This window comes from Allobosea sp. P2_A10 (assembly GCF_056405115.1).
On record NZ_JBFUCS010000011.1, the window covers coordinates 56409 to 112421 of the forward strand.

General features: G+C 65.6%; 54 protein-coding genes and 1 tRNA gene (2 of these 55 running past the window's edge). 28 read left to right on the forward strand and 27 right to left on the reverse strand.

What is annotated here, in order from left to right; genetic code table 11:
- The 4 genes in view from AC1DZY_RS16430 to AC1DZY_RS16445 are tightly spaced (at most 48 nt apart) and all read right to left on the reverse strand, a layout consistent with a single transcriptional unit that may run on beyond the window.
- Nucleotides 1-1260, reverse strand: partial view of a TRAP transporter large permease gene (locus AC1DZY_RS16430; RefSeq protein ID WP_476821204.1) — the 5' portion only. The gene continues 18 nt to the left of window position 1, outside the view; 1260 of the gene's 1278 nt are visible here — the first part of the coding sequence; its start codon is at nt 1258-1260; the stop codon falls past the left edge of the window.
- A 10-nt stretch (nt 1261-1270) separates the two neighbouring features.
- Entirely contained in the window at nt 1271-1783 is a 513-nt protein-coding gene (locus AC1DZY_RS16435; RefSeq protein WP_476821205.1) for a TRAP transporter small permease, read from the reverse strand.
- Nucleotides 1780-2766, reverse strand: coding sequence for a TRAP transporter substrate-binding protein (locus tag AC1DZY_RS16440; RefSeq protein WP_476821206.1), 987 nt, complete (start codon nt 2764-2766; stop codon nt 1780-1782). Before AC1DZY_RS16440 ends, AC1DZY_RS16435 begins: the two co-directional genes overlap by 4 nt.
- Before the next feature lie 48 nt (nt 2767-2814).
- Nucleotides 2815-3966, reverse strand: a complete 1152-nt coding sequence (locus tag AC1DZY_RS16445) for a mandelate racemase/muconate lactonizing enzyme family protein (RefSeq protein WP_476821207.1) — start codon at nt 3964-3966, stop codon at nt 2815-2817.
- Nucleotides 3967-4082: 116 nt separating this feature from the next.
- Between AC1DZY_RS16445 and AC1DZY_RS16450 the strand changes: the two genes are divergently transcribed.
- Nucleotides 4083-5090: a LysR family transcriptional regulator gene (locus AC1DZY_RS16450; protein ID WP_476821208.1), complete on the forward strand. Its 1008-nt coding sequence runs from the start codon at nt 4083-4085 to the stop codon at nt 5088-5090.
- Here the strand turns inward: AC1DZY_RS16450 and AC1DZY_RS16455 are convergent.
- Nucleotides 5005-5937, reverse strand: coding sequence for a LysR family transcriptional regulator (locus tag AC1DZY_RS16455; RefSeq protein ID WP_476821209.1), 933 nt, complete (start codon nt 5935-5937; stop codon nt 5005-5007). The two genes, AC1DZY_RS16450 and AC1DZY_RS16455, sit on opposite strands and share 86 nt — an antisense overlap.
- Before the next feature lie 109 nt (nt 5938-6046).
- On the opposite strand from AC1DZY_RS16455, the gene AC1DZY_RS16460 reads away from it, so the two are divergent.
- The 4 genes from AC1DZY_RS16460 to AC1DZY_RS16475 are packed head-to-tail and all read left to right on the forward strand — an operon-like array spanning nt 6047 to nt 9733.
- Nucleotides 6047-7108, forward strand: a complete 1062-nt coding sequence (locus AC1DZY_RS16460; RefSeq protein ID WP_476821210.1) for a TRAP transporter substrate-binding protein — start codon at nt 6047-6049, stop codon at nt 7106-7108.
- A 27-nt stretch (nt 7109-7135) separates the two neighbouring features.
- Nucleotides 7136-7726, forward strand: coding sequence for a TRAP transporter small permease subunit (locus AC1DZY_RS16465; RefSeq protein WP_476821211.1), 591 nt, complete (start codon nt 7136-7138; stop codon nt 7724-7726).
- A gap of 5 nt (nt 7727-7731) precedes the next feature.
- On the forward strand, nt 7732-9021 hold the full coding sequence (locus tag AC1DZY_RS16470; RefSeq protein WP_476821212.1) for a TRAP transporter large permease: 1290 nt from the start codon (nt 7732-7734) through the stop codon (nt 9019-9021).
- Nucleotides 9022-9055: 34 nt separating this feature from the next.
- Entirely contained in the window at nt 9056-9733 is a 678-nt protein-coding gene (locus AC1DZY_RS16475) for an HD domain-containing protein (protein ID WP_476821213.1), read from the forward strand.
- Between the two features lie 479 nt (nt 9734-10212).
- Here the strand turns inward: AC1DZY_RS16475 and AC1DZY_RS16480 are convergent.
- Nucleotides 10213-10302 (reverse strand) — tRNA-Ser (locus AC1DZY_RS16480).
- 333 nt (nt 10303-10635) lie between these two features.
- Between AC1DZY_RS16480 and rplU the strand changes: the two genes are divergently transcribed.
- The 4 genes from rplU (at nt 10636) to AC1DZY_RS16500 (ending at nt 13092) form a co-directional block, all read left to right on the forward strand.
- Entirely contained in the window at nt 10636-11319 is a 684-nt protein-coding gene (gene rplU, locus AC1DZY_RS16485) for a 50S ribosomal protein L21 (RefSeq protein ID WP_476821214.1), read from the forward strand.
- Between the two features lie 100 nt (nt 11320-11419).
- A complete protein-coding gene (gene rpmA / locus AC1DZY_RS16490) occupies nt 11420-11686 on the forward strand; it encodes a 50S ribosomal protein L27 (protein WP_476821215.1) in 267 nt (88 codons plus the stop codon).
- A gap of 153 nt (nt 11687-11839) precedes the next feature.
- A complete protein-coding gene (locus AC1DZY_RS16495; RefSeq protein WP_476821216.1) occupies nt 11840-12499 on the forward strand; it encodes a GNAT family N-acetyltransferase in 660 nt (219 codons plus the stop codon).
- Between the two features lie 53 nt (nt 12500-12552).
- Nucleotides 12553-13092, forward strand: coding sequence for a DUF3833 family protein (locus AC1DZY_RS16500; protein ID WP_476821217.1), 540 nt, complete (start codon nt 12553-12555; stop codon nt 13090-13092).
- 131 nt (nt 13093-13223) lie between these two features.
- Here AC1DZY_RS16500 and denD read toward each other — a convergent pair whose 3' ends face one another.
- From denD to AC1DZY_RS16555, 11 genes are all read right to left on the reverse strand, one after another.
- On the reverse strand, nt 13224-14207 hold the full coding sequence (denD, locus tag AC1DZY_RS16505; RefSeq protein ID WP_476821218.1) for a D-erythronate dehydrogenase: 984 nt from the start codon (nt 14205-14207) through the stop codon (nt 13224-13226).
- Between the two features lie 31 nt (nt 14208-14238).
- Nucleotides 14239-14985: an SDR family oxidoreductase gene (locus AC1DZY_RS16510; protein ID WP_476821219.1), complete on the reverse strand. Its 747-nt coding sequence runs from the start codon at nt 14983-14985 to the stop codon at nt 14239-14241.
- Nucleotides 14986-15001: 16 nt separating this feature from the next.
- On the reverse strand, nt 15002-15457 hold the full coding sequence (locus AC1DZY_RS16515) for a GNAT family N-acetyltransferase (protein ID WP_476821220.1): 456 nt from the start codon (nt 15455-15457) through the stop codon (nt 15002-15004).
- Complete coding sequence (locus AC1DZY_RS16520) at nt 15458-16135, reverse strand: GNAT family N-acetyltransferase (protein WP_476821221.1); 678 nt, start codon at nt 16133-16135, stop codon at nt 15458-15460.
- Entirely contained in the window at nt 16132-16458 is a 327-nt protein-coding gene (locus tag AC1DZY_RS16525) for a hypothetical protein (protein WP_476821222.1), read from the reverse strand. Before AC1DZY_RS16525 ends, AC1DZY_RS16520 begins: the two co-directional genes overlap by 4 nt.
- Nucleotides 16455-17309, reverse strand: a complete 855-nt coding sequence (locus AC1DZY_RS16530) for an isocitrate lyase/PEP mutase family protein (protein WP_476821223.1) — start codon at nt 17307-17309, stop codon at nt 16455-16457. The genes AC1DZY_RS16525 and AC1DZY_RS16530 overlap by 4 nt, the downstream gene beginning before the upstream one ends.
- A 134-nt stretch (nt 17310-17443) precedes the next feature.
- Nucleotides 17444-18079 (reverse strand): hypothetical protein, encoded by a 636-nt coding sequence (locus AC1DZY_RS16535; RefSeq protein ID WP_476821224.1) that lies wholly within the window; start codon nt 18077-18079, stop codon nt 17444-17446.
- Nucleotides 18076-19062: a zinc-dependent alcohol dehydrogenase gene (locus tag AC1DZY_RS16540; RefSeq protein WP_476821225.1), complete on the reverse strand. Its 987-nt coding sequence runs from the start codon at nt 19060-19062 to the stop codon at nt 18076-18078. The genes AC1DZY_RS16535 and AC1DZY_RS16540 overlap by 4 nt, the downstream gene beginning before the upstream one ends.
- A 59-nt stretch (nt 19063-19121) precedes the next feature.
- Nucleotides 19122-20132, reverse strand: a complete 1011-nt coding sequence (locus AC1DZY_RS16545; protein ID WP_476821226.1) for a Bug family tripartite tricarboxylate transporter substrate binding protein — start codon at nt 20130-20132, stop codon at nt 19122-19124.
- Nucleotides 20133-20239: 107 nt separating this feature from the next.
- Nucleotides 20240-21142, reverse strand: coding sequence for a LysR family transcriptional regulator (locus AC1DZY_RS16550; protein ID WP_476821227.1), 903 nt, complete (start codon nt 21140-21142; stop codon nt 20240-20242).
- Nucleotides 21143-21329: 187 nt separating this feature from the next.
- Complete coding sequence (locus AC1DZY_RS16555; protein WP_476821228.1) at nt 21330-23192, reverse strand: IlvD/Edd family dehydratase; 1863 nt, start codon at nt 23190-23192, stop codon at nt 21330-21332.
- Between the two features lie 287 nt (nt 23193-23479).
- Here AC1DZY_RS16555 and AC1DZY_RS16560 point away from each other — a divergent pair, with 287 nt between their 5' ends.
- Nucleotides 23480-24664 (forward strand): pyridoxal phosphate-dependent aminotransferase, encoded by a 1185-nt coding sequence (locus AC1DZY_RS16560; RefSeq protein WP_476821229.1) that lies wholly within the window; start codon nt 23480-23482, stop codon nt 24662-24664.
- Here the strand turns inward: AC1DZY_RS16560 and AC1DZY_RS16565 are convergent.
- The 8 genes from AC1DZY_RS16565 to AC1DZY_RS16600 all read right to left on the reverse strand — a co-directional run bounded on the left by AC1DZY_RS16565 (nt 24642) and on the right by AC1DZY_RS16600 (nt 34473).
- A complete protein-coding gene (locus AC1DZY_RS16565; RefSeq protein ID WP_476821230.1) occupies nt 24642-25961 on the reverse strand; it encodes an MFS transporter in 1320 nt (439 codons plus the stop codon). The genes AC1DZY_RS16560 and AC1DZY_RS16565 overlap by 23 nt on opposite strands.
- Nucleotides 25962-26030: 69 nt before the next feature.
- Nucleotides 26031-26933 (reverse strand): tellurite resistance TerB family protein, encoded by a 903-nt coding sequence (locus AC1DZY_RS16570; RefSeq protein ID WP_476821231.1) that lies wholly within the window; start codon nt 26931-26933, stop codon nt 26031-26033.
- 131 nt (nt 26934-27064) lie between these two features.
- Nucleotides 27065-28045, reverse strand: coding sequence for a peptide ABC transporter ATP-binding protein (locus AC1DZY_RS16575; RefSeq protein ID WP_476821232.1), 981 nt, complete (start codon nt 28043-28045; stop codon nt 27065-27067).
- Entirely contained in the window at nt 28042-29067 is a 1026-nt protein-coding gene (locus AC1DZY_RS16580; protein ID WP_476821233.1) for an ABC transporter ATP-binding protein, read from the reverse strand. The genes AC1DZY_RS16575 and AC1DZY_RS16580 overlap by 4 nt, the downstream gene beginning before the upstream one ends.
- 3 nt (nt 29068-29070) lie before the next feature.
- Nucleotides 29071-29982: an ABC transporter permease subunit gene (locus AC1DZY_RS16585; RefSeq protein ID WP_476821234.1), complete on the reverse strand. Its 912-nt coding sequence runs from the start codon at nt 29980-29982 to the stop codon at nt 29071-29073.
- Nucleotides 29983-29995: 13 nt separating this feature from the next.
- Nucleotides 29996-31006, reverse strand: a complete 1011-nt coding sequence (locus AC1DZY_RS16590; RefSeq protein WP_476821235.1) for an ABC transporter permease subunit — start codon at nt 31004-31006, stop codon at nt 29996-29998.
- Nucleotides 31007-31165: 159 nt separating this feature from the next.
- Nucleotides 31166-32782 carry an ABC transporter substrate-binding protein gene (locus tag AC1DZY_RS16595; RefSeq protein ID WP_476821236.1) on the reverse strand — a complete coding sequence of 539 codons (1617 nt, stop codon included), beginning with the start codon at nt 32780-32782 and terminating at the stop codon, nt 31166-31168.
- A gap of 98 nt (nt 32783-32880) precedes the next feature.
- Nucleotides 32881-34473, reverse strand: coding sequence for an ABC transporter substrate-binding protein (locus AC1DZY_RS16600; protein ID WP_476821237.1), 1593 nt, complete (start codon nt 34471-34473; stop codon nt 32881-32883).
- 624 nt (nt 34474-35097) lie between these two features.
- Between AC1DZY_RS16600 and zapE the strand changes: the two genes are divergently transcribed.
- The 13 genes from zapE (at nt 35098) to AC1DZY_RS16665 (ending at nt 48248) form a co-directional block, all read left to right on the forward strand.
- Entirely contained in the window at nt 35098-36276 is a 1179-nt protein-coding gene (gene zapE, locus AC1DZY_RS16605; RefSeq protein WP_476821238.1) for a cell division protein ZapE, read from the forward strand.
- Between the two features lie 2 nt (nt 36277-36278).
- Nucleotides 36279-36878: a TetR/AcrR family transcriptional regulator gene (locus AC1DZY_RS16610; RefSeq protein ID WP_476821239.1), complete on the forward strand. Its 600-nt coding sequence runs from the start codon at nt 36279-36281 to the stop codon at nt 36876-36878.
- Nucleotides 36879-37138: 260 nt separating this feature from the next.
- Complete coding sequence (gene mdh, locus AC1DZY_RS16615; RefSeq protein WP_476821240.1) at nt 37139-38101, forward strand: malate dehydrogenase; 963 nt, start codon at nt 37139-37141, stop codon at nt 38099-38101.
- A gap of 101 nt (nt 38102-38202) precedes the next feature.
- A complete protein-coding gene (gene sucC / locus AC1DZY_RS16620) occupies nt 38203-39399 on the forward strand; it encodes an ADP-forming succinate--CoA ligase subunit beta (RefSeq protein ID WP_476821241.1) in 1197 nt (398 codons plus the stop codon).
- Between the two features lie 9 nt (nt 39400-39408).
- Nucleotides 39409-40293 (forward strand): succinate--CoA ligase subunit alpha, encoded by an 885-nt coding sequence (sucD, locus tag AC1DZY_RS16625; RefSeq protein WP_476821242.1) that lies wholly within the window; start codon nt 39409-39411, stop codon nt 40291-40293.
- 5 nt (nt 40294-40298) lie between these two features.
- The gene (locus AC1DZY_RS16630; RefSeq protein ID WP_476821243.1) at nt 40299-41219 is read left to right on the forward strand and encodes an FkbM family methyltransferase; all 921 of its coding nucleotides are present in this window, start codon (nt 40299-40301) and stop codon (nt 41217-41219) included.
- Nucleotides 41220-41268: 49 nt separating this feature from the next.
- Complete coding sequence (locus AC1DZY_RS16635; RefSeq protein ID WP_476821244.1) at nt 41269-44226, forward strand: 2-oxoglutarate dehydrogenase E1 component; 2958 nt, start codon at nt 41269-41271, stop codon at nt 44224-44226.
- Nucleotides 44227-44279: 53 nt separating this feature from the next.
- A complete protein-coding gene (gene odhB / locus AC1DZY_RS16640) occupies nt 44280-45563 on the forward strand; it encodes a 2-oxoglutarate dehydrogenase complex dihydrolipoyllysine-residue succinyltransferase (protein WP_476821245.1) in 1284 nt (427 codons plus the stop codon).
- 15 nt (nt 45564-45578) lie between these two features.
- On the forward strand, nt 45579-45833 hold the full coding sequence (locus AC1DZY_RS16645) for a DUF4160 domain-containing protein (RefSeq protein WP_476821246.1): 255 nt from the start codon (nt 45579-45581) through the stop codon (nt 45831-45833).
- Complete coding sequence (locus AC1DZY_RS16650) at nt 45830-46141, forward strand: DUF2442 domain-containing protein (RefSeq protein ID WP_476821247.1); 312 nt, start codon at nt 45830-45832, stop codon at nt 46139-46141. The genes AC1DZY_RS16645 and AC1DZY_RS16650 overlap by 4 nt, the downstream gene beginning before the upstream one ends.
- A gap of 22 nt (nt 46142-46163) precedes the next feature.
- Nucleotides 46164-47561 (forward strand): dihydrolipoyl dehydrogenase, encoded by a 1398-nt coding sequence (gene lpdA / locus AC1DZY_RS16655; protein ID WP_476821248.1) that lies wholly within the window; start codon nt 46164-46166, stop codon nt 47559-47561.
- 40 nt (nt 47562-47601) lie between these two features.
- Complete coding sequence (locus tag AC1DZY_RS16660; protein ID WP_476821249.1) at nt 47602-47904, forward strand: nucleotidyltransferase family protein; 303 nt, start codon at nt 47602-47604, stop codon at nt 47902-47904.
- Entirely contained in the window at nt 47904-48248 is a 345-nt protein-coding gene (locus tag AC1DZY_RS16665) for a HepT-like ribonuclease domain-containing protein (RefSeq protein WP_476821250.1), read from the forward strand. Before AC1DZY_RS16660 ends, AC1DZY_RS16665 begins: the two co-directional genes overlap by 1 nt.
- 22 nt (nt 48249-48270) lie before the next feature.
- On the opposite strand, the gene folD is transcribed toward AC1DZY_RS16665, so the two are convergent.
- Entirely contained in the window at nt 48271-49131 is an 861-nt protein-coding gene (folD, locus tag AC1DZY_RS16670; RefSeq protein WP_476821251.1) for a bifunctional methylenetetrahydrofolate dehydrogenase/methenyltetrahydrofolate cyclohydrolase FolD, read from the reverse strand.
- A 175-nt stretch (nt 49132-49306) separates the two neighbouring features.
- Here folD and AC1DZY_RS16675 point away from each other — a divergent pair, with 175 nt between their 5' ends.
- From AC1DZY_RS16675 to AC1DZY_RS16695, 5 genes are all read left to right on the forward strand, one after another.
- The gene (locus tag AC1DZY_RS16675) at nt 49307-50635 is read left to right on the forward strand and encodes a cytosine deaminase (RefSeq protein ID WP_476821252.1); all 1329 of its coding nucleotides are present in this window, start codon (nt 49307-49309) and stop codon (nt 50633-50635) included.
- Between the two features lie 171 nt (nt 50636-50806).
- The gene (locus AC1DZY_RS16680) at nt 50807-52231 is read left to right on the forward strand and encodes an FAD-binding oxidoreductase (RefSeq protein WP_476821253.1); all 1425 of its coding nucleotides are present in this window, start codon (nt 50807-50809) and stop codon (nt 52229-52231) included.
- A gap of 3 nt (nt 52232-52234) precedes the next feature.
- Nucleotides 52235-52816: an NAD(P)H-dependent oxidoreductase gene (locus AC1DZY_RS16685; protein ID WP_476821254.1), complete on the forward strand. Its 582-nt coding sequence runs from the start codon at nt 52235-52237 to the stop codon at nt 52814-52816.
- Between the two features lie 95 nt (nt 52817-52911).
- Complete coding sequence (locus AC1DZY_RS16690) at nt 52912-53394, forward strand: MarR family winged helix-turn-helix transcriptional regulator (protein WP_476821255.1); 483 nt, start codon at nt 52912-52914, stop codon at nt 53392-53394.
- Nucleotides 53395-53490: 96 nt separating this feature from the next.
- Entirely contained in the window at nt 53491-54411 is a 921-nt protein-coding gene (locus AC1DZY_RS16695; protein ID WP_476821256.1) for a DMT family transporter, read from the forward strand.
- A 15-nt stretch (nt 54412-54426) separates the two neighbouring features.
- Here AC1DZY_RS16695 and AC1DZY_RS16700 read toward each other — a convergent pair whose 3' ends face one another.
- Nucleotides 54427-56013 carry the 3' portion of a potassium transporter Kup gene (locus AC1DZY_RS16700; protein WP_476821257.1) on the reverse strand. 411 nt of this gene lie beyond the right edge of the window, so the window shows 1587 of its 1998 coding nt (coding positions 412-1998); its start codon lies off the right edge, out of view — the gene reads right to left on this strand; it ends in the stop codon at nt 54427-54429.

Sequence of the window (56013 nt, forward strand, 5' to 3'; positions counted from 1 at the left end):
CCGCAAGGCGAGCGAAATCCAGGGCATATAGGTGATCAGCATCAGGCAGGCGAAGACGACGCCGATGAAGGGCAAAAGCGACTTGGTCATCCGGTCGAGCGAGATCTTTGCGACCGCGCAGGCCGCGAACAGGTTGACGCCGAAGGGCGGCGTGATCATGCCGAGCGCCAGATTGACCACCATGACCATGCCGAAATGCACGGGATCGATGCCGAAGCGCATTGCGACCGGGGCCAGGATCGGCGCCAGCACGATGATGGCCGCGGAGGTCTCGATGAACATCCCGATGACGAAGAGGAAAGCGTTGACCGCCAGCAGGAACGACCAGCCGCTGTCGAATGTCGCGATGATATAGGCGCCGATCTGCGCCGGCACGCCGGCGCGCGTCAGCAAAAAGCTGAACAGCCCGGCCATCGCGATGATCAGCATGATGACCGAGGACGAGACCACGGATTTGCGCAGGATGGCGAGCACGCCGGCGAAATCGAGCTCGCGATAGACGAAGCAACTGACGATCAGTGCGTAGAAGACCGCGACGATCGACGCCTCCGTCGGCGTGAAGACGCCGCCATAGATGCCGCCGAGAATGATCACCGGCATCATCAGCGCCAGCCCCGCCGCACGCGTCGCCGGCCAGACGGTCAGGCGACCCTCGCGATCGGTCTTGCCGTAGCCCCGGATGCGGCACCAGACCCAGACCGAAAACATCAGCGCGCCGGCGATCAGGATGCCGGGGCCAAAGCCGGCGACGAAAAGCTCGCCGATCGAGACTTCAGCGGCGACGCCATAGAGGATCATCGGGATGGAGGGCGGGATGATGACGCCAAGTTCGGCGGCGCTCGCCTGCAGCGAGGCCGCGAAGGAGACAGGATAGCCGTGCTTGATCATGGCCGGGATCAGGATCGCGCCGATGGCGAAGGTCGTGGCGACGCTGGAGCCCGAGACGGCCGCAAAGATCATGCAGGTCAGGATGCAGGTGCAGGCAAGTCCGCCCTGGACGCCGCCGACGAGGCTCTTGGCGAAATCGACGAGACGCCGCGAAATCCCGCCCTCGCCCATCAGATTGCCGGCGAGGATGAAGAACGGCACGGCAGCCAGCGGGAACTTGTCCAGCGAGGCGAAGGCCTGCTGCGCCACGAGCACGAGCGGCAGCGAGGTATGGAGACCCAATCCCGCAACCGCCGCCAGACCGACGGCGATCGCGACCGGAACCGAGCACAGGAACAGCACGCACATCGTGACGAGCATGGTCGCGGTCATAATCTTGTCCTCAGACCGCGGTTTCGAGTTCTTCGCGGCGCGGATCGAAGAAGTGCGCCACCACGGCCAACATCGAGATAAGCGCGCCGGTGGGGATCGCGGCGTAGGCGAAGCTCACCGGAATCTCCAGGCCGGCGAGGTTCTGGAAGCGCACGCGGCTGGTCAAATCGAAGCCGAACCAGACGAGGACGCCGAGCAGGGCGAGCGTCGCCAGCGCGATGACAGCCTCGAGCAGGCGTCGCTGCCGGCCGCGCGCCAGCCGATAGAGCAGGTCTACCGAAATCAGCGAACCCGCCCGCACGGCGGCGGCCAGCCCGAGATAGGCCATCCAGATCAGCATCATCCGGATCAGCGGCTCCGACCATGTCGCCGGCTCCCGCAAGACGAAGCGGGTCAGCACCTGGAAGAGGCCGGCGCAGGCTGCGATCGTCATCGCGATGCAGCCCATTGCCAACGCCGCGCCGGTGACGATGCGCTCGGTCGCCAGCAGCAGGGCGACCGGGCGGCCTGGCTGCGTGTTCACTTCTGGTCCCTGATGCGGGCGATGGTGGCTTCGCCGAAGCGTTTGCCGAGCTCGGCGAAGGCGGGCTTCAAAAGGTCCTGGAACTTCGCGGTATCGACCTTCTCGACAACCTGCAGGCCAATCTTGCGGAGCTCGTCGACGCCGGTCTTTTCGACCTTGGCGACCTCGTCCTTGCAGATCGCCATGGCGCGGCGGCCGGCCTCGACGAACAGCTTCTGATCCTCGGGCGAAAGCGCCTCGAAAGCGCGCGGCGCCATGACGAAGCCGACGGGCGTGAAGGCGTGGTTGGTGATCGTGAGGTACTTCTGCACCTGCCCGAACTTGTTGTTCAGGATCGCGCCGATCGGGTTCTCCTGGCCGTCGACGACGCCCTGCTGGAGGGCTGTGAACACCTCCGGCAACGCCATCGGCGTCGGCAGGGCGCCGAGCGCACGCCAGACCTGCAAGTGGATCTGGTTCTCCTGCGTGCGGATCTTCAGACCCTTGACGTCGTCGGGTCCGTTGACCGGCCGGCGGCTGTTGGTGAGCTGGCGAAAGCCGATGCCGCCGAAAGCGAGACCCTGCAGGCCCTTGGCCTTGAACTTGGCCAGGATCTCCTGGCCGATCGGTCCGTCGAGGACCGCCTGGGCATGATCGAAGTCGCGAAACAGGAACGGGATGTCGAAGACCTGAACCTCGGGCACGAAGTTCGCGATCACCGAAGTCGAGGGAACGGTGAGGTCGACAGTGCCGATCTGCAGGCCTTCGAGAACCTCGCGGTCGCCGCCCAGCGCCCCGCCGGGATGCAGGCGAACCTCGATGCGGCCATTGGTCTTGGCCTTGATCTCCTCGGCGAAGGCGGTCATCGCGACGCCTTCAGGCGCCGTGACGCGGCCGACGAAGGCCAGGTTCAGCACTTTCGGCTGCTGGGCCGAGGCAGTGCCAAGGCCGGCGAGGCAGGCCGCGCCGAACAGCACGGAACGGAGGATGGCTGTCAATCTCATGGTCGTCTCTCCTCTAAAATGCGCTGTCGGTTGAATCCGACGAGCCGGTTATTCGATGGTCCAATGGTTGGCGATGAAGGGCGCAAGTCTTTCAGGCGTCAGGTCGAGCCCCAGTCCGGGAGCGTCGGGCACGGCAAGCGCGCCGTCCCCGTCGAGCGGATGGCTGGCAAAGGCGGTGCGCAACGGATTTTCCGAGGGATCATATTCGAAGAGCGGCCAGCGCAGGCGGCCGCGCCGCTCCGGCAGGCAGGCGGCAAAATGCAGCGACGCCTGGAAATTGACGACCGAGCCCCAGACATGGGGCACCAGCGCGACCTCGAACGCTTCGCAAAGCGCGGAGATGCGCATGCCTTCCGACAACCCGCCGCACAGGCCGATATCGGGCTGGATGAAGTCGAACACGCCGGCCGTGAGATAGTCGCGGAAGGCGCGCAGCCCAAACAGCGCCTCGCCACCCGCCAGCGGTATCGGCGAACTGGCGGCGAGACGGCGATAGCCCGGCAGGTCGTCATGCGCGATCGGCTCCTCGAGCCAGACCGGATCGACCTCGGCGAGCCGTTTGGCGATCGCGCTGGCGCCCTCGACGGTGAAGCCCTCGTTGAGATCGACCATCAGCGGCATCGCATCGCCGATCTGGGTGCGGACCCTCCGCGCCGTGGCGCCGTCCTTCGCCGGGGCGGTGCCCATCCGGAGCTTGATCGCCCTGAACCCGGTTTCAAGGTATCCGGCGATGTCGGCCTCGAAATCACGATAGGGATCGTTGCCGGGCTTCATGAACGGTCCGCTGACATAGGCGGGAAGCCGGTCCCGCAATTTGCCGCCGAGCAGGGCGTGGACCGGCCGTCCGGCGATCTGTCCCGCGAGATCCCACAAGGCGACGTCGAGCCCGCCGAGCGCCATGGTCGAGATGCCGCGTCGGTCGTAGCCAAGCTTTGCCGCCATCGCCTGCCATGCCGCGCGCGGGGTCGTCGCATCGCGGCCGATCAGGACCGGCGCGAAATGCTCGCGCACGATCGCGGCAGCCGCACCCGGATAGGCCCAGGTCTCGCCCCACCCGACCGCGCCCGTATTGCTGGTGACACGCAGCAGCAGCGCGCCACGGCGATCGAACATCTGCCGCGAATTGCCGACGGTCTCGCTCAGTTGGGCGGAGAGCTCGAATCCGTCGATGCGGACGATCTGGGGAGGCGCGGAGAGCATGGCTGACGATGGGTCGCGGCAGGGACGCCATCCTAGAGCAGCTTTGCCATCGCCAATCTAATTTGATTATCTGCAGAGGTATCTATCAGGAAATCAAATGAGAGGATGCTGCGAGCATGAGATTCACCATCGCGCAGCTGGAGGCCTTCTTCTGGACAACGAAGCTGGGCTCGCTCAGCAAGGCCGCAGGGCATCTTCATATGTCCCAACCGACCATCTCCCTGCGGCTGCGCGATCTCGAACAGGCGCTCGATGTCCGGCTCTTCCAGCGCAACGGCCGTGGGCTCGCGCCGACGACCGAAGGTCTCGCGCTGTTGCCGCGCGCGGCAGCCCTGCTCGAGGAAGCCGACCGGATCATGCTGCAGACCGATCCGGCGGTCGTGAGCGGGAGCATCCGCGTCGGCTTCGCCGAGGGCTTCGCGATGACCTGCCTGCCGGCGCTGCTGGAGACGGTACGCGCCGACTACCCGCTGCTGAAGGCCGAATACGTCGTCTCGATCAGCTACGAACTGGAGCGCGAACTCAACGACCGGCATCTCGACCTCGCCGTTCTGGTCAATCCGATCGGGCGGCCGGGCATGAGACTGGTTCCACTTGGCGTGCAGGACACCGCCTGGGTCGCCTCGGTCAAATGGGGGCTCGCCCCGGAGGTCCGCCCTGCCGACCTCTATCGTCTGCCCATCGTCAGCAATCAGCCGCGATCGGCGATGTTTCGCCAGATCAAGGACTGGTTCGCGACCGCCGGCCTCGAGCCGCTGCGACATGATCTCTGCAGCAGCGTCGCGGTCATCGGCCATCTTGTCTCATCGGGTGTGGCGCTCGGCGTCCTGCCGGCCAGGATGATGGAGGCGGAGATCAGCGCCGGGCTGGTCACCGTGCTGCGGCCGGTGCCGGACCTGAACCATGGCAGGGTCTACGCCAGCTATCCCGAGGGTGGGCTGACCGCGCCGGTGAGCGCGATGCTGAAATCAATCCAGAAGGCATTGGACGCGATCGGGTATCTCAAGGTCGACGGACGCGGCAAGATCACGTCGGAGATCAGTTTGTGCTGTGAGAAGGCGTCGTCCCCGCCGGAGGCAACAGGAATGGCACCTGACTTAAAACCCGCTGCGCCGCCGCGATGACCGCCTCGATCTCGGCTGTCGCGCCTCCGATGCGATGACCGGCGCAGAGCGAGGCGTGCCGGAAATCCGGCACCGAATGCAGCTTGACGACGCGCCCGCTGGCGAGAGCCGGCTCCATCAGCTTCACGGGCAGAAAGGCGGCCGCGACGCCCTCCTGGACCAGATGGGCGATGACCATCTGACCGGTGCAGAAGTCGAGCCGGCGTGGTTTCACGTCCGCCGCGCTGAACCACTCGGTGATCTGCCGATGCATGGCGGACGGCGGAGGATTGGTCAGGATCTGGCAATCCTGCAGATCGGCGGGCCGCACGATCGGGCCCAGGCCGAGACTGTCGGCGGCGACCCAGGCCGCCTCCTGGCGCCCGAGTTCGACCAGCCTGATCGGCGTGCCATCGCTGGGGTGAACCAGGAAGGCAAGGTCGAGCCGATGCTCGCACAACTCCTCCTCAAGCCGCGAGCTCGTCGCGACGGAGAGCTCGAGCCGCAGCAGCGGATGGAGCGAAGCGAGGTCCTTGAGAATTCGCGGCAGGCAGGCGACTGCAAATGTCTCCGGCAGGCCGACCTTCACCGTGCCGTGGAGCGCGCCGGTTGCTCCCGCCCGTTCGCGCATCCGGCCAAGCTCTTCGATGATGGCGATGGCGTGCGCGAACAGCAGGTCGCCATCGGGACTCAGCCTCAGCGCGGACCCGGAACGGTCGAAGACCTTGACCCCCAACTCGTCCTGCATGGACTTCAGCCGCAGCGAGACGGTCGGCTGCGCAAGAAAGAGATGTCTGGCGGCCGCCTGAACCGAGCCCAGTCGCGCGGTCCAGACGAAAGCCTCCAGTTCAGCGATCGTGGGGCGCATTGAAATTTCCAATGTTATTGCGCGAGATAATCTAATTGGATTTGCGATTACAATACAGCCTACGCTGTCCGCCAGAAGTCGGATAACCGACCTTCCAGGGGAGAGAGCAATGCAGCGACCGGCTCGGATTTTGGCGTTTCTGGCCACCTTCGGATTGTCCGCCGTGTGCGCACAGGCGCAGGACTTCCCGAAAATCAACCTCAAGGTGTCTGGCGGTAACCAGACCCAGAACCTCTTCCAGAAGATCTACAAGCCGTTCTTCACCGAGATGCTCGCGGCGAAAACCAACGGCGCGATCACGACCACCTTTGGATCACTCGAGGAACTCGGTCTGCGCGGCCCCGAAGTGCTGCGCCTGCTGCGGCAGGGAGTCTTCGATATCTCCGAGGCGACGATGAGCTACATGGCGGGCGAGGATTCGCGCTTTGATGGCCTCGATCTGCCCGGCGTCACTGTCGACATCGCGACCCAGCGCAAGGCCGCCGACGCCTTCCGGCCCGCGCTCGCCAAGGCGCTGGAGACGAAATACAACACCAAGCTCCTGAGCATGAGCCCGGTCGCGGCGCAGATGTTCTATTGCAAGGGCGAGATCGCAGGCCTCGACTCGCTGCGCGGCAAGGCGGTTCGCACCTTCAACCGGGCCATGTCGCAGATGGTCGAGGGGGCCGGTGGCTCCTCGGTCAACGTGCCTTTCGCCGAAGTCATCCCCGCAATGCAGCGCGGCGTCGCGCAATGCGCGGTGACGGGAACGTCGGCGGGCAATACGGCGCGCTGGTGGGAGGTGAGCGACCATCTCTATGCCCTGCCGATGGGCTGGTCGATGACCTTCTTCGGCGCCAATCTGAACAGTTGGAAGAAGCTCGACGAGAAGACGCGGACCTTCCTCGAGCAGCAATTCGTCGAACTGGAAGACCGCATGTGGGCGCAGGCCGGCAGCGATATCCAGGACGGCGTCAACTGCAACACCGGCTCCGGCCCGTGCAAGGACGGCATCGAGGCCAACCCGAAGATGAAGTTCGTCACGGTCTCCGACGCCGACAAGGTGACGGCGCAGAAGATCCTGCGCGAACGCGTGCTGCCGGACTGGGCCAAGCGCTGCGGCCCTGAATGCGTCGCCGAGTGGAACGCGACGGTCGGCAAGGTGGCGGGCGTCGAGGCGGCGGCGCAGTAATCCTGCGACCGAGCGAGGCGTATCGCCATGCAGAGATTTCACGCAGTCGTCGCGGCCGTCTCGCTGTGGATGGCGCGCATCGGCGGCCTGATGCTCGTTGGATCCTCGGTGGTGATCACCATGGAAATCCTGGCGCGCAAGGTGATCCACATCCCGTTCAGCGTCGGGACCGAGCTGTCGAGCTATGCGCTCGCCATCTCCGCGAGCTGGTCGTTCAGCTATGCGCTGCTCAACCGCGCGCATGTGCGAATCGACGTGATCAGGAACTGGACGCCGCCCGGCATCAGGTTCGGCCTCGACGTGCTGGCGCTCGGGATGCTTTGCGCCGTCGCGCTGGTGCTGGCCTGGTTCGCCTGGGATACGGTCGACACGTCCCGGGCACTGGGCGCCCGTGAGAACACCTCGCTCGGCACCCTGCTGGTGATCCCGCAAGGGCTCTGGTTCGCCGGCTTGCTCTGGTTTGCTTTCGTCTGCGTGGAACAACTCGGCCTGGTCGCGTTCGCGCTCGTCAGCGGCGACAGGGCCGCCGCCGATGCGATCGTCACGACGCCCGACGTCGCCGACGAGATCGAAGAGGCGCTCGACGCCGTCGACGCACAGCCCGTGATTGCGAGGTAGGCAAGATGGTCCCAACCTCGCTCGGCCTTCTGATCGTCCTGCTCGGCCTCAGCATCCCCGTAGGTGCGGCGCTGCTTTTGCTCGCGCTTTCGCTCGGAGCGGTGTTCTCGCCGATGCCGATCTATCTCGCCATGGGCGAGGTCATCTGGTCGGCCTCGACCAATGCCATCCTCGTCAGCGTGCCACTCTTCGTCCTGCTCGGCGAGGTCCTGCTGCGCTCAGGCATGGCGGACCGGCTCTACGGTTCAATGAGCCATTGGCTCGCCTGGCTGCCGGGCGGCCTGATGCACGCCAATATCGGCGCCTCGATGGTGTTTGCGGCGACCTCCGGGTCGAGTGTGGCGACCGCCGCCACGATCGGAACGGTCGCGACTCCCGTCATCAAGACTTATGGCTATGGCGAGAAGCTGTTTCTCGGCACGGTCGCCGCCGGCGGAACGCTGGGGATCCTGATCCCACCCTCGATCAACCTGATCATCTATGGCTGGTTGACGCAGACCTCGGTGCCGCAGCTTTATCTCGCCGGTTTCGTGCCCGGCATCGTGCTCGGCCTGATCTTCATGGCGACGATCCTGATCTGCTGTCTCATCCGGCCGGAATGGCGCGGGCGCGCGATCGAGACCTCCTGGAAGGAGCGCGTCGGGAGCCTGGGCGGGCTCGTGCCGCCGGGCATCATCTTCCTGATCGTGATCGGCAGCATCTATGCGGGGCTGGCGACGCCGACGGAATCGGCGGCGCTCGGCGTCGTCGTGGCGATCGGGCTGGCGGCGTTCAATCGGAAGCTTTCCGTCAGGATGATTCTCGAGGCTCTCGACGGCACGATGCGGACCTCGGCGATGATCATGCTGATCGTCGCTTCCGCCTTCTTCCTGAACTTCGTGCTGTCGGCGATCGGCCTCGTCGGTGCGCTGAACGGCTTCATCACCGGCCTCGGGCTCGGCCCGATGGGCACGCTGGTCGCGATCATCATCTTCTACCTGATCATGGGCTGCTTCATGGAGCCGCTGCCGATGATGATCGTGACGATTCCGATCATCGTTCCTGTCGTGGTCCACGCCGGCTTTGACCCAGTCTGGTTCGGCATCATGGTGGTCCTGCTCTGCGAGACCGCGATGATCACGCCGCCCGTCGGGGTCAATCTCTATGTCGTCCAGGGCGTGCGAGGGCGTGGCGTCATCAGCGACGTCATCCTCGGCGTCCTGCCCTTCATCGGAAGCCTGCTCGTCATGATCGTCCTGATCATCCTCGCGCCCGGCATTGTCATGTGGCTGCCGCGGCTCATCGGCGCGCAGTGAAAATCATCGAACGATCTGCATTTCGGAGAACAATGTGACCTATCCGCGAACCGTATCGCTGCGTGGCAAGTCGATAGAGATTACGCAGGCCAAGCGTGCCGCCCGCGTCGCCGAGATGCCGGAGATCGACTGGATCGAGGACCGCGATCTGCGCGACAAGGTTATCGACGCCTGGGTCGCGGCGCTGGAGGCGCATGGCTTCACGCAGATCGGCGAGATGAAGCCCTCGGGCAATTACGACTCGAACCCGCTTCTGACGGGCACGCAATGCGACCACATGCGCTCGGTCTGCCGGCTTGCGGTGAAAACCGCCGAGGAGATGGCCGCGCTCTTCCCGAACTTCCGCTATGACCGCAACATTCTGATCGCCGGCGCGCTCTGCCACGACATCGGCAAGGTCTGGGAGTTCCAGCCGGACAATGTGAAGCGCTGGAAGGCCGATCCCTACGCCGTCGGCTTCCCTTCGATCCGCCACCCCGGCTATGGCGTCTTCATCTGCTTCAGCATGGACCTGCCGGAAGCGGTCGCCCACATCGCGGCGGCGCATTCGGCCGAGGGTGAATTGCTGGAACGCAGCCTGGAGAACACCATCGTCCACTGGGCCGATGTGACCTTCTGGAAGGTCGTGCAGGCAGGCCGCCAGTTCGCCGAAACCGATACCTGGCTCGATGGCCTGACCGGCGGCATCAGCGGTCAGCCGAAATCCGCCTGACAATGATTTTAAGACGATGCCCCGCACGCGCGCCTGCATGCGATGGGCGCGTTGAAACAGCAGATGTAACGGAAAGCGTTTGTTCCAGGCGGTTGCTCTGGGCCAGAAGCGCCACCGGAAGGTGGGATATTCTCCGACGAAGCGTGACGTGCCGCCCAGATTTCACCCAACGCTGAGTTCGTTTCTGGCGGGTTTGGCGTCTGTTCGGGCGAGTGATGAGACGGGCTCAGGCGCCGTGCCGGAATCGAGGCTTTCCGGTCGGTGCGCGGACGGAGCACGTTCACCTTCCGTTGCCGCACCTGAAAAGCTTCTTCCTGTTCAGGGACGCACGGGGCGCAGTTCGCGGCGGCCCCCGGTTCTATTGGAATCAAGAGCTCGGCCTGCCAGGGAGCGCCTCGGGTCGCTGGGGCGGGAGTAGGGGCGTCGGCAGGCAAATAAGAAATTTTTCGTATAAACTTCAAGATGTTATAAGATGTGAATGGCGGACAGGGAGGGATTTGAACCCCCGATACCCTTGCGGGTATGCCGCATTTCGAGTGCGGTGCATTCAGCCGCTCTGCCACCTGTCCGCGGTCGCGTCGTCTGGTCGAAGCGGGCTCGTACTACACGCGGGATCGGGCGGAGACAAGTCGTGAGGCCGTTATAAATCGCTCTTCATGACGGCAATCTGTGCGGTCGGGCATGCTTTCGCTTGACCTTGCGGGCCCGCGCGACTATCGAGCCTTCCATCCGGCGTGGGGAAACCCGCGCCCGATCTCTTTTTGGCGTCCCGGTTTCGCTTATTTGCGCGCCTTAAGTCCCGAAAGAGCAAACCCGACCACGCAACCGACTGCCAAAAAGCTGTCCCGCGTGCGCCTCCTTCAGGAGGCCATGACAGGGCAGGGCCGAACATGGAGGATAAAATGTTCGCAGTCATCAAGACCGGCGGAAAGCAATTCCGCGTTGCCGCCAACGACCGTATCACCACCGCCAAGATCGAGGGCAACCCGGGCGACACCGTCGCCTTCGGCACCGTGCTGATGCTGACCGATGGCGACAAGAACACGCTCGACGCCAAGGCGCTGGGCGAGATCACCGTCGCCGGCGAGATCGTCGAGCAGGCGCGCGGCGAGAAGGTCATCGCCTTCAAGAAGCGCCGTCGCCAGAACTCGAAGCGCAAGCGCGGCTTCCGCGCCGAGCTGACCGTGATCCGCATCACCGACATCCTCACCGGCGGCAAGAAGCCGGAGATGAAGAAGGGCGATGCCTCCGCCGTGGCCCTGAAGGCGGCCTCGACGGAAACCAAGAGCAAGGCTGCTCCGAAGGCCGCCAAGGCCGATGCCTCCGCCATGGATGCCTCGAACCTCTCGCTGATCTCGGGCATCGGCCCGACCATCGAGAAGAAGCTGCGCGCCGCGGGCATCAGCTCGTGGAACGACATCGCCGCCTGGAACGAGGCCGATATCGCCAAGTGGGACGAGGAGCTCAAGCTTCGCGGTCGTGCTGCGCGCGAGGAGTGGGTCGAGCAGGCCAAGGAACTTCTGGCCGGCAAGCCCCCCCGGGCGAAGGCCGATCAGGCCGAACTGGCCTCCGGCGAGGACTACTGACACCTCCCGTCAGTCGTCATTGCAGTTTCACTCCCGGATCGGCTGGCTTTCGCCGCCGATTCGGGTTAGACAGACCATAGAAGTTTTGAGGTAGGGCGTTATGGCTCACAAAAAGGCAGGCGGTTCATCCCGCAACGGTCGTGACTCCGCGGGCAGGCGCCTCGGCGTCAAGAAGTTTGGCGACCAGGCCGTCATCACCGGTAACATCATCATCCGCCAGCGTGGGACCAAATGGCATCCCGGCGCGAATGTCGGCATGGGCAAAGATCATACGCTTTTCGCGATGACGGACGGTCGCGTCCGCTTCATTACGAAACTCGGCCGAGCTTTCGTGAACGTAGTCCCGGCCCAACAGGCCGCAGAGTAAACGGCGGATAGGGATTTTTCCTCGATCCGCCGGTTCCACCGAACCGGACGGATCAAGGGTCAAGACCCGAACAGGGTTTCCCAAAGGTCAACAAAGGGGAGGTGGGACTAAGTCCCAGCTCCCTTTTTCGTTTGCGCCGACGGAGAGACTCAGATGTTCCCCGAATTGACCCGCGACGACGTCTTCCGGCTCGAGACCCGCCGTCTCTGGCTGCGCTGGCCCCGGATGGCGGATGCCTCCGCCATTCTGCGTCTCGCCGGCGAGAAAGCCGTGGCCGAGATGACGGCCTCGATTCCCCATCCCTATCCGGTCGATGCGGTCGAGCCCTTCATCTTCGCGATGCGCAAGGGCAATGCGCTGGGCGAGCATCTCGTGCTGGCGATTACGCCGCGTTCGAAGCCAAACGAGCTGATCGGAATGATCGGCGCGCACAGGCAGGCGACCGGCGTGCCTTTCATCGGCTACTGGCTGGGCACACCGCACTGGAACAAGGGGCTGGCGACCGAAGCCGTGCAGGCGCTGATCGACACGCTGTTCTCGCTGATCGAAGTGCCGGCAATCGATGCGGACACGCGCGTCATCAATCCGGCCTCGCGGCGGGTGCTGGAGAAGTCGGGCTTCCGCGCCGAGGGCTCCTTCCTCAAGTCGCTGCCGGCGCGGGGCGGGCTGTTCCCCTGCGAGCAGTTCCGGCTCGACCGTTCGACCTGGTCGGCGTTGAAGAGCTGGGGCGCGAGCGGCTGGGCCCATGCGCCGGAACTCGCCGAGAACGAGCCTGCGGTCGTCGAGGCATCCGGCGAGCCCTGCCCGGCGTAGACAGAAAAGGCTCCGGAGCGATCCGGAGCCTTTTTCGCTATGGAGGGCTCACCATGATCTCGCGTCGTTTTTGCCTTGCACTGGCGCTCGCCGGCACGGTCTCGGCCTGCGCGACCGCGCCGCAATTCTCCGCGACGCAAGGACCCAAAGGCATTGTGCTGGAGCGGGACTTCGTCGGGCGCAGCTATGCGAAGGGCACCTTCTCCAACAAGGTGACCGGGGCGCAACGCGGCCTGAACGTGGTCCTCGACGGGCGGATGCAGGCCGGCGCGCTGACCTTGCGCGAGGCCTTCACCTATTCCGACGGCGAGAAGGACGTGAAGACCTGGACCTTCCGCAGGACCGGGCCGGGCAGCTATGCCGGCACCCGCGAGGATGTCGTCGGCGAGGCGACGATCCGCCAGGAAGGCAATGGCGTGCGGCTGTCCTACGACGTCGACCTGACGACGGGCGCGGGCGCGGTGCGGGTCCATTTCGAGGATGTGATCGAGCGCAATGGCGACGGGGTCGTGGTCAACCGGGCGATCGTCTCGAAGCTCGGGCTGCCGATCGGTGAGGTCGATCTGATGTTTTCGCGGCGGCCTGTGAAGTAGCGCGGGCCGACTACACCGTCATGCTCGCCCGTGTGGCGAGCATCCACGTCTTCGGCGTAGCGCTGGACGAAGGACGGCGTGGATGGTCGGGACAAGCCCGACCATGACGTCGAAGGCGACGCAGGGGTGCGCTACTTCACGAAATTGCCGCCCAGTTCGTCGTCGATATGGACGCGGATGATCTCCTCGAAGCTCGATTCTGATTTGAAGCCGAGGGCAGGCGCGCGCTTCGCCTCGAAATTGCGCGGCCAGCCGGCGACGATGCCGTCGATGACCGGATCGGGCACGCGCTTGATGCGGGCGACGACGCCTTCGCCGGCAACCTTGCGTAGCGCCTCGATCTGTTCGGCGACCGTGCAGGAATAGCCGGGCATCGTCAGGGCGCGGCGCGGGCCGATTGCCGAGGTGTCCATCGTTGCGGCGTGAACGAGAAAGCCTACCGCCGAGCGCGGCGAGGCATGCCAGTGGCGGACCTGGTCGGAGACCGGCAGCACGGCGTCGATGCCGTTCAGCGGCTCACGGATGATGTTGGAGAAAAAGCCCGAAGCCGCCTTGTTGGGCGCGCCCGGCCGCACGCAGACGGTCGGCAGGCGGATGCCGACGCCGTCGAAGAAGCCCCGGCGGGTGTAGTCGCTGAGCAGGAGCTCGCCGATCGCCTTCTGCGTGCCATAGCTCGTCAGCGGCGTGGTGAAGAACTCGTCGTCGATCCTGTCGTGGAACGGCGCGCCGAAGACGGCGATCGACGAGGTGAAGATGACGCGGGGCTTGTAGCCGTCGCCGACCTTGCGAATGGCCTCGAACAGGAAGCGCGTGCCGTCCAGATTGATCCGATAGCCGAGGTCGAAATTGGCCTCCGCCTCGCCGGAGACGATCGCGGCGAGATGGACGATCAGTTCGGGGCGCGAGGCGATCAGCGCTTCCGCCTGTCCCTCGATCGACATGTCCGAGACGACTGCGTCGAAGGTGAAGGGGCAAGCGACTGGGGCGGTCGCGGCGACGATATCCTGCGCCGTGACCTTGTCGATGGTCCTAGCCCCGAGTTCGCCGGTGTGGGCCAGCCGCTCGATGAACTTGCGGCCGACCATGCCGGCGCCGCCGAGAACGAGAATATGCATTGGCTTTGTCCTTACAGGTCAGGCTTCGCGCTCAGAGCGCAAAGCCGCCATCGGCGAGGTGGATCTGGCCGGTGGTGTAGCTCGACTCGTCGGAAGCGAGATAGACCGCGAGCAGGGCGATTTCCTCGGCCGTTCCGAGCCGGCCCATGGGCTGGCGGTCGATGAAGGCCTGCCGGGCGGCGGCTTCCGTCGTTTTGGTCAGTTTGGCGAGATCGCCGATGCGCTGGTCGAGCGAGGGCGACTGGATCGTGCCGGGGCAGATCGCGTTCGAACGCACGCCCTTCTTGATGAAGTCGGCGGCGACCGCCTTGGTCAGCCCGATCACCGCTGCCTTGGAGGCGCCGTAGACATAGCGGTTGGGGATGCCGCGCACCGAGCCGGCGCCCGAGGCGATATTGACGATCGAGCCGCCGCCCTTGGCCAGCATCGCGGGCAGGAAAGCCTTGATCGTGCGGTGCATCGACTTGACGTTGAGGTCGAAGGAGAAGTCCCAGGCCTTGTCGTCGCATTCCAGCACCGTGCCGTGATGGACGAAGCCGGCTGCGTTGACGAGAATGTCGATCGCGCCGACCTTGGCGGCGAAGGCCTCGACCACCTTGGTCGAGAGCACGTCGAGCTTGCGCTTCTTGGCCTTGGGGATGCCCTCCAGCAGGGCCACATCCTTGTCGGTCGCGTAGACCGTCGCGCCCTCGGCGACGAAGGCTTCCGCGATGGCGCGGCCGATGCCCTGTCCCGCCGCGGTGACGACCGCGATCTTGCCCTTCAAACGTCCTGCCATGGTGTTTTGTCCCTGTTCAGCCGGCTTTTTCAAGTGATTTGCGCATATGGACGAGCCGACGATCCGGCAAATCCTCATAATGTGTGACGACATAGCCCAGCCGCTCGTACCAGCCGATACGATCGATGAGTTTTTCGTGCGTGTAGAGGTGGACAGCTTCGCGGCCGCGCTCCCGCGCACGCTCATCCGTGAACGCCATCAGTGTCCGGCCGACTCCGCGGCCGGTCGCGAGTGGCGACACGGCGATGCTCCACAAGGTGAAGCGCTCGCCGTCATCCTCCAGCACCAGCACGCCATCGAGGCCCGCGCCGCTTTCCGCCAGCCAGACCTCGTGCTCGGCCAGCACCTGCGCATAATCGGCGATGCGCGGCAGCGAAGGCACCCCGATGATCGGCTCGTTCGGCAGATAGGCGGCGTCCGTCAGGGCGACGATCGCCGGGATATCCTGAGGGGTGGCGCGGCGCAGCGACATTCAGCTCCCCCGCGCCTGCTCGCCGAGGGCGGCGAGCGAAATCTTCTGCTGGCCGGCGGCGTCAAAATTCTCCGGCGAAAGCCAGGCCTGGAACGCCTTCGCGCAAGCCGGCCATTCGGAATCGAGGATCGAGAACCAGGCGGTGTCGCGATTCCTGCCCTTCACCACCATGTGCTGGCGGAACAGCCCCTCATACTGGAAGCCGAAGCGCAAAGCGGCGCGCTTGGAGGGCTCGTTCAGATCGTTGCACTTCCACTCGTAGCGACGATAGCCGAGCGAGAAGCCGTAGTCGCCGACGAGATAGATCGCCTCGGTCGCGGTCCGGGTCTTCTGCAGGCTCGGCGAATAGGTGATCCAGCCGACCTCGAAGACGCCCTGCTCGGGCCGGATTTCCATGATCCAGAGATGGCCCTTGGCCTTGCCGTCGGCCTTGTCGATGACGGCGAGCGGAACGATGCCGGCCTTCTCGACCGTCGAGACGAGCAGGGCGCGATAGCTCTCCTTGTCCTTGGGCGGCAGGGCGGGCAGCCAGTCCCAGACCTGGTCGTGCCCGGCGTTGGCGGCCCAGATGTCGTCGAGATGGCGGCCTGCATCGAGCGGTTCGAGGCGGCACCAGTTCCCTTCGAGAACCTTGGCGGGGGGGAAGGGCGGCGCCTTCCAGTTCAGAAGCTCGGTCATGGTTTGGTGGTCTCGCGCCAGCTGGTGAGATCGGTCGTGATGGTCCAAGCGGAGCCGAGTTCGGTCGCGATCGTCGCCGCGATCGCGGCGCCCTCCGCCTCCCAGGCAAGCTGCTCGACGGCATCGGGAAAGCGCGAGCGGGCCTGCTGATCTTCTTCGTAGATCGCGTCGAACGCGTCCATCCAGGCTTCGAGCCGATCGGCGAGGTCTTCAGAAAGCCCGACATCCTCGGCGTCGACGGCTTTTCGCCCGCCCTTGGCGTCGACAGTCCAGAGTCCGCTCAGGCCGAGCCAGGCCGGCGCGATCAGCAGCCGCCCGCTCACGCCTTAACCTGCAGATCGCGCGCCTTGAGGTCTTCGGTGAAGAACGGGTTCAGTGGGGCGGACGCGGCGTTGCCGGCAAAGCCCCTGAAGCTGCCCTCATCCCTGATCAGCCGCGTCGCCTCGATGAAGGCCGCCCAGGCGGCCCGCGCCAGCGCCGCGCCGATCGAGATGCGGCGGACGCCGAGCCCGGCGATATCGGAGACACTCAGGCCGAAATCGCTATGGACCAGCTGGTTCACCGGCTTGCCGCCGGCCGCCCTGACGATCGCGGCGATCTGCTCGGGCGTGCGCGGGCCGGGCGCATAGAGCACGTCGGCGCCGGCCTGCGCATAGGCTTCGATCCGCCGGACCGATTCGTTCAGCGCATCGGGATGGCCGGTCAGGTGGCATTCGGCACGCGCGGTCAGCAGCACGCCCGAGCTGGTTTCGTCGATGGCGCGCCTTGCGGCCCGGATGCGCTCGACCGCCAGCTCGAAGGGATAGAGCGGCTCATCCTTGCGTCCGGTCGCATCCTCGATCGAGAGGCCGGCGACGCCGGTCGCGACGCAGAGCTTGACGTTGGCGGCGACGCCATCGGCCGTATCGGCATAGCCGTTCTCGAAATCGGCATTCACCGGGACATCGGGCACCGCCTTCACCAGTTCGGCGAGATGGGCCAGCATCATGTCGCGCGGCACGTCCTGATCGGCGCGCGCCTGCGTGAAGGCGAAGCCCGCGCTGGTCGAGGCGAGCGCCTTGAAGCCCTGTCCACGCAGCCAGCGTGCGGAACCGACATCCCACGGATTGGGCATAACGAAGCAGCCGGTCTCATGGAGCGCCCGGAAGGCAGCGATCTGCGGAGCGTAGGCCATTTTAAATCGTTTCAGGTCGGGAGCTGCGACAGGACGCGCATAGTGTCCGCGCGATGCAGTCTTGTCAGCCCCGAAATGCAGGCGCGATTGCACCAGCGCCAATGCGCGCCGGGCATGGGCAGCCTGAAGCGCGATCAATAGGCGAGGATCAGATCGACCACGCCATGCGCGATGACGCCAGGAGCGATACCCGGCACCGCGGCAATGCCCGCCACTACATGTCGCAGCCAGGGCCGCTCCGTGCCGCCGAGCAGGACCATGTGGTGCTCTCCGTCATCGCCGGGCGCGACGGTAAAGGCCGGGTGCGGCGCGGTCGCCACGCTGGTTCCGAGCCTGACCGAAGCGATGCCGTCGCGGCCAGCGAGATCGAGAAAGGCGGACTGCGGTGCGCCGCGCCAGCTCAGCCAGCCGAGATGGCGCGCCAGCCCCGCGCCGGCCTTGCCGCTCTCGCGGTAGAGCCCGCGGAGGAAATCGGTCATCGCTGGTCGCATCGCGAGCGATGCCGGCGTCGGATGGGCGAGCAGATGCCTGTAGGCCGCAGTTTCCACAGCTGCTGCGTGATCGAGATCATAGACCGTCAGATAGCGGGTCGCCGCGCCGCGCCCGGCGACATAGCGCTTGCCCGCCAGAAATCCGGGCATGGTCAGCCGCTCCGGCACGTGCTCGAAACTGTGCCAGGCCTCGTATTCCCTTCGGCGCGCGGGCGCGACGCCGTTGGCGATCGTCAGGAATGCCTGTCCACGCCAGTCGCCCTGCATCGCGCTGGTCATGGCAGCAGCAGGATCTTGGCGGCGCTGCGGCTTTTGGCCCGAGCGAAAGCCGCGACCGCATCGGAAAGCGGCGCCCTTTCGCCGATCAGCAGCGCCATGCGCCGGGGATCGGCGGCCAGGAACGCGATCACGAGCGGCCATGTCGCCAACGGTGCGCGGTAGCTGCCGCGGATCTGCTGATGGCGGCGCACGAGCCGGGTCAGGTCGATGGATGCGGGTTTGGCGTGGATGCCGCAGATGGTCAGCACGCCGCGCAGCGCCAGCAGTTCCAGCGCTTCGGGCACGAGGGCGGGCACGCCCGCCGCCTCGATGATGACGTCGTAGGCGAGAGGCAGACCGGCAGCGGCGAGCGCCCCGGTCAGGCTCGTTCCAACGCTGTCGACCGTGTCTTGAAAGCCGAGCGCGTTCAGCGTTGCCAGCCGGGCCGCGTCGTCGCGACCGGCGATCACGATGCGCGCCGCGCCGGCAGCCTGCGCGAACAAGGCGATGCCCTGGCCGATCGTGCCCGGCCCGATGATCAGGACGGTGTCGCCCGGCTCGACCCCGGCCGTATCGACGGCTTCGGCGCAGACCGTCATCGGCTCTGTCAGGGCAGCCAGGCCATCGTCGAGCCCGTCGGGCAGGGCGACGCAGTTTTCTGCGGGAACGACGACGCGTGCGGCGAAGCCGCCATTGCGGCCGACGCCGATGCCGGTACGGCGGACGCAATCCTCCCGATGTCCGCCGGCGCATTGCTCGCAATGGCCGCAGACGGTGGAGGGCCGCACCACGACGCGCGCTCCCACCGCGAGCCCGGCCACGCCCTCGCCGATCGCAACGACATGGCCGGCGAATTCATGGCCGAGCGTCACCGGCATGGCGGCGGCCATCGATTCATAGCCCGCAGTCCAGTCGGCGATGTGCAGATCGGTGCCGCAGATGCCGGCAGCGCTGACCGACAGCAGCGCTTCGCCAGGGCCGGGCGCACCGGGCTCGTCCGTCACGCATAAGGAGAGGCCGGGTTCCGGAGCGTGTTTTCGCAAGGCGAGCATGATCGCTGCCGTCACTCGACCTTGATGGCTGCGGTCTTGACCACATCGGCCCAGATCTTGGCGTCTTTCGCCATGAACGCGCCGAGTTCGGCGGCCGTGCCCGGAGCGGGCTCCGCGCCGATTTCGATCAGGCGTGCATTGATCTCGGGCTTGGTCAGGGCGGTGTTGATCGCGGCGTTCAGGACTTCGACCACGGCGGCCGGCGTGCCCTTGGGGGCGACCAGCGCGACCCATGCCGAAAGGTCGTAACCCGGGTAGCCCTGCTCGGCTACGGTCGGGACCTCCGGCAGCAACGCCGTGCGTTTAGCGGTGGTGACGCCGAGCGCCTTCATCGTGCCGCCCTTGATATGGCTGGACGCAGCTGCGAGCGTGCAGAACATCACGCTGATATTGCCGCTGATCGCGTCGGTCAGCGCCGGAGCCTCGCCGCGATAGGCGACATGCTGGACCTTGGCGCCGGAGACGATGCCGAAGAACTCGCCGGCGAGATGGGCGACCGTGCCGGCGCCGCCCGAACCGAAGGTGATCGGCTCCTTGTTCGTCTTTCCGACGACCTCGAGCTCCTTCATCGTGCTCGCCGGATAGGCTTTTCCGGCGACGACGACGAAGGGGAGTTTTGCGATCATCGCCACGGGAACGAGATCCTTCTCCCAGTCGAATGACACATTCGCCTTCAAAACGGGGTTGATCACCATGGTCGTGGGCGCGGCGAGCAGGGTGTAGCCATCGCCCTCGGCCTTGGCGACCGCCTGCGAGCCGAGCATCGTCGCAGCGCCGCCGCGGTTCTCAATGACGAAACGCTGCTTGAGGATGTTGCCCGCCGCCTCGGCGACGACACGCGTGACGACGTCGACGCCGCCGCCCGCCGCGAAGGGCACGATAATCTGCATGGTGCGGGCGGGGTATGCCTGGGCCAGTGCCGGGCCGGCGGCGGTCGCGGCGAGCAGGCCGAGCGCGCTCGCCAAGACGTCGCGGCGGCTGAGCGGGGTGGATGGCACGGAATCGGAATGCGGCAGGCTCATCGTGGCGTTCCTCCTGATGGTCTTTGCGGATTGTTCTTGTCTGGGGACAAGGCCACCGATCGGAAGGCGCGACAACAGCGAACTCTGCGCTGCTCGATAGCCCAAGGCTATAGACCTGCGCCGATGGCCTGGATCTCGGCCCGCAAGGCCGCCTCGAAGCGTTGGGTCAGCCTGCCGCGCGCGCGCTCGACCTGACGATGCAGGAAAATCTCGTATGACGCGGGATGGTCGAGCGGCAGCACGGCGACGCGGGTGCGGTCGGCGGCAAGCGCGCTGAAGCGGTCGACGATGGCGAGGCCCAAGCCGGCCTCGGCAAGCCCGATCGCGGTTTCGGCGAAGCGGGCGACATGGGTGCGGCCCGGCACGACCCCGCCATCGCGCAGCACCGTATCGACGACGCGGCCATGCACCGATTGCGGCTCGAACACGATCAGCGGCACATCGGCCAATGCGGAGGGCGCAAGCCGGGTCTGTGTCGCCAGCGGCCAGTCGCGCGGGCAGATCGCGACCGCCGGCGCATGACCGACGGCGACGCTGCGGATGCCGGCATGCAGGATTGGGAACAGTGTCACCGCGCTCTCGCCGTGCCCGGAGAGCAGATAGTCCATCACCTGGCTGACCGAGAGGATGTCGAGATGCAGGCTCAGGCCCGGATGCTCCGCGAGAAGGCGCGCCACCGAGCGCGGAAGCAGCACCCGGCCGACGCTGGGCGAGCCGCCGAGCCGGAACGAGCCGGTGTCGGCGCGTGCCAGCCGCAGCGCCCGGGCCATCGCACCTTCCAACTGGTCGAAAGCGAGATCGACCTCGCCGAGCAGGCGGTGCGCCTCGGCCGTCGGCGTCAGCCGGCCGCCATGCCGGTCGAACAGCGCAAACGCGCAGACATCCTCGACCCGCCGGATCGTTTTGGTCACGGTCGGCTGCGCGATGCTTAAGTCCCGCGCCGCACCGACGATGCTGCGGGCGCGCATTACGGCGCGGAAAACCTCGATCTGCCGGAGCGTGAGCAGCATGGGATGAGGCCACCTATGACGGCGAAATCGTCAATTCGATCAAACACCGCGTCATCCCGGACAAGCGGCGCAAGCCGCGCCGATCCGGGATCCATCATAGGGTTGCATCGTGCCTTACGATGGGTCCCGGGTCCGCGCTTCGCTGGCCCGGGATGACGGCGCGGTTCTGTCGCTGGCCTTCCGTCGCTTAGTGGTTGTCGCGCGGAATACCGAACTTCTTGTGGATCTTCTGGTACTTGACCGCCGGCTTCAGCACCATGCCCTCGGAGAGCTCGCCGACGATCTTGCGCTGAATCTCCTGCCAGGGGGTCTGGCTCCTGGGGTATTTGTAGCCGCCGGCCGCCTTCAGCGCGGCGCGACGCTCCTCCAACTCCGTGTCCGAGATCAGCATGTCGGCCGAGCGCTTGTTCAGGTCGATGCGGACCTTGTCGCCGGTCTTGAGCAACGCCAGTCCGCCGCCGGTCGCTGCTTCCGGTGAGGCGTTGAGGATCGAGGGCGAGCCCGAGGTGCCCGACTGGCGGCCGTCGCCGATGCAGGCGAGCGCGGTGACGCCCTTCTTGATGAGGTAATCCGGCGGCCGCATGTTCACGACCTCGGCCGCGCCGGGATACCCGACCGGGCCGACGCCGCGGATGAACAGGATCGAGTGTTCGTCGATGGCGAGCGCGGGGTCGTCGATGCGGTGGTGATAATCCTCCGGCCCGTCGAAGACGATCGCCTTGCCTTCGAAGGCGTTCCTGTCCTTCGGGTTCTCGAGATAGCGCTGGCGGAATTCCGGCGTGATCACGCTGGTCTTCATGATCGCGGAATCGAACAGGTTGCCACGCAGGTTGAGGAAGCCGGACTGGGCCTTCATCGGCGCGTCATAGGCCTTGATGACCTTGCGGTCCTCGGCGAAGAGGCCCTCGCAATTCTCGGCCAGCGTCCTGCCATTGGCGGTGATCGCCGGCTTGATCTTGCCCTTGGCGACGAGTTCGGCGACCACGGCGGGCACGCCGCCGGCGCGATAGTAGTCCTCGCCAAGATATTCGCCGGCCGGCTGCAGATTGACCAGCAGCGGGATGTCGTAGCCGACGGCCGTCCAGTCCTCGTTGTCGAGGGGCACGCCGATGTGCCTGGCGATGGCGTTGACCGAAATCGGCGCATTGGTCGAGCCGCCGATGGCGGAATTGACGACGATGGCGTTCTCGAAGGCTTCGCGCGTCATGATCTTGGACGGGATCAGGTTCTCCCAGACCATGTCGACGATGCGCAGGCCGGTGAGATAGGCCATCTCATAGCGGTCGCGATAGGGCGCCGGGATCGCAGCCGCACCCGGCAGCGTCATGCCGAGCGCCTCGGCGATCGAATTCATCGTCGTCGCCGTGCCCATGGTGTTGCAATGGCCCGCCGATGGCGCCGAGGAGGCGACCAGATCGACGAAGCCTTTGTAGTCGATCTCGCCGGCCGCCATCATCTGGCGCGCCTTCCAGACGATCGTGCCCGAGCCAGTGCGTTCGCCACGGAAATTGCCGTTGAGCATCGGCCCGCCCGGCAGCGCGATGGCGGGGATGTCGACGGTCGCGGCCGCCATCAGCTGCGCTGGCGTGGTCTTGTCGCAGCCCGTCGTCAGCACCACGCCGTCGAGCGGATAGCCGTAGAGGATCTCGACGAGCGAGAGATATTGAAGGTTGCGGTCGAGGCTCGCGGTCGGGCGCTTGCAGGTTTCCTGGATCGGATGGATCGGAAACTCGAAGGGTACGCCGCCGCGCTCGCGGATGCCGTCACGGACGCGATGGGCGAGCTCGATATGGTGGCGGTTGCAGGGCGCGATGTCGGAGCCGGTCTGGGCGATGCCGATGATCGGCCGGCCCGACTGCAGTTCGTCGCGCGACAGGCCGAAATTCATCGTGCGCTCGATATAGAGCGCGGTCATGTCGGCATTGTCTGGATTGTCGAACCAGGCCTTCGAGCGCAGCTGCGCCGGCTTTATCTTGCGAACCGCCTTTTTCTTCGCGATGGCGGTCGGCCGATCCGCGCGCGGCACGTTGCTCTCAGGTGATTTGGCCATCCTCGTCTTCCTCTCGCGGGCGCGGCGCTGACGGCCGCTTGCCGATCTTCATTCAAACGCAGCGTTATTCAAACGATTGTAAGTCCGCCATCATGCCGATCGGTTTTGCATCGGCAAGCGCTGATGCGGCGGATAGTCATACTAAATATGCAGCCTGCATACTGCATGCAGCCGTCGTAGCCAAGAGGGTGAGGCTTGCAAGGCGACAGGTTTTGGAGCCAAGAACAGCGCAAGGCCCCTGAGAGAGCGGGCCACTTCGACACTGACCCGCCCGAGGAAATGCCGCCATGACGCTGCAAGTCGTCCCGTCCTTCGCCCGCATCGGCGAGGAGAATGCCTTCGCCGTGCTGGCGCGCGCCACCGAGCTGCAGCGCCAGGGCAAGGACATCATCAATCTCGGCATCGGCCAGCCGGATTTCCCGACGCCCGAGCACATCGTCGAGGCGGCGGTGAAGGCTTTGCGCGACGGCCATCATGGCTATACGCCGGCCAATGGCATCCTGCCGCTGCGCGAGGCGGTCGCTGCCGATCTGCACCGGCGCTTCGATGTCGAGGTTTCGCCGGAAGCCGTCATGATCGTGCCCGGCGGCAAGGTCACCATGTTCATGGCGATCCTGATGTTCGGCGAGCCCGGCGCGGAGATCCTCTATCCCGATCCCGGCTTCCCGATCTATCGCTCGATGATCGAATACACCGGCGCGACGCCGGTCCCGGTGCCGATCCGCGAGGAGAACGGCTTTGCCTTCTCGGCGGAGGAGACGCTCGCGCTGATCACGCCGAAAACCCGGCTCCTGATCATCAACTCGCCGGCGAATCCAACCGGCGGCGTCACGCCAAAGGCCGAGATCGACAGGCTCGTGGCGGGCCTGGCCAAATTTCCCGATGTCGCGATCATGTCCGACGAGATCTACGACCAGATGCTCTATGACGGCGAAAAGCATGTCTGCCTGCTGGGCTATCCCGAGATCCGCGACCGGCTGATCCTGCTCAATGGCTGGTCGAAGACCTATGCCATGACCGGCTGGCGCATGGGTTTTTCGGTCTGGCCCAAGCCGCTTTACGAGAATGCCCGCAAGCTCGCGGTGAACTCGCATTCCTGCGTCAACGCGCCGGCGCAATGGGCGGGGCTGGCCGCACTGACCGGCCCGCAGGACGCGGTCGGCATGATGCTGGCGGAGTTCGACAAGCGTCGAAAGGCCGTGGTCGCCGGCCTCAACGGGCTGCCGGGCGTTTCCTGCATCGTGCCCAAGGGCGCGTTCTACGCCTTTCCGAACGTCTCGCAGACCGGCTGGAAGGCCAAGAAGCTCGCCTCGGCGCTGCTCGAGGATGCCGGCGTCGCGACCATCGGCGGTCCCGATTTCGGGGTCCATGGCGAGGGCTATATCCGCCTGTCCTACGCCAACTCGCTGGAGAACATCGAGCGGGCGCTGGGACGGATGGGCGCGTTCCTCAAGACAGCGAAGGCCGCCTGACGCGGCCGGGCACCAGCCGCACCTTTCGCGGCGCGGCCAGCCAGATCGCAGCCGCAGAGATGAAGCAGCAGGCGATCGCAAGCAGGAAGGCCGGGCGGTAGCTGCCGGTCGCATCGTGAATCGCGCCGGTGAGCCAGGGTCCAGCCGCTCCGCCGCCGAGCAGCGCGACCGTGATCGTCCCGAAGATCGCGCCGAAATGCGGCCCCTCGAAAATCTCGGCGACGATCGCCCCCATCACCGAGGTCAGCGCGTAGCCGAGAAAGCCCTGCGTGATCACCATCAGGTAGAGCAGGGCTGGCGTCGGCATGTGCTGCAGCGCGATCAGCGCTGTATAAGAGATGGCGAAGCCCAGGCAGCCCGCCGTCCAGATCCATTCGCGGCCGATGCGGTCAGACAGCGCGCCGAGACCGATCTGGCCGGGAATGGCGACGGCGCTGACCAGACCCAGCGCCCAGGCGGCAGCCAGCGGCGTGAACCCGACCTCGATCAGGTATTTGGTCTGATGGACCTGCACGGCATACCAGGCGATCAGAGCGCAGAAATAGCCGAGCGCGATCCACCAGAAGCGCGCGGTGCGCAGCGCACGCGCCAGCGTCCATTCGGTTGCGACCCATGCCGCATCGACCACGGCTGCGGCACGATGCGCTGAACCCGTGCCGGCCGATCCGGTCTCGCCATCCGGCAACAGGCCCAGATCCTGCGGCCTGCGGCGAACGAACAGGTTGAGTGGGCCAAGCACCAGCAGCACGATCAGGCCCATGAACCAGCAGGCGGTGCGCCAGCCGTCACGGCTGATGATCGACTGCAGCCAGGGCAGGAGCAGAAGCGCGCCGACGCCGACGCCGGAAAAAGCGATGCTGATCGCAAAAGCCCGCCTCCGCACGAACCAGTTCGGCAGGAACAGCGACTGCGCCGAGAAGCTCATCAGATTGGCGCCGCAGCCGACCAGGACGCCGAGCGTGACATAGAGATGCCAGGCCGCACTGATGGCCGGAGCTATCAGCAGACCTGCCGCCAGCATGGCCACGCCGGTCTCGATCACGACGCGCGGGCCATGCCGGTCCATGACACGGCCGACGAAGGGCCCGGTCATGGCCGAGATCATGAAACCGAACGAAAATGCGCCCGAGGCCAATCCCCGCTCCCAGCCGAACTCGTCGATCAGGGGCGGCATCAGCAGCGAGAAGGCGGTGCGCGCACTGACGGCGACCGCCATGGTCACGAAGGTGATGCCGATGACGAGCCAGCCATAGTAGAACGGGAGGCGTGACGACCAGTGCGAAGGCGATGGCTGCATCGCCTATCCGTCTGCCGCGCGCGCCTGGCAGTCAATCCGCGCTGGGCACACGCCGGGACTGCCTTGGAACTAGACCTTCGCTGCGCTCGCGGCTGCGTCGATGTTCGCGACCAGTTCGGCATCGAGCCCGAGCGAGGCGGACAGCCCGGCGAGGAAATCCTTCTCCTTGGGCTTGTCTGGGTTGATGGCGATGCGGGCGGCTGTGTAAATCTGTGCCGCGAGCTCGGGCGATTCAGCGGCTTCCACCAGCGTGTCGACCGAGGCCGGGTGGGCCATTTCGTTGGCGAGCCAGTCATTGGCCTCGGGATCGAAGCCGGCTTCGCGCAAGCCGCCCAGAATGGCGTTGCGCTCGTCGGCGTCGATCGTGCCGTCGGCCGCGGCGGCTGCGATCATGGCGCGGATGAAGATCAGCGCGGTTGCTTCGGTGGCGGCCTCCGGCTCGAAGCCCGTTCCGGCCGGAGCGGGCTGGACCGGCTCTCGCGCGACATCGATCAGCGGCTTGCCGGCCTGATAGTTCTGATAGGCCTTGTAGGCGAGGCCGCCGACCAGCGCGAGACCGCCCATGCGGGCAGCCGAGCCGACCACGGCGCGGCCGGCCGAAGAGCCGAAGACCAGTGCGCCGAGCCCGCCGAGCACCGCCGTCGCCACGCCTGGATTGGCGTTGATCATGCCCCTGGCCTGCTCGATGATGTCCTGGACGTTGCGCCCGCCGGTGAGCTGACCCAGAGCGTCACCGGCCTTCTGCTGCATGCCCGTCTGGTGCGCGGCGTCGCCGACGCCTTGCGTCGCCTGATTCAGGATCTGGCCCGCCATGCCGGCAAGTCCGCCGACGCCGCCGGCCTTCTGGACCTGCTCGGCGAGGCTGCCGAGGATGCTGCCGAGCCCGCCGGCCTGTGCGCCCGGCTGGCCGCCCTGACCCGCCTGGCTGCCGGCAGCGACCAATGCGTCGAGAAGTGACTTGGCGTTGAACATGGGCAGGCTCCTCGGTGCGGCTCTCGGCGATTGCGGCTCGCAACCTGCACCGAAGTGCCGCACCGCACAACCGGCGGCGGCCGGTTCCCCCCGACGCGCGGCGCGCGAACGTTTCCGCCGAAGCGAGCCCCTTATGCCGCCTGCGCCAGGAACTGCTCGGCGTAGTGGCAGGCGACAAGCCGCTCGTCGAGCAGGCGGACCGGCGGACGCTCGCTGCGGCAGAGATCGGTGACATGCGGGCAGCGCGTCGAGAAGACGCAGCCCTTGGGCGGGTTCAGCGGCGAGGGCAGTTCGCCCTTGAGCACGATCCGCTCACGCTTCTGCGTCGTCACGCTTGGCGTCGAGGCGAGAAGGGCCTGCGTATAGGGGTGCAGCGGCCGGGCGAAGATCGCGGCCTTGGGACCGTGCTCGATGGCATGGCCGAGATACATCACCATCACGTCATGGGCGATGTGCCGGACGACGCCAAGATCATGCGAGATGAAGAGATAGGCGAGCTTGAGTTCGTCCTGCAGATCGGCGAGCAGATTGAGCACCTGCGCCTGAATGGAAACGTCGAGCGCCGAGACCGGCTCGTCGGCGACCAGCAGCTTCGGCGACAGGATCAGCGATCGCGCAATCGCGATGCGCTGGCGCTGGCCGCCGGAGAACATGTGCGGATAGCGGCTGTAGTGCTCAGGCCGCAGGCCGACCTTGGCCATCATGGCGCGGGCCGCCTCGGTCCGCTCCGGGCCGGTCAGCTTCGTGTTGATCAGCAGCGGCTCCTCGAGGATCGCGCCGACGCGCTTGCGCGGGTTGAGCGAGCCATAGGGGTTCTGGAAGACCATCTGCACGGTGCGGCGCAGCCGCTTGGCCTCGCCGGCCGGCGGATGCACCGCGTCGAGCCCATCCAGCGTCAGTTCGCCCGAGGTCGGGGTCTCGATCAGCGTCGCCATGCGGGCGAGCGTCGATTTCCCGCAGCCGGATTCGCCAACGACGGCGAGCGTCTTGCCCTCGTTCACGGAGAACGAGACGCCGCGCACCGCCTGCAGCGACGCCGGAGCCCGGAACAGGCCGCGCTTGATCGAATAGGTCTGCGTCAGCTCGCGCGCCTCGATGATGGGTTGAGTCACGACGTAGCCTCCGTCACGACGGCCCGGCCGTCGTCGGCGGCGCGCAGGGCCTCGCGCTGCGGATCGCCGAGCGGATAGTGGCAACGGATCTTGCCGTCCTGCCAGCTTCGCAGATCGGGCTGGACTATACGGGAGTGGTCGGTCGCATAGGCGCAGCGCGGGCTGAACAGGCAGCCTTTCGGCCGGTCGTGCAGGCCCGGCACCATGCCGGGAATGGTTGCAAGCCGCCGTTCGCCCTCGCTACGCTCGGGCAGGGCGGCGAGCAGCGCCGCCGAGTAAGGGTGCTGCGGCGCAGCGAAAAGCGAGGCGACGCTGCGCTCCTCCATGATCTGGCCGGCATACATCACCATGATGCGCTGCGCGGTCTCGGCGACCACGCCCATATTGTGGGTGATCAGCACCAGCGCCATGCCGCGGTCGCGCTGCAGCGACATCAGCAGGTCGAGGATCTGGGCCTGAATGGTGACGTCGAGCGCGGTCGTCGGCTCGTCGGCGATCAGCAGGCGCGGATTGCAGGCGATCGCCATGGCGATCATCACGCGCTGGTTCATGCCGCCCGACATCTGGTGCGGATAGGCCTTCAGCCGGCTTTCCGGGGCGGGGATGCCGACCTGTTCGAGCAGTTCGATCGAGCGGCGTTTGGCGGCCTTGGAGTCCATGCCCTCATGCTTCTTCAGTGTCTCGGCGAGCTGGAAGCCGATGGTGAAGCAGGGGTTCAGGCTGGTGCTTGGCTCCTGGAAGATCATCGCGATGTCCTTGCCGGTGAGCTGCCGGCGTTCGCGATCGGACATTTTCAGCATGTCGCGCCCGTCATAGACGAGGCGATCGGCCGTGATCTTGCCGGGATAGGCGACGAGGCCCATCAGCGCGAGCATGGTGACGCTCTTGCCGGAGCCGGATTCGCCGACGACGCCGAGGAGCTCGCCCTCGTCCAGCGTCAGGCTGACGCGATCGACGGCCTTCAGGGTTCCAGCCGAGGTCGGGAACTCGACGCTCAGATTCTCGATTTCGAGCAGTGGCATGGCTTAGCGCTTCAGTTTGGGGTCGAGGGCGTCGCGCAGGCCGTCGCCGAGCAGGTTGAAGGCCAGCACGGTGATCAGGATGGCGAGGCCGGGCAGCGTCACCACCCACCAGGCGCGCAGGACGAATTCGCGCGCGTCGGCAAGCATCGTGCCCCATTCCGGCGTCGGCGGCTGCGCACCGAGACCCAGGAATCCGAGCGCGGCGGCGTCGAGGATCGCGGTGGAGACGCCGAGCGTCGCCTGCACGATCAGAGGCGCGGTGCAGTTGGGCAGGACCTCGCTGAACATCAGCCTGAGTGTGCTGGCGCCGCTGACTTTCGCCGCGATGACATAGTCCTTGGAGGTCTCGGCGATGACGGCCGCGCGGGTGATGCGGACGTAATGCGGCAGGACGACGATGGCGACCGCCAGCATCGCGTTCATCAGGCCCGGTCCGAGGATCGCGACGATGACGATAGCGAGCAGCAGGCTCGGCATGGTCAGGACGATGTCCATCAGCCGCATGATCGCGATCTCGATGACGCCCTTGAAGAAGCCCGCGACGAGGCCGAGCACGATGCCGACGGCGATCGCCAGCGCGACCACGGCGATGCCGATGACCAGCGAGAGCCGCGCGCCGTAGAGCAGCCGCGAAAGAATGTCGCGGCCGATCGCGTCGGTGCCGAGCGGGTAGCTCCACGAGCCGCCCTCCTGCCAGACCGGCGGCTTCAGGAAGACGGCGTTGTTGGTGAGATAGGGCGAATGCGGCGCGAGCACGTCGGCGAAGACGGCCGCCAGCAGCACGAAGACGATGACGACGAGGCCTGCGACGGCGCCGCGATTGGCGCTGAAATAGCTCCAGAACTCGCGCAAGGGGTGCGGCGGCGCGCCGGCCGGAACGGCGGCGCTCGGGGCTTCCATAATCTCTGCGGTCATGGCCTGTTTCCCCTCAGCGCGCGTGACGGATGCGGGGATTGATCAGCCCATAGAGCAGATCGACCAGCAGGTTGACGCTCATCACGACGACGCCGATCAGGAGCGTTCCGCCCTGAAGGATCGGGTAGTCGCGCCGGCTGATCGCCTCGATCAGCCATTTGCCGACGCCGGGCCAGGAGAAGATCGTCTCGGTCAGGATCGCACCGGTGAAGAGCACGCCGACCTGCAGTCCGATCACCGTGATCACCGGGATCAGCGCGTTGCGCAGCGCATGCAACGCGACAACGCGTAGCGGCGCCATGCCCTTGGCCCGGGCGGTGCGGATGTAATCCTCGCCCAGCACCTCGAGCATCGCAGAGCGCGTCATCCGCGCGATCACGGCCAGCGGCACTGTGCCCAGCACGATCGAGGGCAGGACAAGATGGGCCAGCGCCGATTTGAAGGCGCCGTAGTCGCCTGCCAGCAGGCTGTCCACCGTGAGGAAGCCGGTGACGGGCTCGATGTAATACTGCACGGCGATGCGGCCCGAGACCGGTGTGATGCCGAGCTGCACCGAAAACAGCAGGATCAGCAGCAGGCCCCACCAGAAGATCGGCATCGAATAGCCGGTCAGCGATATCCCCATCACGCCATGGTCGAAGAGCGAGTTTCGCTTGACCGCCGCGATGATGCCCGCCGGAAGTCCGATCGCGAGCGCGATGAAGATGGCGCAGAGCGCAAGCTCGATGGTCGCCGGGAACAGTGCGTTGAACTCGGAGATCACGCTCTCGCGGGTGACGATCGACTTGCCGAGATCGCCGTGCAGCACGCGCTCGATGTAAATGCCGTATTGGACCAGGATCGGCCGGTCGAGGCCGAGTTCCTTGCGCAGGGCCTCGTGTCTGGTTGCGTCGATGCCGCGCTCGCCGGCCATGGTCTCGATCGGGTCGCCCGGCACGAGGCGGATCAGGAAGAAGGCCAGCATGGTGATGCCGATGAAGGTCGGGATCACCAGACTGACGCGCGTGAGGATGAATCGAAGCATTGCCGGGTCCGGAACCTGTCTGCCCGGCCGCAGCGTGCCGCGATCAGGCTTTGTTTGATCCAGTTACAACGAGGCCGAAGGCGCGCGCAAATTCTGCCTGTGGATTGTGCAGCCGAGCCGTGTCGGCGCTTGCTGTCCCGCCGCCGTCCTGTCGCAGGGTCACTTGGCCAGCGACACACCGACGAAGGGCTGGCCACCGAAGAAGTGAATCTTGTAGTCCTTCACGTCCTTGCGGACCGGCGTGAAGGCCTGCGCGTTGGCGAAGAGCAGCCCGCCGACATCCTCCTGGAAGATCTCCTGCATGCGCACGAACATCTTCGTGCGCTGCGCCTGATCGGTGATCGTGTTGGCCTTGGTCAACAGGTCGGAGAATTCCTTGTTGCACCAGCGCGCCCGGTTGGCGCCGGATTTCAGCCCGTCGCAATGCCAGCCCGACAGCAGGATCTGGCTCGGATCGGGATAGTCCCAGGTGTAGCCGAACATGCCGACCTCATGGTCGCCGGCGCGGCCGCGCTTGAGATACTCGCCCCATTCATAGCTCTGGATTTCGGCCTGGACGCCGATCTTGGCCCAGTCGGCCTGGATGAGCTCGGCGGCGCGGCGGCCGTTGGGCATGTAGGCGCGCACCACCGGAATGGCCCAGAGCACGGTCTTGAAGCCATTGGGCAGACCGGCCTCGGCGAGCAGCGCCTTGGCCTTGGCGGGGTCATAGGGGCGGGGTTTCAGCTTGTCGTCATGCGACCACAGCGAGGGCGGCACCAGCGCCGCCGCCTGCTTGCCGGTGCCCTGATAGACCGCGTCGATGATCGCGGGAATGTTGGTCGCGTAGACCAGCGCCTCGCGCACGCGCTTGTCGTCGAAGGGCTTCTTCTGCTGGTTGAAGGCGAGGAAGCTCTGGTCGGCGATCGAACCCGACAGCATGGTCAGGTTCGCATCCGCCCGCATCGCCGGCAGGTCGCCAGGGCTTGGATAGCGCGCGATCTGGCATTCGCCTGCCTTGACCTTGGCGTAGCGCACGGCGGCGTCGGGCGTGATTACGAAGATCAGGTCGCTGACCAGCGCCATCCGGTCCTTGTTGCCGACGGCCGTGGTCCAATGGTCCGGCACGGCCTTGAAGCGGATCGTCGCGTCCTTCTGATAGGCGACGAGCGAGAACGGGCCGGTGCCGATGGGCGTCTGATTGACCTGTTCGGGTGTGCCGGCCTTCATCATCGCGTCGGCATATTCAGCCGAGAGGATCGACATCGGCTCGACCGAGAGCGCGCTCATCAGCGGCGCATAAGGCTGAGTCAGAGTCATCTTGACAGTGAGGTCGTCGACTTTCTCGACCGCCTTGAGGCTCGGTTTGATGATCGCGTCGAAGAACTGGTAATTGCTCCCGCCGACCTTGTTGTAGGGGTGATTGGCGTCGAACATCCGCATGATCGAGAAGACGACGTCGTCGGCGTTGAAATCGCGGCTCGGCGTGAAGGTCTTGCCGGTGTGCCACTTCACGCCCTTGCGGAGCTTGAAGGTGTAGGCGAGGCCGTCATCCGAGATCGTCCAGGATTCGGCCAGGCTCGGGATGATCTGCGAGCCGCCACGCTCGGTGGTGACGAGCTTGTCGTAGATCTGCGCCGCGACGTCATAGGCGGTGTTTTGCGAGGAGAATTGCGGGTTGAGGAAGTCCGGGCTCGCCTCCGAGCAGACCACCAGCGCCTGCGCCCGGGCCTGGACGACGGATAAAAGGCTGCTCAAACCCAGCGCCGCGGCGGCGGCCAGCATGCGAACGGACATCGTCGTCTCTCCTCAAACGAAAACGGGCGCGGCGCTGCAAGCGGCCGCGCCCGGCAGGCGATGCATCAGCCGGGCCAAAGGCCCGGCCGACAAGGTCGTCAGTTGGCGATGTCGACGCCGTAGAAGGTGTGGCGGCCGAAGGGCGAAAGCTGGAAGTCCTTGACCTCCTTGCGCATCGGCTTGAGCTGCACCGCATGCGCGATGGTGAACCAGGGCGACTGTTCCTTGAAGATCACCTGCGCCTGACGGTAGAGCTCCGTGCGCTGCGCCTGATCGGAGGTCGCCTTGGCCTTCAGCACCAGATCCTCGAAGGGCTGGTAGCAGAACTTGGCGACGTTGGAGCCGTTGGTCTTGGCCGAATCGCAGCCGAGCAGCGTGTGCAGGAAGTTGTCCGGATCGCCATTGTCGCCGGTCCAGCCGAGCATGCCGGTCTGGTGCTCGCCCGCCTGCATGCGCTTGCGGTATTCGCCCCATTCGAACGACTTGATCTCGGCCTTGACGCCGACCTTGGCGAGGTCGGCCTGCATCAGTTCGGCGATGCGCTTGGCGTTGGGGTTGTAGGGACGCTGCACCGGCATCGCCCAGAGGTCGATTTCGAGACCGTTGGCGTAGCCCGCCTCGGCCAGCGCCTTCTTGGCGGCTTCCGGATCGAAGGGATCGTCCTTGACCGTCTCGTTATAGGACCACATCGAGGGCGGGATCGGGTTCGTCGCGGCGATGCCGCTCGACAGATAGACCGCGTCGATGATCGCCTTCTTGTTGATCGCCATGTTGATGGCGTGGCGGACCTTGACGTTGTCGAAGGGCTTCTTGGTGGTGTTGTAGGCGAGATAGCCGATGTTCAGGCCGGGCTGCTCCAGAACCTGGACGTTGGCGTCCTTGCGGATGGCCTCGAGATCGGCCGGGTTCGGATAGGGCATGACATGGCATTCGCCCTTCTGGAGCTTGGCCCAGCGGACGGAGGCGTCAGGCGTGATCGCGAAGATCAGGTCGTCGATCTTGGCCTTGCCGGCCCAGTATTCGGGGAACGCCTTGTAGCGGATGATCGCGTCCTTCTGATACTGCACCAGCGAGAACGGGCCTGTGCCGATCGGATCCTGGTCGATCTTCTCGGGCGTGCCGGCTTTCAGCATCGCATCGGCATATTCCTTCGACTGGACGCTGGCGTACTGCATCGCGAGATCGGAGAGGAACGGCGCCTCGGGCTGGTTCAGCGTGATCTTGACGGTGTAGTCGTCGACCTTCTCGACGCTCTTCAGCAGCTTGGGCATGCCCATGTCGCCGAAATAGGAGTGGTTCGAGCTGGTGACCTTGAAATACGGGTTGGCTTCCTTCCACTGCCGCTCGATCATGAAGACGAAATCGTCGGCGTTGAAGTCGCGCGTCGGTTTGAAGGCGCGGGTGTTGTGCCACTTCACGCCCTTGCGCAGATTGAAGGTGTAGGTCAGGCCATCGGCCGAGATGGTCCATTTCTCCGCCAGCGCCGGCTCGACCTTGGTGCCGCCGCGCTCGAACTGGACGATGGTGTCGTAGATCTGGGTGTTGGCGTCGAAGGAGGTGCCGGTCGTGTTGACGCTCGGCGCGAAGTTCTCGGGGCTGCCCTCCGAGCAGTAGATCAGCGTCTTGGCCGCGAGCGGTTGCGCCGCCATCAGGGCCGAAGCCGACAGTGTCGCCAAAAGCAGTTTTTTCATTATCAGATCTCCTTGCACGCGATCACTCGCCAGGCTTTTCTCAGGCTGCCGTCCCGTCGCGTCGAGATGCGTCCGGTGCCAGCCTTGGCCATGAGCTTATTGAAATGTCTGCAGCGCGGATAGCCGTCAGAAGACGGATAGCGCGTCCTGCCCGGCCATTGGCTGGCGACCCCGTCCCGGGACACCGTGGACGGGATTTCGCGCTACATGCCGCCGGTCGCCCGATCCTGAAGCCAGTCGGCGGGCAAGGCGCGAGATAGCGGGGTGTCCCGTCGCTGCGGTGCCGGCTGCGGGCGAGCGGGTCTGGTCGGTTCGGTTTCGGACCGGGCCGCTGGGGCGGGCGTTCGGCGAGCGGGCTCGGGCGTAGCCTGACGGGCCGGCGCGGCGGAAATCTGTGCGAACAAGGCGAGCGTGATGGCCGCCGAACTCCTGTCCATGCCCGTTCCCCAGCAAATCCTGCGGCGGCGCCGCGCGGCCCGCGGACGAGACCACGCCAGACCTCGATCACAGGCCAGTCACGATGCTGCGTTGTGGTTCTGGAACCGCGTCATGCGCCGCGCCGGTCTTGCGGGGCGGGCGGGGCTGCCGTAACCCGGCTGTTCCCGCCTCCAGCATGCCCCAGCCATGTCCGTCTCGATTTCAGACCGTTACGCTGCCCTCGTCGACACCGGCGCCATCGAGCGCGACGCTGCGCAGGTCGCCGTCGTCAGGCGGCTTTCGGCGCTGAGCGATGCGCTGGCGGCGCGCAGGCTGGCGAGGAAGAGCAGCGCGCTCGGCTGGCTGTTCGGCGGCAGGCAGCCTGCCGGCGATGGCCCGAAAGGGCTCTACATCTGGGGCTCGGTCGGGCGCGGCAAGACCATGCTGATGGACCTGTTCTACGACGCCGCGCCGATCCCCAAGCGCCGACGCGTGCATTTCCACGAATTCCTGGCCGATGTGCACGCCCGCATCCACACCTATCGCCAGCGTCTCAAGGCCGGCGAAGTCAGGGAGCCCGATCCGATCGCGCCGATCGCGGCGGATCTGGCGGAAGAGGCGAGCCTGCTCTGTTTCGACGAGTTCACGGTGACCGACATCGCCGATGCGATGATCCTCGGGCGGCTTTTCACGGCGCTCTTCGCGGCTGGCGTCGTCGTGGTCGCGACCTCCAATGTCGAGCCGTCGCGACTCTATGAGGGCGGTCTCAACCGGGCGCTGTTCCTGCCCTTCATCGAGCTTTTGACCGAGAAGGTCGACATCGTCCGGCTCGACGCCCGCACCGATTTCCGGCTGGAGAAGCTCGGCGGCGCACCGACCTATCATGTGCCAGCGGATGCAGCAGCGAAGGCCGCCCTCGACACTGCGTTCAGGCGGCTGAGCGGCGTCGCGCAGGGCTCGCCGGTGAGGCTCTCGGTGAAGGGGCACGATCTGCGCATTCCCCAGGCGGCGGGCGGCGTGGCGCGGGCGAGCTTTTCCGACCTCTGCAGCCAGGCCTATGGCGCGTCCGACTATATCGCGCTTGCCCAGCGCTTCCACACGCTGGTGCTCGACGACATACCCGTGCTCAAGGACGAGCAGCGCAACGAGACCAAGCGCTTCATCATCCTGATCGACACGCTCTACGAGCATCATGTGAAGCTCGTCGCCTCGGCGGGGGCCGAAGCGCATGAACTCTACAAGGCCAAGACCGGCCGCGAGGCCTTCGAGATCGACCGCACGGTGTCGCGGCTGATCGAGATGCGCTCTGACGACTATCTCGGCCTGCCGCATGGCCGCGCCGATTCGGCAGCGTCGGGCGATTCCGGCGGTCTGGTCGAGACCTGACGATGGTGATGCGTGAGCCGAGCGAGACCCGCATTCTCACGGTCGCCAGCGAGCATCTGCGCCAGTTCGGGCTGAAGCGCTTCACCGTGGTGGCGGTGGCGGAAGAGGCCGGCATGACGCATGCCAATGTCTATCGCTATTTCCCGTCGCGCGCGGCGCTGGTCGATGCGGTCGTCGATGTCTGGCTCAAGGCGACCGAGCGCCGCCTCGCCGACATCGCCGATGGCCCAGACCCCGCCGACGACAAGCTCGAGCGCCTGATCCTGGCGCTGGCCAAGGCCAACCGCGACCTGCTCGCGGAAGATCCGCATCTTTTCGCCGCCCTGTCGCAGGCCGTGGCCAAGCGCCACGCCATCAGCCGGCGCAACCGGACGCGCGTGCGCGCCCTGTTCGAGCGTGTGGTCGACGAAGGCGTGGCGTCGGGGGCATTCGAGCCGCGCGACAGGGACCGGGCGATCGCCTTCGTCATCGATGCGACGCACCGCTTCATTCACCCGGCCTCGCTGGCGCTGGAGGCCGACGTACCGCAGGCCTCCGTCGACGCCAGGCTCTCGACGCTGATCCGGGTCGTGCTGCGGGTGCTGGGCAGCGGGATCATCTGAAAATTTTATGATAAATTACAAAATCTGTAAATTGTTATTGCCGCTTTTCCCGGCACCCGTCGAGCGAATATCGATGAAGACCTCAACAAGCCGTTGAAATAGAAAAGACTTTTCACGATTCCATCGTGATCGCAGCAGCTTGATCGACAAATCCCTTCCGTGCGGCGCGGGGTTGCGGCAAAAGGGCTGTCTGGGCCAAAGAAACCCAGCATTTCGCCGGACTCGCCGGCTGTCGCAGCGCCAAGGACAAGGACTAGCTCATGGCCCGCAAGAAGATTGCCCTCATCGGCGCCGGCCAGATCGGCGGAACGCTCGCCCACCTCGCCGGTCTCAAGGAACTCGGCGACATCGTCCTGTTCGACATCGCCGACGGCATCCCGCAGGGCAAGGGCCTCGACATCGCCGAATCCGCTCCGGTCGACGGCTTCGATGCGTCCTACAAGGGCACGAGCAGCTATGAGGACATCAAGGGCGCCGATGTGATCATCGTCACCGCCGGCGTGCCGCGCAAGCCGGGCATGAGCCGCGACGACCTGATCGGCATCAACCTCAAGGTGATGAAGGCGGTCGGCGAAGGCATCAAGACCTACGCCCCCAAGGCCTTCGTGATCTGCATCACCAACCCGCTCGATGCGATGGTCTGGGCGCTGCAGAAGTTCTCGGGCCTCAAGCCCAACATGATCTGCGGCATGGCCGGCGTGCTCGACTCCGCGCGCTTCCGCCACTTCCTGGCCGACGAGTTCAAGGTCTCGGTCAAGGACGTCTCGGCCTTCGTGCTCGGCGGCCATGGCGACGACATGGTGCCGCTGGTGCGCTATTCCGGCGTCGCCGGCATCCCGCTGCCCGACCTGATCAAGATGAAGTGGACGACGCAGGAGCGCATGGACGCCATCGTCGACCGGACCCGCAAGGGCGGCGGCGAGATCGTCAACCTGCTCAAGACCGGCTCGGCCTTCTACGCGCCGGCGGCCTCCGCCATCGCCATGGCCGAGAGCTATCTCAAGGATCAGAAGCGCGTGCTGCCTGCGGCCGCCGCGCTCAAGGGTCAGTACGGCGTCAAGGACATGTTCCTCGGCGTTCCCGTCGTGATCGGCGCCAAGGGCGTCGAGCGGGTCGTCAAGATCCGGCTCAACGCAGCCGAGAAGGCCATGCTGGAAAAGTCGGTCGCCTCGGTGCAGGGCCTGATCGAAGCCTGCAAGGCCATCGATTCGTCATTGGCGTGAGATAGAGCCGATGGCGCGATGAGCGTGGCGGCCTTTGCGCCGCGCTCGTCGTCCCGCCAGAGGCTCACCGCCCGTCGCAGCTTCCGCACAGGACATCAGGCATGAACATCCACGAATATCAGGGCAAGGCGGTTCTCAAGGAGTTCGGCGCGCCGGTCTCCGCCGGCTTTGCGGCGCTCACGGTCGCCGAGGCCGTCGAGGGCGCGAAGAAGCTGCCCGGCCCGCTCTATGTGGTGAAGAGCCAGATCCATGCCGGCGGCCGCGGCAAGGGCAAGTTCAAGGAACTCGGCCCCGACGCCAAGGGCGGCGTCCGGCTGGCCAAGTCGATCGAAGAGGTCGAGAGCCACGCCAGGGAGATGCTCGGCAACACGCTGGTGACGGCGCAGACGGGCCCGGCCGGCAAGCAGGTCAACCGGCTCTATATCGAAGACGGCTCCGACATCGCCAAGGAGTTCTATCTCTCGGCGCTGGTCGACCGCGAGACCTCGCGCATCGCCTTCGTGGTCTCCACCGAAGGCGGCATGGACATCGAGGCTGTCGCCCATGACACGCCCGAGAAGATCGTGACCTTCTCGGTCGATCCCGCGACCGGCATCATGCCCCATCACGGCCGCACCGTGGCGCGCACGCTCGGCCTCACCGGCGATCTTGCCAAGCAGGCCGGGACGGTGCTGGCGCAGATCTACGCCGCCTTCGTCGCCAAGGACATGGCGATGCTGGAGATCAACCCGCTGATCGTGACGACGCAGGGTCAGATCAAGTGCCTCGACGCCAAGGTCTCGTTCGATTCCAACTCGCTCTACCGGCACCCCGAGGTGATGGCGCTGCGCGACGAGACGGAAGAGGACGCCAAGGAGATCGAGGCGTCCAAATATGATCTCGCCTATATCGCGCTCGACGGCACGATCGGCTGCATGGTCAACGGCGCGGGCCTGGCCATGGCGACGCTCGACATCATCCAGCTCTACGGGGAAAGCCCTGCGAACTTCCTCGATGTCGGCGGTGGCGCGACCGAGGAGAAGGTCACGGCGGCGTTCAAGATCATCACCGCCGACCCGAAGGTGAAGGGCATCCTGGTCAACATCTTCGGCGGCATCATGAAGTGCGATGTTATTGCGCGCGGCGTCATCGCCGCGGTGAAGGCGGTCGGGCTCCAGGTTCCGCTGGTGGTGCGGCTCGAAGGCACCAACGTCCAGGAAGGCAAGGACATCATTTCCTCGTCCGGCCTGAACGTCATTCCCGCCGACGATCTCGACGATGCCGCGCAGAAGATCGTCGCCGCGATCAAGAAGACCTGAGGAAAAACCATGTCCATCCTGATCGATAAGAACACCAAGGTCATCTGCCAGGGCTTCACCGGCAAGAACGGCACCTTCCATTCCGAGCAGGCGATCGCCTATGGCACGCTGATGGTCGGCGGAACGTCGCCGGGCAAAGGCGGCGCGCTGCATCTCGGCCTGCCGGTCTTCGACACCGTCGCCGAGGCGCGCGAGAAGACCGGCGCGACCGCGTCTGTCGTCTATGTGCCGCCTCCGGGCGCGGCGGATGCGATCTGCGAGGCGATCGATGCCGAAATCCCGCTGATCATCTGCATCACCGAGGGCATTCCGGTGCTCGACATGGTCCGGGTCAAGCGCTCGCTCTCGGGCTCGAAGTCGCGGCTGATCGGGCCCAACTGCCCCGGCGTCGTCACGGCGGGCGAGAGCAAGATCGGCATCATGCCGGCCAATATCTTCAAGCCGGGCTCGGTCGGCATCGTCTCGCGATCGGGCACGCTGACCTATGAGGCTGTGTTCCAGACCACGCGCGAGGGTCTCGGCCAGACCACGGCGGTCGGCATCGGCGGCGACCCGGTCAAGGGCACCGAGTTCATCGACATGCTGGAGATGTTCCTCGCCGACGAGAAGACGACCTCGATCGTGATGATCGGCGAGATCGGCGGCTCGGCCGAAGAGGACGCGGCACAGTTCATCAAGGACGAAGCCAAGCGCGGCCGCAAGAAGCCGATGGTCGGCTTCATCGCCGGTCGTACCGCGCCTCCCGGCCGTCGCATGGGCCATGCCGGCGCGATCATCTCGGGCGGCAAGGGCGGCGCGGACGACAAGATCGCGGCGATGGAAGCGGCCGGCATCCGGGTCTCGCCCTCGCCGGCGCGGCTTGGCAAGACGCTCGTCGAAGTGCTGAAGGGCTGACGATCATGCGCGGCAGGCTCGGGCCGTATCTTCGCGCCTTCCAGGTCCGGTTTCCCGGCCTTTTCGGCATGAAGAACGCCCTGCAGCGCGGCATCAGGCGGGTGCTGCGCAAGCCTTTCGACGGCGACTTCGCCGCGCTCGCCGCGCTTCGCCTGCCACGCGACGGCATGATCCTCGATATCGGCGGCAATCGCGGCCAGAGCATCGACGCGATCAGGCTGTTCCTGCCTGACGCACGGATCGTCTCGTTCGAGCCGAATCCGCACCTGGCGGAGCAGTTGCGGGCGCTCTTCGCGGGCGATCGTGGCGTCGAGGTGAAGACGCTGGCGCTGGGCAACGAGCCGGCCGTGCTGACGCTGCATGTGCCCTATTACAATGGCTGGATGTTCGACGGGCTCGCCTCGCTCGACCGGTCCGAGGCGGAGAACTGGCTGACGCCGAAGAACCTCGCCGGATTCAGGCCCGACAAGCTGACGATCGAGACGATCGAATGCGCCGTCGAACCGCTCGACAGCGTCGAAGGGCTTGCGCCGGCCTTCGTCAAGATCGACGTGCAGGGTTTCGAGCCACAGGTGCTCGACGGCGCGCGCGAAACCCTGTCGCGGCATCGCCCGGTGGTGATGCTCGAGACCGGGGCCGATGTCGACATGCTGCAGCATCTGCCGGCCGGCTACGAGCCGGCGCATTGGGACGGCAGCCGGCTGGTGCGGGGGTTTCGCCTCCAGCCGAATGTTTTCTACATGCCCGTCGAGACGGCCGAGAGGCTGTTCGGGCAGGCAGCCGCGGCGACGGCTCCGGCTGGCGGCGCTGCCATTTCAGCCCGGACGCAATCGCGGCAGGCGGGCTTTGCGCCCGCGCGCCTTGGAAAGACCTTGGTCGGCCTGTTGAACACGGGCGGATATCGGCCGGCGACGGCGACCATCTAGAACGAAGATCACGACGCTCGGACGGATTCGGGACGGAAGGCAGGACAACATGGCTCGCCAGGACATCAACGAGGCTCTCGCCCAGACGGGTTTCCTCTATGGCGGCAACGCGGCCTATATCGAGGATCTCTACGCCCGCTACGAGGCCGATCCGACATCGGTCGACGAGCAGTGGCAGGGCTTCTTCGCGGGCCTGAAGGATGACGGCGCCGCCATCGTCCAGAACGCGCGCGGCGCCTCGTGGAAGAAGCCGAACTGGCCGGTCGTGGCCAATGGCGAGTTGATTTCGGCGCTCGACGGCAACTGGGCCGTGGTCGAAAAGGTCGTCTCCGACAAGCTCGGCGCCAAGGCCAAGGCTGCCGGCGCGACGCTGAGCGCGTCCGATGTCCAGCAGGCGACACGCGATTCCGTGCGCGCTATCATGATGATCCGGGCGTACCGGATGCGCGGCCACCTTCACGCCAAGCTCGACCCGCTCGGCATCGAGGGCCCCAAGGACCCCGAGGAGTTCTCGCCGGCCTCCTTCGGCTTCGGCGAAGCCGATCTCGACCGCAAGATCTTCATCGACAACGTGCTCGGGCTGGAATTCGCGAGCATCCGCGAGATGACCACGATCCTGCAGCGGACCTATTGCAACACTATCGGCATCGAGTTCATGCACATCTCCGATCCGGAGCAGAAGGCATGGCTGCAGGAGCGGATCGAGGGGCCCGACAAGGAGATCGCCTTCACCCGCGAGGGCAAGAAGGCGATCCTGAACAAGCTTGTCGAGGCGGAAGGCTTCGAGAAGTTCATCGACCTGAAGTTCACCGGCACCAAGCGCTTCGGGCTCGATGGCGGCGAATCGCTGATCCCGGCGCTGGAGCAGATCATCAAGCGCGGCGGTGCTCTCGGCGTGCGCGACATCGTCTTCGGCATGGCCCATCGCGGCCGCCTCAACGTGCTGACGCAGGTGCTGGGCAAGCCGCACCGCGCGCTGTTCCACGAGTTCAAGGGCGGCTCCTTCGCGCCTGACGACGTCGAGGGCTCGGGCGACGTGAAGTACCATCTCGGCGCGTCCAGCGACCGCGAGTTCGACGGCAACAACGTTCACGTCTCGCTGACCGCCAACCCGTCGCATCTCGAGATCGTCGATCCCGTCGTGCTGGGCAAGGTCCGCGCCAAGCAGGACCAGTTCGGCGACATCGTCGAGCGCTCGAAGGTGCTGCCGCTGCTGCTGCATGGCGATGCGGCTTTCGCCGGCCAGGGCGTGGTCGCCGAATGCCTCGGCCTGTCCGGGCTGAAGGGCCATCGCACCGGCGGTTCGGTGCACTTCATCATCAACAACCAGATCGGTTTCACGACCTATCCGCGCTATTCGCGCTCCTCGCCCTATCCGTCGGATGTGGCCAAGATGGTCGAGGCTCCGGTCTTCCACGTGAACGGCGACGATCCCGAGGCGGTCGTTTTCGCCGCAAAGATCGCGATCGAGTTCCGGCAGAAGTTCCACAAGCCGGTCGTGGTCGACATGTTCTGCTATCGCCGCTTCGGCCATAACGAAGGTGACGAGCCGGGCTTCACCCAGCCGCTGATGTACCGCAAGATTCGCGCGCACAAGTCGACGCTGGAGCTGTATTCGGCCAAGCTCGAAGCAGAGGGCGTGATCCAGCCGGGCGACATCGACAGCATGCGCGCCGCCTGGAAGGACAAGCTCGAGGTCGAATTCCAGGCCGGCCAGGCCTTCAAGCCCAACAAGGCCGACTGGCTCGATGGCCGCTGGGCCGGGATGAAGGCGATCCGCGCCGACGAGGACGATCCGCGCCGCGGCGCGACCGGCGTTCCCGCCGAGGTGCTCAAGGAGATCACCGAGAAGATCACCGCGACGCCCGCCGGCTTCAACGCGCACAAGACGATCCAGCGCTTCCTCGATAACCGCAAGAAGGCTGTCGAATCGGGCAGCGGCATCGACTGGGCGACCGCCGAGTCCCTGGCGTTCGGCTCCCTTCTGCTCGACGGCAACCCGGTCCGCCTCTCGGGCCAGGATTGCGAGCGCGGCACCTTCTCGCAGCGCCATTCGGTGCTGATCGACCAGGAGACGGAAGGCCGCCATACCTCGCTGAACCATATCCGTGAGGGCCAGTCGCGCTACGAGGTCATCAACTCGATGCTCTCGGAAGAGGCGGTGCTGGGCTTCGAATACGGCTACACGCTGTCGGAGCCCAACGCCCTGACCTGCTGGGAAGCGCAGTTCGGCGACTTCGCCAATGGCGCGCAGGTGCTGTTCGACCAGTTCATCTCGTCGGGCGAGCGCAAATGGCTGCGCATGTCCGGTCTCGTCTGCCTGCTGCCGCATGGTTATGAGGGGCAGGGTCCCGAGCACTCCTCGGCCCGTCTCGAGCGCTTCCTGCAGATGTGCGCCGAGGACAACATGCAGGTGGCGAACTGCTCGACGCCGGCGAGCTATTTCCACATCCTGCGTCGCCAGCTCAAGCGCGACTTCCGCAAGCCGCTGATCCTGATGACGCCGAAGTCGCTGCTGCGCCACAAGCGGTGCGTCTCCGACCTCGCCGACATTGCCGAAGGGTCGACCTTCCACCGCGTGCTGCATGACGACGCCGAGCGCGGCAAGTCCGAGACCAAGCTGGTCAAGGACTCCAAGATCCGCCGCGTCGTGCTCTGCTCCGGCAAGGTCTATTTCGACCTGCTCGAAGACCGCGAGAAGCGCGGCATCGACGATGTCTATCTGATGCGCGTCGAGCAGCTTTATCCGTTCCCGCTGAAGTCGCTGGCGCAGGAACTGGCGCGCTTCAAGGCCGCGGACGTGGTCTGGTGCCAGGAGGAGCCCAAGAACATGGGCGCCTGGACCTTCGTCGAACCCTATCTCGAATGGGTGCTCGGCCATGCCGGCTCGAAGTCGAAACGGCCGCGCTATATCGGGCGTCCGGCCTCGGCTGCGACCGCAACCGGCCTGATGTCCAAGCACCTCGCCCAGCTCAACGCGTTCCTGGACGAGGCTTTCGCGGCGTGATCCGCGCGACCTGATCCGGAACGTCAGACAAAGACACGAAGAAGAGGCCTGACATGGCGACCGAAATCCGCGTACCCACCCTCGGCGAATCCGTCTCCGAGGCCACGATCGGCAAGTGGTTCAAGAAGCCCGGCGACGCGGTCAAGGCCGACGAGCCCCTGGTCGAGCTCGAAACCGACAAGGTCACGCTCGAGGTCAACGCACCCTCGGCCGGCGTACTCGGCGAGATCGTCGCCAAGGAAGGCGAGACCGTCGGCGTCAGCGCGCTGCTGGGCATGATCACGGCCGGCGACGGCAAGGCGGCTGCTCCAGCGGCCGCGCCGAAGAAGGATGATGCAGTGGCGCAGGCTGCCGGAAAGGCGGGGGCCGACACGGTCAGGGAAGCCGAGAAGAAGGCCGGCGCGGTTGCAGGCGATACCCCGATAAAGCCTGCGACGAAGGCTGCCGATTCCGGCCCGGCCGTCGGCCGTCTGGCCGCGGAGAGCGGCGTCGATGCGGCCTCCGTTCCTGCAACCGGCAAGGACGGTCGCGTCACCAAGGGCGACATGCTGGCGGCGATTGCGACCGGCGGTACGTCCGCTCCCGCCGCGGCGCCGGCCCCAGTGCAGGTTCGCGCGCCGTCCGCCCCCGACGACGCCTCGCGTGAAGAGCGCGTCAAGATGACCAAGCTGCGCCAGACCATCGCGCGCCGCCTCAAGGAGGCGCAGGCGACCGCCGCGATGCTGACGACCTTCAACGAGGTCGACATGTCGGCCGTGATGGCGCTGCGCAACCAGTACAAGGACGTCTTCGAGAAGAAGCACGGCGTGAAGCTCGGCTTCATGGGCTTCTTCGTGAAGGCCTGCGTGCAGGCGCTGAAGGAGATTCCCTCGGTCAACGCCGAGATCGACGGCACCGACATCGTCTACAAGAACTATTATCACGTCGCGGTCGCCGTCGGCACCGACAAGGGGCTCGTCGTGCCGGTGGTGCGCGACGCCGACCAGCTTTCCATCGCCGGCGTCGAAAAGGCGATCGGCGTTCTCGGCAAGAAGGCCCGCGACGGCGCCCTCAAGATCGAGGACATGCAGGGCGGCACCTTCACCATCTCGAATGGCGGCGTCTACGGTTCGCTGATGTCGACGCCGATCCTGAACGCGCCGCAATCGGCGATCCTCGGCATGCACAAGATCCAGGAGCGCCCCATGGTCGTCGGTGGCCAGATCGTCATCCGCCCGATGATGTATCTGGCTGTGAGCTACGACCACCGCATCATCGACGGCAAGGAAGCGGTGACCTTCCTCGTCCGCATCAAGGAGGCGCTGGAGGACCCGGCGCGGCTCGTGCTGGATCTGTGATGATCGCGGCGGCGAATGCCGACGATCGCGATCATCGACGGTGTTCGCATCGTGATCTATCTCAAGGACCATCTGCCGCCTCATCTCCACGCGATGTTCGCAGAGCACGAGGCGCAGATTTCCATCGTGACTGGTGATATCCTCAACGGATCATTGCCGCCGGCCAAGGCGAAAAGCGTCAACGCGTGGCTGGCGACGAATCGGGAGCAGGTCGCTTCCATCTGGAAAGACATCAGAGAGGGCAGCTACAGCGGAGGCCGGATCGAATGAAGTACCGGATCAAGGATGTCGAGGCTGTGCGAGGAAAGGTTCTGCGCGTCACCTTCGATGACGGGCTGTCGGGCGAGTACGATCTGACGGAGGAGGTCGCGCAGTATCCCGCTTTTGCAGCGCTGGGCGACTCTGCTTATTTCGCCCAGGTCGCGATCGCGGCGCGCGGCCGCTCTTTCGGATGGAAACTCGACAACGAGGGCCACGAGATCGACATTTGCGCCGACACGGCTCGGATCGCCATAGAAACCGCCATGGTCGAGCAGCTTGCGGCGAAATACGCCGTCAGCAGGTCGGCCGCCGAATAATTTCCACGTCTGAAGAGAACCCATGTCCTACGATCTCGTCGTCATCGGAACCGGCCCCGGCGGCTATGTCTGCGCCATCCGCGCCGCTCAGCTCGGCCTCAAGGTCGCCGTCGTCGAAAAGCGCAAGACGCATGGCGGCACCTGCCTGAATGTCGGCTGCATCCCGTCCAAGGCGTTGCTGCATGCCTCCGAGAGGTTCGAGGAAGCCAGCCACACCTTCCCGAGCCTCGGGGTCGTCGTCGGCAAGCCCAAGCTCGATCTCAAGCAGATGATGGTTCACAAACAGGAGACGGTCGACGCCAACGTCAACGGCGTCGCCTTCCTGCTGAAGAAGAACAAGATCGAGCCGTTCTTCGGCACCGCCTCGATCCCGGCCGCCGGCAAGGTCGTGGTGACCGCGGCCGACGGCAAGACTCAGGAGCTGGAAACCAAGGCGATCGTCATCGCCACGGGCTCGGAAGCCACCGCGCTGCCTGGTGTCGCCATCGACGAGAAGACCGTGGTGACCTCGACCGGCGCTCTTGAGCTGACGGCCGTTCCCAAGGAACTGCTTGTCGTCGGCGCTGGCGTGATCGGGCTCGAGATCGGTTCGGTCTGGAGCCGCCTCGGCGCCAAGGTCACGGTCGTGGAATATCTCGACCGCATCCTGCCGGGCATGGACGACGAGATCGCCAAGCAGTTCCAGCGCATTCTGCAGAAACAGGGTTTCGAGTTCATCCTCGGCTCCAAGGTCACCAAGGTCGAGACGGGAAAGAAGGGCGCGAGCGTCACCGTCGAGCCGGCGGCAGGCGGTGAGGGCAAGACGCTTTCGGCCGACATCGTGCTGGTCGCGATCGGGCGTCGTCCGAACACCGAAGGCCTTGGCCTGGAAGCGGCCGGCGTTGCGACCGAGCGCGGCCGTGTCGTCATCGACGATCATTTCAGGACCAATGTCGCCGGCATCTACGCCATCGGCGACGTCGTGCGCGGCCCGATGCTCGCCCACAAGGCCGAGGACGAGGGCATGGCGGTGGCCGAGATCATCAGTGGTAAGGCCGGGCATGTGAATTACGATGCGATCCCGGGCATCATCTACACCGCCCCGGAAGTCGCCTCGATCGGCAAGACCGAGGAAGAACTCAAGGCGGCCGGCACCGCCTACAAGGTCGGCAAGTTCCCGTTCACGGCCAATGCGCGTGCGCGCGCCATCCGCCACACCGACGGGTTCGTGAAATTTCTGGCGGACGCCACGACCGACCGCGTGCTCGGCTGCCACATCATCGGCCCCCATGCCGGCGACCTGATCGCCGAGGTCACGGTGCTGATGGAGTTCGGCGGCTCGTCCGAAGACCTCGCCCGCACTTGCCACGCCCATCCGACGCTGGCCGAAGCGGTCAAGGAAGCCGCGCTCGCGGTCGACAAGCGCCAGATCCATATGTGAGGGCGGCGTTCTTCGCTTCCGGCCTTGTGTGGTGTAATCTATGGGCATGACCCGGGACCGAGCCGCCTCCGAACTCGCGCGTTACGCGGACGCGCTTCGCGCCAGAGGGGCCGCAGCGGCGTTCCTGTTCGGATCGACCGCACGAGATGAGGCCGGTCCAGACAGTGATATCGACGTCTTTATCGATGTAACGCCCGGACGGAAGTTCTCGCTGATCGACCTTGCTGGAATGCACGCCTTTCTTGTCTCCGAGCTCGGGGTCGATGTCGATCTGACGACGCGCAAGAGCCTGCATCCGAAGCTGCGGGACCGGATCGAGAGCGAAGCGTTCCAGGTGTTTTGATGTCGCGTGACATCGGCGTCGTGCTCGATGACATTCTGGATGCAATTTCACTGATCGAAGAAGCCGTTGCTGGCCATGGTCGTGCCAGCTTCGACAGAGCCCGTTTCCTTCAACGCGGAGTCGAACGATCGCTGGAAATCATCTCGGAGGCTACGCGACATCTGCCGGACGACGTCCTCGCATTGAGGCCGGAGATTGCGTGGTCAGGCATCCGCGCGATCGGTAATCTGATCCGGCATGAGTATTGGCGGGTCGATCCCGACATCCTCTGGAGCGTCGTCACCGACGATCTGCCGCCTCTCCGCGCTGCGGTTGAGGACTTGCGTCGGCGCCTCGGCACGTAAAGCATAGAGCCGCTCGACGGCGTTACCCCCGCCGCGCCTTGAATGCCGTCAGCGTATTGCGCAGCAGGCAGGCGATCGTCATCGGGCCGACGCCACCGGGCACGGGCGTGATCGCGCCCGCGACATTCACTGCCTCCGCGAAATCGACGTCGCCCGCGAGCTTGCCGTCGGGCATGCGGTTGATGCCGACATCGATCACGGTCGCGCCGGGCTTGATCCAGTCGGCCTTGACGAAATGCGGCCGGCCGACCGCCGCCACGACGATGTCGGCGCGCCTCACCACGCTGGCCAGGTCCTTCGTGCGCGAATGCGCGATCGTCACGGTGCAATCGGCCTGAAGCAGCAATTGCGCGACCGGGCGGCCGACGAGTTCCGAACGACCGATCACGACGGCCTCCAGCCCAGACAGGCTCGGCAGCGCCTGCCTGAGCAGCAGCATGCAGCCAAGCGGCGTGCAGGGCACGAGCCCGTTCTTGCCGCCGGCGAGCAGGCCGGCGTTGATCGGGTGAAGGCCGTCGACATCCTTGGCCGGGTCGATCGCGTCGATAATCTGGCCGGTATCGATATGCCTGGGCAACGGCAGCTGGACCAGGATGCCATCGACTGATTCGTCGGCGTTGAGCTCGGCGAGTTTTGCGAGCAACTCGGCTTCGTTGGTCTCGGCCGGCAGGCGATGCGCCACCGAATTCATGCCGATCTCGGCCGCGAGCTTCTCCTTGGAGGCGACATAGACGCGGCTCGCCGGGTCGTCGCCGACGAGCACGACATGCAGGCCGGGCACGAGGCCGGTCGAGGCCTTGATCGCGGCGATCTCGCGACCGATCTCCATCCGCAGCGCCGCTGCCGCCGCCTTGCCGTCGATGATGTCAGCCTGCTTCGGCATGGTCCCGGTCTCCGCATTCCGCTCGCGAGCCGCCCTCATGCGCGATCGGGCAGCGCCGGGCAAGCCGTGCGGCGACGCGTCCTGACAGGGATGCGTCGTAGGCGCTTGATCGCGCTCTCGCAGCCCCTCATGCTGGCCGGTATCGACGGCGCAGCGTGTGGGAGAGCGACAGGACGTGACGACCGGATTTGCCCGCCTGCCTGCCTCGGCCTCGTTTCGCCTGACGAATGCCCGCGCGCCGCTCTGCCTGATCGAAGGAGCTTCGCTTGCGGCCGATCGCGATGGGCTGGCCAGCATTGACATTGCCGTGGAGGACGGTCGCGTCTCGTCCATCCTGCCGGCAGGAACGCCGCCGCTCGACGCACTTGCCACGCTCGATCTCGACGGTGGGATCGTGCTGCCGCGCCTGGTCGACTGCCATGTCCATCTCGACAAGGGCCACATCTGGCCGCGCCGGCGCAATCCCGATGGCAGCTTCATGGGCGCGCTGAACAATGTGATGGCAGACCGGGAGGCCAATTGGTCGGCAGAAGATGTCCGCGCCCGGATGGATTTCGGCCTGCGCTGCGCCTTCGCGCACGGCACGGCGGCAATGCGCACCCATATCGATTCGCTCGGCAAGCAGATCGGTATCACCTGGCCGGTGCTGGCGGAGTTGCGGGCCGAATGGGCGGGCCGCATCGCGCTGCAGGCGTCGCCACTCTTCGGTGTGCAGTTCGCGCTCGATGCTGCCCATATGCAGGCTGTGACGGCTGCTGTGAAAACGCGTGGTGACGGCATCTTCGGCTGCGTCAGCTACATGATCCCCGAACTCGACAAGGCGCTCGACATTGTCTTCGAGACCGCAATCGAGAACGGTTTCGATCTCGATTTCCATGTCGACGAGACCAACGACCCGCAAGCGCGCGCTCTGGAGAACATCGCGGACGCCGCGATCCGGCATCGCTTCACGGGCAAGATTCTGTGCGGGCATTGCTGTTCGCTCAGCGTCCAGACGCCGGAAGTCGAGGCGCGCATCATCGCCAAGGTGCGTGACGCCGGCATCGCCGTGGTCTCGCTGCCGATGTGCAACATGTACCTTCAGGACCGTCAGGCCGGGCGCACGCCGCGCTGGCGTGGGGTTACGGCGCTGCATGAGCTGAAGGCTGCCGGCGTGCCGGTGATGATCGCCTCGGACAATACGCGCGATCCGTTCTACGCCTATGGCGACCTCGACCTGATCGAGGTTTTGCGCGAGGGCACGCGCATTCTCCAGCTCGACCATTCGGGCAAGGACTGGGCGAATGCGGTCGCGCGCTGGCCGGCCGACATCATGGGCTATGCCGGCAAGGGCAAGCTTTCTCCCGGCGGGCCGGCCGACCTGATCCTGACCCGCGCCCGGGACTGGACCGAGTTCTTCGCCCGCCCGCAGGCTGACCGCACCGTGCTGGTGAACGGCCAGGCGATCGATACGACGCTGCCCGACCATCGCGAACTCGACCATCTGATGGGTGGACGGTCGTGATGGAATGTCCTCGATCTTTTATACGCCGTCATTCCGGACAAGCCGCGCAGCGGCGCCGATCCGGAATCCATCACAAGGCACTGTGGCGTTCTAGGATGGATTCCGGGTCTGCGCTTCGCTTGCCCGGAATGACGCGGTCTTGGATTTGCTGACGATGAACGGCCTTTGCTCATGACGATCCGCTACGACATCACGGGTCTCAAATCACGTCTCTCCGGTATCCGGACCGAGGAGAATCCGGCGCTGGTCAAGCAAAAGAGCCGCGACTTCTTCTGGTATTCGCCGGTGCTCAAGCGCCAGCTCGATCATGTCAGCGCCGATATCGTGGTCTCGCCGACAAGCGAGGCGCAGGTGCTGGAGGTGCTGTCAGCCGCGCATGCGCTCGGCATTCCCGTGACGCCGCGTGGGACCGGCACAGGCAATTACGGGCAGGCGATGCCGCTGTCTGGCGGCGTGCTGCTCGATCTGTCGGGCTTCAACAAGGTGCTCGACATCGTGCCCGGCCGCTATGTCGCCGAGCCCGGCGCGATCATGGCCCGGATCGACGACGAGACGCGGCACCATTCGCGGCAGGAACTCCGGCTGCACCCCTCGACCTATCAGACCGCCTCGATCGGCGGCTTCATCGCGGGCGGTTCGGGCGGGGTCGGCTCGATCAAATGGGGCGGCCTGCGCGACTGGGGCAACATCATCTCGCTCAGGGTCGCGACGATGGAGGAGAGCCCGCGCATACTCACGCTGAGCGGCGACGATCTGCACAAGGTGGCACATGCCTATGGCACGAACGGCATCATCACCCAGGTCGAGATGCCGCTCGGGCCGGCTTATGAATGGGTCGACGTCATCCTCGGCTTCGGCTCTCTCCGTGCCGCAACCGAATTCGCCAACGGGCTGGGCGAGCAGGACGGCCTCGCGCTGAAGAACCTTGCTGTCGTCGCTGCGCCGGTCGGCCATGATTATTTCCTGCGGCACAGGAAATTCCTGCCGCGCGAGAGCCATCTCGTCATCGTCATGGCGGCCGATTTCGCGGTGGAGGCGCTTTTGGCCTATGCGCGTCGTTTCCGGGGCGCGGAGTTGCTGATGCGCTCGGACAGGTTATCGCCCGAGGATGCCAGGGGCCTGCCGCCGGCTTACGAACTGGGCTGGAACCACACCACATTGCGGGCGCTGCGTATCGACCCTGCGATCACCTATCTGCAGGTGCTCTATCCCTTTCCCAACCAGGTCGATCTCGTCGACCGCATCCATGCCCGCTTCGGCGACGAGGTGGTCTGCCATCTCGAGTTCGTTCGCTTCGATGGCAAGGTGACCTGTTTTGGCCTGCCTCTGGTGCGCTTCACCACGGAAGAGCGGCTTGAGGAGATCATGGCTGTTCATGAGGAGATGGGCGCGCCGATCTTCAACCCGCATCGCTACACGCTGGAGGAGGGTGGCATGAAGCAGACAGACGAGGCGCAACTCTCCTTCAAGCGACTGGCCGATCCGCAGGGGCTGCTCAATCCCGGCAAGATGATCGCCTGGGAAGATCCCGGCTATGACTACGCGTCTGGCAAGAATTTCCTGTTTCGCAGCCTCTCGGATGCAGGTGTCGCCTGAACCATGCGTGTCCTCGTGCTCCATGCCCATCCCGACCCCGACAGCTACGGCGGGGCGCTGCATCGCGCCGTGGTCGAAAACTTGCGGAAGGCCGGTCACGAGGTCGATGACTGCGATCTCTATGCCGAGGGGTTCGAGCCAGCGTTGAGCCGAGCCGAGCGCGTCGGCTATCACGACCTCGAAACCAACACGCGTCCCGTTGCCGGCTATGTCGAACGCGTGCAGGCAGCCGAGGCGCTGGTGCTGTGCTTCCCGGTCTGGAATTTCGGCTATCCGGCTATCCTGAAGGGCTTTTTCGACCGTGTTTTCCTGCCGGGCGTCTCGTTTCGGCTGGTCGATGGCAAGGTGCGGCCCAATCTCTGGAACATCCGCAAGCTCGTCGCCGTGACGAGCTATGGCGGCACGCGCTGGCGGGCGCTGCTGATGGGCGACCCGCCGCGCAAGGCGGTTTGCCGGGTATTGCGCGCAGTCTGCCATCCGGCGGCGCGGCCGCTCTATCTGGCGCATTACGACATGAACCGCGCGACGCCCGAGACCCGCGCCGCCTTCCTTGCCCGCGTAACTGAGCGGATTCAGGCGCTGTGACGAGGCGTGTCGTGGCTTTGTCATCAGCATGTCATGATCGCGGGTGATCAGGCAGCCGGCGAACGATCGCCCGCCCCGTTGGCAAGGACCGGCCCATGACCAAGTCGCTCGAGAAAAGCGTCGGCCGTGCATTGCTGGTCACCGCGCGCCTGCATCGCGCCCGGATGGGCGAGCGTCTCAACGCGCTCGGACTGTTTCCGGGCCAGGAGCAGGCGCTGAAAGCCCTGCAGCCGGCGCCGATGACGATGGGCGAACTCGCCACCCTGCTGCGGGTCAAGCCGCCGACCGTGTCCAAGACGATCGGGCGCCTGTCCCTGCAGGGGCTGGTTGCGCGCGAAGGCGGTGGCCGCGACGGCCGGCTCGTGCAGGTCGCGCTGACCGAGGCCGGTCAGAAGACCGCGACGTCGCTCGACGCGGTCTGGACCCAGGTCGAGGGCGAACTGCTCGAAAAGCTCGACGGCAAGGAGCGCAAGCAGTTGCGCAGGCTGCTTCGCAAAGCCGCCAAAGGATTGTCCAAAGCCGGCGCGGAAGTCGAGGATGCCGAGATCGACGGCGAAGATGCAGAGGGCGACGCCTGATTTGCGCATGGAGCGCATGCGCGTGATCGCTGGTCAGCGCCCATAAATCGGTTAAATCTGTCTTCGTCATTCTCCCTGCGCATGACGGAACCTGTCTTGGCGGCCCACGCTCATCACCCTGAAACGGGCCGCAGCCGTCTTGCGGCCATTGCGTTGATGTGCGGCGCGATCCTGTGCTTCGCCATGCTGGATGCCAGCGCGAAATGGCTCTCGGGCCTGATGGACCCGATCCAGGTCGTGTTCGCGCGCTATGCCGGCAGCATGCTGCTGGTCTCGCTGCTGCTGAACCCATGGAGCCGGCCGGGCATTCTGCGCACGCAGCGGCCCTGGCTTCAGGCGGTGCGGTCGTTGCTGCTGCTTGGTTCGACGATGCTGAACTTCATTGCAGTCAAATATCTCCAGCTCGCCGAGACCGTGTCGATCATGTTCGCCGGGCCGCTTCTGGTGGCGCTGGTCTCGGGCCCGCTTCTGGGCGAATGGCCGGGTCCGCGCCGGCTGGCGGCGATCGCCGTCGGCTTCCTCGGCGTGCTGGTGATCACGCGTCCGGGCTTCGGCGGGATGCATCCGGCTGCCCTGCTCAGCGTGCTCGGCTGTTTTTGCTATTCGTTCTACTCGCTGGCGACGCGCAGCCTCGCGGCCTTCGATTCGCCGGAGACCACGATGGTCTATTCCGGCGTCGCGGGCACGTTCGCCATGCTGCCGCTGATTCCGTTCTTCTGGACGATGCCGCAGACGCCGCTGGTCTGGCTGATCCTGTTCGGAACCGGGGTGCTCGGCGGCTTTGGCCACTGGCTGCTGATCCTGGCGCACCGGCTGGCGCCGGCGACGGTGCTTGCGCCATTCATCTATTCGCAGATCGTCTGGATGGTCCTGCTCGGCTGGTTCGTCTTCGGCCAGTTGCCCGACCGCTGGACCTTCATCGGCGGCAGCATCGTGATCGCGTCGGGCCTGTATCTGCTCTATCGCGAGCGCGTCCGGCATGTGCCGGAAGGCGCGGCCTCCGCCCGGCTGGATTGAAACGCCGGGTCCGTCTCAGACCGTGACCTGCGTCCCCACTTCCACCACCCGGCCTGTCGGGATCTGGAAGAAGCTCGTGGCGTCGGTCGCGCTCTTGGTCAGCGTGATATAGAGATTGTCCTGCCAGACCGGCATGCCCGATTGCGGCGAGGCCTTGATCGAGCGGCGCGACAGGAAGAACGAGGTCGACATGATGTCGAACTTGAAGCCCTGCTTGCGCAGGATGGCGAGCCCCTTCGGCACGTTGGGGCTTTCCATGTAGCCATAGACCATCTCGACCCGCCAGAAATCGTCGGTGATGCGCGAGAGCCGGACGCGCTCCTCCTCGGCAATGCGCGGCGTATCGGCCGAGCGCACGGTGAGAACGACATTGCGCTCGTGGAGCACCTTGTTGTGCTTGAGGTTGTGCAGGAGCGAGGCCGGCGCCGTTTCGGGGTCGCTTGTCAGGAACACCGCCATGCCCTTGACCCGGTAGGGTGGGCTCTTCGAGAGCATGCCGACCAGTTCGAGCAGGGGCACGTCGGTCTTGCGGGTCTTGTCGAACAGGATCTTGGTGCCGCGCACCCAGGTCCACATCAGGACGATCAGCGTGATCGCCATCATCACCGGGACATAGCCGCCGCTGAACAGCTTGAGCAGGTTGGCGGCGAAGAAGGCCGCGTCGATGATCAGGAACGGCGTAACCACCGCGATGGTGGCGGCGAGACCCCAGCGCCAGCCCTTCCAGATCACGATGAAGGCCAGCAGCGAGTCCACCACCATCGCCCCGAAGACCGAGATGCCATAGGCGTGCGACAGGTTGGAAGACGACCGGAAGGTCCAGACCAGCACGAGCACCACGACGAGCAGCATCATGTTGATGCGCGGGATGAAGATCTGGCCCGAGGTCTGCTCGGAGGTGTGCCTGATTTCGAGGCGCGGCAGCAGGCCGAGCTGGATCGCCTGCCTGGTCAGGGAAAAGGCGCCGGTGATTACGGCCTGGCTGGCGATGATTGTCGCCACCGTCGCCATGATCACGAGCGGCAGGATGAAGCCGTCGGGGGCGAGCTTATAGAACGGATTGTCGATCGCGGTCGGATCCGAGAGGATCAGCGCGCCCTGCCCGAGATAGTTCAGCCACAGTGCCGGGAAGACCATGAAGATCCAGGCGCTGCGGATCGGGCCACGGCCAAAATGGCCCATATCGGCGTAAAGCGCTTCCGCGCCAGTCACGGCCAGGCAAACCGAACCCAGCACCGCCAGGGAAACGCCTGGATGGTCGATGAAGAATCGCACTCCCCACCAGGGGTTGATCGAGTCGAAGACGCTGAGGTCGTCGGCGATATGATAGATGCCGAGCCCCGCCAGCATCAGGAACCAGATCATCATGATCGGCCCGAAGAAATTCGCGACTTTTTCGGTGCCCCGGCTCTGGACCAGGAACAGCGCGATCAGGATCGCCGAGGCGATCGAGACGACGTAGTCGTCGAGCAGCGGCGTCACCAGCTTGATGCCCTCGACGGCCGAGAGCACCGAGATCGCCGGCGTGATCACGGCGTCGCCATAAAACAGCGCCGCGCCTGCCATGCCGAGGAAAAGCACGACGCCGCCGCGCATCCGCCC

What these genes read in the sequence shown, in the direction of transcription:
- AC1DZY_RS16440 (WP_476821206.1), bottom strand. Translation starts at nt 2,766, where the DNA reads ATGAGATTGACAGCCATCCTCCGTTCCGTGCTGTTCGGCGCGGCCTGC.
- AC1DZY_RS16445 (WP_476821207.1), bottom strand. Translation starts at nt 3,966, where the DNA reads ATGCTCTCCGCGCCTCCCCAGATCGTCCGCATCGACGGATTCGAGCTC.
- AC1DZY_RS16450 (WP_476821208.1), top strand. Translation starts at nt 4,083, where the DNA reads ATGAGATTCACCATCGCGCAGCTGGAGGCCTTCTTCTGGACAACGAAG.
- AC1DZY_RS16455 (WP_476821209.1), bottom strand. Translation starts at nt 5,937, where the DNA reads ATGCGCCCCACGATCGCTGAACTGGAGGCTTTCGTCTGGACCGCGCGA.
- AC1DZY_RS16460 (WP_476821210.1), top strand. Translation starts at nt 6,047, where the DNA reads ATGCAGCGACCGGCTCGGATTTTGGCGTTTCTGGCCACCTTCGGATTG.
- AC1DZY_RS16465 (WP_476821211.1), top strand. Translation starts at nt 7,136, where the DNA reads ATGCAGAGATTTCACGCAGTCGTCGCGGCCGTCTCGCTGTGGATGGCG.
- AC1DZY_RS16470 (WP_476821212.1), top strand. Translation starts at nt 7,732, where the DNA reads ATGGTCCCAACCTCGCTCGGCCTTCTGATCGTCCTGCTCGGCCTCAGC.
- rplU (WP_476821214.1), top strand. Translation starts at nt 10,636, where the DNA reads ATGTTCGCAGTCATCAAGACCGGCGGAAAGCAATTCCGCGTTGCCGCC.
- rpmA (WP_476821215.1), top strand. Translation starts at nt 11,420, where the DNA reads ATGGCTCACAAAAAGGCAGGCGGTTCATCCCGCAACGGTCGTGACTCC.
- AC1DZY_RS16495 (WP_476821216.1), top strand. Translation starts at nt 11,840, where the DNA reads ATGTTCCCCGAATTGACCCGCGACGACGTCTTCCGGCTCGAGACCCGC.
- AC1DZY_RS16500 (WP_476821217.1), top strand. Translation starts at nt 12,553, where the DNA reads ATGATCTCGCGTCGTTTTTGCCTTGCACTGGCGCTCGCCGGCACGGTC.
- denD (WP_476821218.1), bottom strand. Translation starts at nt 14,207, where the DNA reads ATGCATATTCTCGTTCTCGGCGGCGCCGGCATGGTCGGCCGCAAGTTC.
- AC1DZY_RS16510 (WP_476821219.1), bottom strand. Translation starts at nt 14,985, where the DNA reads ATGGCAGGACGTTTGAAGGGCAAGATCGCGGTCGTCACCGCGGCGGGA.
- AC1DZY_RS16515 (WP_476821220.1), bottom strand. Translation starts at nt 15,457, where the DNA reads ATGTCGCTGCGCCGCGCCACCCCTCAGGATATCCCGGCGATCGTCGCC.
- AC1DZY_RS16520 (WP_476821221.1), bottom strand. Translation starts at nt 16,135, where the DNA reads ATGACCGAGCTTCTGAACTGGAAGGCGCCGCCCTTCCCCCCCGCCAAG.
- AC1DZY_RS16530 (WP_476821223.1), bottom strand. Translation starts at nt 17,309, where the DNA reads ATGGCCTACGCTCCGCAGATCGCTGCCTTCCGGGCGCTCCATGAGACC.
- AC1DZY_RS16535 (WP_476821224.1), bottom strand. Translation starts at nt 18,079, where the DNA reads ATGACCAGCGCGATGCAGGGCGACTGGCGTGGACAGGCATTCCTGACG.
- AC1DZY_RS16545 (WP_476821226.1), bottom strand. Translation starts at nt 20,132, where the DNA reads ATGAGCCTGCCGCATTCCGATTCCGTGCCATCCACCCCGCTCAGCCGC.
- AC1DZY_RS16550 (WP_476821227.1), bottom strand. Translation starts at nt 21,142, where the DNA reads ATGCTGCTCACGCTCCGGCAGATCGAGGTTTTCCGCGCCGTAATGCGC.
- AC1DZY_RS16555 (WP_476821228.1), bottom strand. Translation starts at nt 23,192, where the DNA reads ATGGCCAAATCACCTGAGAGCAACGTGCCGCGCGCGGATCGGCCGACC.
- AC1DZY_RS16560 (WP_476821229.1), top strand. Translation starts at nt 23,480, where the DNA reads ATGACGCTGCAAGTCGTCCCGTCCTTCGCCCGCATCGGCGAGGAGAAT.
- AC1DZY_RS16565 (WP_476821230.1), bottom strand. Translation starts at nt 25,961, where the DNA reads ATGCAGCCATCGCCTTCGCACTGGTCGTCACGCCTCCCGTTCTACTAT.
- AC1DZY_RS16570 (WP_476821231.1), bottom strand. Translation starts at nt 26,933, where the DNA reads ATGTTCAACGCCAAGTCACTTCTCGACGCATTGGTCGCTGCCGGCAGC.
- AC1DZY_RS16580 (WP_476821233.1), bottom strand. Translation starts at nt 29,067, where the DNA reads ATGCCACTGCTCGAAATCGAGAATCTGAGCGTCGAGTTCCCGACCTCG.
- AC1DZY_RS16585 (WP_476821234.1), bottom strand. Translation starts at nt 29,982, where the DNA reads ATGACCGCAGAGATTATGGAAGCCCCGAGCGCCGCCGTTCCGGCCGGC.
- AC1DZY_RS16590 (WP_476821235.1), bottom strand. Translation starts at nt 31,006, where the DNA reads ATGCTTCGATTCATCCTCACGCGCGTCAGTCTGGTGATCCCGACCTTC.
- AC1DZY_RS16595 (WP_476821236.1), bottom strand. Translation starts at nt 32,782, where the DNA reads ATGTCCGTTCGCATGCTGGCCGCCGCCGCGGCGCTGGGTTTGAGCAGC.
- AC1DZY_RS16600 (WP_476821237.1), bottom strand. Translation starts at nt 34,473, where the DNA reads ATGAAAAAACTGCTTTTGGCGACACTGTCGGCTTCGGCCCTGATGGCG.
- zapE (WP_476821238.1), top strand. Translation starts at nt 35,098, where the DNA reads ATGTCCGTCTCGATTTCAGACCGTTACGCTGCCCTCGTCGACACCGGC.
- AC1DZY_RS16610 (WP_476821239.1), top strand. Translation starts at nt 36,279, where the DNA reads ATGGTGATGCGTGAGCCGAGCGAGACCCGCATTCTCACGGTCGCCAGC.
- mdh (WP_476821240.1), top strand. Translation starts at nt 37,139, where the DNA reads ATGGCCCGCAAGAAGATTGCCCTCATCGGCGCCGGCCAGATCGGCGGA.
- sucC (WP_476821241.1), top strand. Translation starts at nt 38,203, where the DNA reads ATGAACATCCACGAATATCAGGGCAAGGCGGTTCTCAAGGAGTTCGGC.
- sucD (WP_476821242.1), top strand. Translation starts at nt 39,409, where the DNA reads ATGTCCATCCTGATCGATAAGAACACCAAGGTCATCTGCCAGGGCTTC.
- AC1DZY_RS16630 (WP_476821243.1), top strand. Translation starts at nt 40,299, where the DNA reads ATGCGCGGCAGGCTCGGGCCGTATCTTCGCGCCTTCCAGGTCCGGTTT.
- AC1DZY_RS16635 (WP_476821244.1), top strand. Translation starts at nt 41,269, where the DNA reads ATGGCTCGCCAGGACATCAACGAGGCTCTCGCCCAGACGGGTTTCCTC.
- odhB (WP_476821245.1), top strand. Translation starts at nt 44,280, where the DNA reads ATGGCGACCGAAATCCGCGTACCCACCCTCGGCGAATCCGTCTCCGAG.
- AC1DZY_RS16645 (WP_476821246.1), top strand. Translation starts at nt 45,579, where the DNA reads ATGCCGACGATCGCGATCATCGACGGTGTTCGCATCGTGATCTATCTC.
- AC1DZY_RS16650 (WP_476821247.1), top strand. Translation starts at nt 45,830, where the DNA reads ATGAAGTACCGGATCAAGGATGTCGAGGCTGTGCGAGGAAAGGTTCTG.
- lpdA (WP_476821248.1), top strand. Translation starts at nt 46,164, where the DNA reads ATGTCCTACGATCTCGTCGTCATCGGAACCGGCCCCGGCGGCTATGTC.
- AC1DZY_RS16660 (WP_476821249.1), top strand. Translation starts at nt 47,602, where the DNA reads ATGGGCATGACCCGGGACCGAGCCGCCTCCGAACTCGCGCGTTACGCG.
- AC1DZY_RS16665 (WP_476821250.1), top strand. Translation starts at nt 47,904, where the DNA reads ATGTCGCGTGACATCGGCGTCGTGCTCGATGACATTCTGGATGCAATT.
- folD (WP_476821251.1), bottom strand. Translation starts at nt 49,131, where the DNA reads ATGCCGAAGCAGGCTGACATCATCGACGGCAAGGCGGCGGCAGCGGCG.
- AC1DZY_RS16680 (WP_476821253.1), top strand. Translation starts at nt 50,807, where the DNA reads ATGACGATCCGCTACGACATCACGGGTCTCAAATCACGTCTCTCCGGT.
- AC1DZY_RS16685 (WP_476821254.1), top strand. Translation starts at nt 52,235, where the DNA reads ATGCGTGTCCTCGTGCTCCATGCCCATCCCGACCCCGACAGCTACGGC.
- AC1DZY_RS16690 (WP_476821255.1), top strand. Translation starts at nt 52,912, where the DNA reads ATGACCAAGTCGCTCGAGAAAAGCGTCGGCCGTGCATTGCTGGTCACC.